The organism is Sphingomonas chungangi, assembly GCF_013778325.1.
Taxonomy (GTDB): domain Bacteria; phylum Pseudomonadota; class Alphaproteobacteria; order Sphingomonadales; family Sphingomonadaceae; genus Solisphingomonas; species Solisphingomonas chungangi.
On sequence record NZ_JACEIB010000006.1, the window covers coordinates 278,027 to 329,861 of the forward strand.

The following is a 51,835-nucleotide window of genomic DNA, read 5'->3' on the forward strand; positions in this document are numbered from 1 at the left end:
TTCCGGCAGGTGGTCGGGCTCGCCAATATCCATGGCGGCGCGATCGCTGCGGCGCGGGGCGAGGCGCCTTATGTCTCGGTCGAGGATGTCTGGCGGCGCGCCGGCACGCCGCGCGCCGCGATCGAGCGGCTGGCCGAGGCCGACGCCTTCCACGCGCTCGCGCATGACCGGCGCCAGGGGCTGTGGAAGGTGAGGGGGCTCGGCGAAGTACCGCTGCCGCTGTTCGCGGCCGCCGACCGGCGCGAGGAGAGCTTCAGCCCGGAAGGCTGCGAGCCCCTGGTCGCGCTGAGGCCGATGACCGGCGGGCGCGAGGTGGTCGAGGATTATCGGTCGACCCAGCTGTCGCTGCGCGCCCAGCCCATCGCCTTCTTGCGCGACGAACTGGCGCGGCGCGGCATCCGCAGATGTGCTGACCTCGCCGACATCCGCGACGGACGCCATGTCGAGGTCGCCGGCATCATCCTCGTTCGCCAGAAGCCCGGCTCGGCCAAAGGCGTGCTCTTCATCACCATCGAGGACGAGACCGGCATCGCCAACGGCATCCTCTGGCCCGACCGCTTCGAGGCGCAGCGCCGCACGGTGATGACCGCGGCGATGATCGGGATGCGGGGGCGCGTGCAGAAGGAGGGCGAGGTCATCCACGTCATCTGCGACCGCATCATGGACTATACCGAGCTGTTGGGGTCGGTCGGGCACATGGACTTCCCGCACCGAACCGGACGGGGCGATGGCGCGAAGGCCAGCATTGGTCCCGATCCGCGCGACCCGACCTGGAAGCCCGCCGCCAAGGACGGATATTACCCGCCCTTCGACGGGGGCGCCGATCCGGAAAGCGTGGTGAGGGTCAAGACGCGTGACTTTCGATGAGCACGTCCCTCTCGCGCCACCAGCGCATTGTCGTCGATCTGTCGATCCGCATCCTGCGCGCCGCGATGGTGAAGTCGAGCCACGCGCGGGTCGACACGATCGAGGTGCGCCTCGCGCTGCGCTGCCTGCTCGGCCATTGCCCCGATCGCTGGCCGCTCGAACTCTATTGGGACGCGGCGAGCGGCACCAACGATATCGGGCGGGCGCAAGGCTGCACCGCCGCCTTCAACGGCATCGTTCGCCAGCTTCGTCTGGCCGGCGTTCACGCCGACGCGACGGCGGAGGCTGTTCCGCCGCCGCGAACGAGCTAGATTGCGAGCATCATGTTGCGCCTTCACACCGTCCAGGCTGACATCGCCGACGTCGCCCGGCATTTCGATGCTAAGGTGTCGCTGCATAACGCGGCCGCACCATGAACCGGACGGCCACGCGCTCGTTGATCCGCTGAGCCGATGGAAGACGATATCCGTCTCGGATCCTACCGCGGTCACGTTAAGTGGACCAACAGGGCACGGGAGTGAGAGGAGCGAGACATGTGGAAGACGATGCTGGCGCTTTCGGCGCTGGGTGGCTTCGGTCCGGAGGCACTCGCCCAAGGGGCCCCGCCCGTGGCCATGGATCATCAGAAGGTCGCCGTCCAAACGACGACGCACAACGATGGCAAGCAACATAAACAGGTAACGCACTACACGCATCGAACGATCGTGAAGACGCCGCATGGTACGTTGGTGCACACGAAAACGACCACGACCACGACTAATCCACAATGAAGCCTTGGGCGCTGACGGAGATGCCGGCGACCGACTTCGCGCGCCTAACGGGCGCACCTTACGCCATCACGATGTGAGCGCCGACAAAGTAAGGGGTGGTCGCTGTTGCCGCTGAGGCGCGATCGTGCACTTCGCGAACCAGGCAATGTTCGAACTCGATCTGGGGTCTGTAGGCCTAAAGCGGCGCCGAAGTCTCCTTCGTGCCCGCCCCTTGATGTGATCATGGATGCGGTGGCGGAAATCTCACTGACATCGATCAGCGCCGGCCGCCTTCGGTCGGTTCAATCGATCCGGTAGTCGATCGGTTTGAAGCTGCCGCCGTTGGAGGCATAGGCCGAGCAGGCGGTGAGGCCAATGATCAGGTCCATCTCGGCCCTAAATGCTATATGGTCGCCGGGCTTGCTCAGCGGCGGTTCGACCCTAAGCTTTCCCGTAGCATCGTCGACCGGCACGTTCATGAAGCAGTTGAAGGCGACCGGGATGCGGTCGGACCCGATGCCATAAGGCTTCAGTGCCTCGGCCAAATTGCCGAAACATCCTCGATGCACCGGCTTGTCTGGATAGAAATGAAGGAAGGTATCCGTCGAGCAGGGGGTCAGCAGGAAGTCGTGGCAGCCGACCGTGTCCTCGATGATCGTCAGCATCTTTCTGGACCGATTGGAAAAGAGTGCGTTGCCGGTCGTAAGGCGGATGCTTTCCGCATAGTCGATCGTGCGGCCCGACGAGATGACCTCGTCGACATCGTCGGCGCTAAACGCCAGCAGGTCCGCGACCTGCGCGCCTTCGGGATCGATAACGGTGAGCGTCGCGCCCGCCGGCACACGGAACGCCGTGCCGCTCCTGGGCGGGATCCTCTCCACGTCTATCACGCATCGTCTCCCGAATAGCTGAAGGGGCACCGCCAACCGTCCTCAACGCTTCGGCCACTATATTGGCGCGCCTCGCTCGCCTCGCCGTGGCGGGCGAGCATCGGGTTGCGTGATCCCGCGAGAGCCTCGTCGCGCGTCATAATCTTCTCCCGCATCCCCTCGTATTTTCCCATCTCGCGCAGGCGCTCGAACTGGTCATGCAGGTTGAACACCATCGTGGGTCTGTCGAAACGGCGGGCTGGACGGCTCGCATGCGGATGGAGACCGACGACGAAGAAGGCCTCGCCGCCGAAGCTGAGCGAAAAGTGCGGACTGTCGGGATTGGAGCTCACGCGGTCGTCGTAGGACTGGCCACGCCATACATCCTTGTCGGACAGCGACTGGACACGTTCCCACAAGGCAGTTTCGAACGCCTTTTCGGACAGGTCCTCGGGCCCTTCGAAGACCATCGCAAGGCTTCGGAAGAGGCCAGGATCGTCGCGATAGGCCTGTGCGAAGCGCAGGAGTTCATCATGGATGCGCACGTCGTCCCAAGCGCTGGTGACGTCACGACAGCCGATGACGTCGAGCGTGCCCTTCGCCAGCGCCGACTTGGCGCCGACGCACGGAAACGCCGGATCGGTGACGTAGGTCTTGAGCGCCTTTTCAAGCGCATCCTGCGTGGCTGGACGCCATGGAAAGAGCGGCTTTCGATATTGGACCATGCTCAGAAAGACGGTTCGACTGCACGACCGTTCCGGTCGGACAGTGATTACTAACTTCGATCAGCACGATTCCCGTCGCTTGGACAATAGCGGTTTAGCTTCCTTCGACACACTGCTGCGGGCAGGCCGTGCGGCAGCGATCAGGCCGCTCCCGATCGGCTCCGCGGCGTCCAGGGGGCATCGCGATTGCGATGCCGTAAGGACCGTCTAGGAGCACGATACCGTCTTTGGTTCCGGCGATTCCGCCGTCTTCGAATCGGCCAGATGCCCAAAATGTTCGTCACCTATCCGCGAATTTCTTCTTGATCGGCTCCGATGCGCGGACCGCAGCAATGGGCTTCAGGTAGAGTTGGGTCGGATCGAACTGACCGATCTGGTTGAGTTGACTGCGATCCTGGATTTCAAGGCGTGAAGGACCGGAGAACGCAATGCTTGCCTTCCCGAAGTGATCAGCACCCTCTCGACGTGAATGCTGGTGAGACCCGTGATATCGGAAAGAACGGTCTGGGTGATGGACAAGTCGTATGGCCACCGTTCCGTTTTGCAAGAAGATCCAAGCCGCCCATGGAATTATTGAGGCGTGTTTTCGTCTGTGCCGGGCTGCTCGAGCATCACGAGGTGGGACGAGACGATCGGAACCATCGCAGCCGCAACCTGCCTGATGATGGGGTCGTTGCCCGACCTGGCATAGCCCTGCATTACCGCCAAGGCGGCGTGATGGGCGAGCATCTGCTGCTTCCGGTAGGTCCGGTCGAAGTCCGGACCGCGCTGGCTCTGGAGCGCTGCCAGGAACATCGACTGGTCACCGCTGAGACCCGGCTTCGGCTGGTCGAGACCGGCCTTCGCCACCGCCTGCCTGAGGGCCGCGCTGGTCTGCTGATGCGCCTGGATCATCGCCTGCGCAAAGCTCCGTGTCTCCTGATCTTGGCTCTGCGCAAGTGCAGTGGTCGCCTCCATGATCTCGAACGTGTCCGTCTGGGCGGCCGCCTGGACGAAGTCACGCGTCTGACGCGAACCTTGTTGCTGGGCGATCCCGGCCGTCGAGAGAATGGCTGCTGCGACAATCGTGGCCGCCGGTGCAAGTCTCCTCATGGCTGGCCCTGTCCACCGCCAGCGCCGTAGATGTTGCCGGTCGTGTAGCTTCCATCGTCCTCGGCGAGGCGGACGAAGACCCCTGCGAGTTCTGCCGGCTGGCCGGGCCTGCCGAGCGCGGCGGTCGCACCGAACGTCACGAGCTTGCCCTGGGACGCGCCGCCGGAGACCTGCAACGGTGTCCAGATCGGGCCCGGCGCGACGCCGTTGACGCGAATGCCCTTGGGGCCGAGCTGCTTCGCGAGGCTCTTCACGTAGTTCATCGTCGCCGCCTTTGTCTGGGCGTAGACGTAGAGGTCGGGGTCGGGATTGTAGGCCTGTTCGGACGTCGTGCCGATGATCGCCGACCCGGGCCCCAGGTGGGGAAGGGCGGCGCGGATGATCCAGAAGGGCGCGTAGATGTTGGTCTTCATCGTCCGGTCGAACTCGTCGTCGCTGACGTCGAGGATCGAGGGGATGGACTGCTGTCGCGCGGCATTGCACACGACGATGTCGAGTCCACCGAGCGCGCTGACGGCCTGCTCGACAAGCTGCCGGCAGAAATCGGGGCTGCGGATGTCGCCCGGTATCGACACGCCCTTGCGACCCGCCTGCCGGATGAGGTCGATCACCTCGCGGGCGTCCGGCGCCTCTTCGGGCAGGTGGTTGATGACGACGTCGGCACCCTCGCGCGCGAAGGCGATCGCGGCGCCGCGGCCCATGCCGCTGTCGCCGCCCGTAATCAACGCCTTGCGACCCGTCAGGCGACCGGAGCCGATGTAGCTGGTCTCACCGTGATCAGGCCGTGGGTCCATCTGGCCTGCAAGACCGGGCCAGGGCTGTGACTGCGGCTTGAAGGGCGGCTTGGGATATTTGGTTGTCGGGTCCTGCTTGCCGCCGCGCGGGCGGTTCTCCGCAACCGCTCTCGCCGCCGCAGGAGCCGAGACGGCCGCCGCCGCTGCTCCAAGTGTCGCAACCGTCATCGCCTGTCGGCGCGTCGTGCTGTCCATAGCCACCTCTGCCCGAGATCTGAGCGCGTCCGCATTGACGTCGCTGTCCACCCTTCACCGAACACATTTGGAAGCGGGCCGTTCCCGGAAGGCTTTGCCCACTAACCCAGATTAAGATCTTGTTTTTCCGTACTAAGTTTTGCGCGCTCGCACGAAGTTAGGCCGTGTCGAACGGAGGTGGCGACCGGAACGCTCTGTTGCCGTCGGCCGTTAGAGAGGTTCGATTTCCGGAGGACAACATGAACGAGAGCCGCTCCGCGGTGCGCGATGACGCGCCTGCGACGACCGCCAAGTCGCGTCCCGACGACCCTGCTACCGAAGCGCTGATCGATGCCGGAGGAGCCCATGTCGTCGGCCGCGCGGTCACGATCAACAAGTCGGCGGCCGAGCTTTACAGATACTTTCGCGATTTCACGAAGCTCGCGACGTTCATGGAGAATGTCGAACGCGTCGATGTCCTCGATGACCTGCGTTCGCATTGGGTGGTCATGGCGCCGGCTGGCAGGACGGTCGAATGGGACGCGCGGATTACCGAGGAGCGTGAAGGGGAGCTGATCTCCTGGGCATCCGAGGATGGTGCCGATGTGGCCAATGCGGGACGGATCGAGTTCCGGGACGCTGGGGCACGCGGGACAGTGGTCACCGCGACGATTGCCTACGACCCGCCGGCCGGCACGATCGGCAAGCTGGTCGCCAAGCTCTTCCAGCGCGAGCCGGCGATCCAGGCGCGGCGCGATCTGCGACGCTTCAAGCAGCTGATGGAGACCGGCGAGATCGCGACCGCAGCCCGCACCAAGAAGCAGTATGACGAGGAGAAGGCCTGATGCGCGCGCTCACCTGGCACGGCAAGCACGACGTCCGCGTCGATACGGTCGACGACCCCGAGATCCTCAATCCGCGTGATGCGATTATCAAGATCACCTCGACCGCGATCTGCGGTTCCGACCTCCATCTCTACGACGGCTATATCCCGACCATGCAGAAGGGCGATATCCTCGGCCACGAGTTCATGGGAGAGGTGGTCGAGACTGGACCGAAATCGACCTTGAAGAAGGGCCAGCGGGTCGTGGTGCCGTTCACGATCGCCTGCGGCAGCTGCTACCATTGCGGCAAGCACCAATATTCGGCCTGCGACAACGGGCTTCCCGCCGACAACCAGGACATCGCCCAGGAGTTGTACGGCCAGCCGATGTCCGGCCTGTTCGGTTACAGCCACATGACCGGCGGCTATGCCGGCGGCCAGGCCGAATATGTCCGTGTGCCATTCAGCGACGTCGGTCCGATCGTCATCCCCGACGGGATCGAGGACGACAAGGTGCTGTTCCTGTCCGACATCCTGCCCACCGGGTGGATGGCGGCGGAGAATGCCCAGATCGAGCCCGGCGACATCGTCGCGGTCTGGGGGGCGGGACCGGTCGGTCTGTTCGCGGTCCAATCGGCTTTCCTGATGGGTGCCGACCGTGTGATCTGCATAGACCACTTCCCGCACCGGCTTGAGCTGGCGAAGAAGTTCGGCGCCGAGACGATCAACTTCGAGGAGAGCGCCACCTATGAGGCGCTGATGGAGATGACCGGCGGCATCGGCCCCGACGCGGTGATCGACGCGGTCGGCCTCGAAGCGCACGGCTTCTTCGTCGACAACGTGATCGACCAGATCAAGAAGTCGACCTTCCTCGGCACCGATCGCATCCATTCGGTCCGCCAGGCGATCCTCGCCTGCCGCAAGGGCGGGCGCATGTCGATGCCGGCCGTCTATGGCGGCATCGTCGACAAGTTCCCGCTCGGCGCGTTCATGGAGAAGGGGCTGACGCTCAAGACCGGTCAGACCCACGTCCAGCATTACATGCCGGCTCTGCTTGACGCGATCGTCGAGGGGAAGATCGACACCACCTTCCTGATCTCGCACCGACTGCCGCTCGAGCAGGCGCCGGACGGCTACAAGATGTTCCACGACAACCAGAACGAAGTGACCAAGGTCGTGCTGAAGCCCGGTCTTGCGATTGCCGCCGAATAGGAGAGATTTTGTGGCTGACAAGTTTGCGATCGTCACCGGCGCCTCTACGGGCATCGGCTTCGAGCTCGCCCATCTCGCGGCTTCGGATGGCTACGACGTGCTGATCGTGGCGGACGAACCGCTCATCAATAGCGCCGGTGCCGACATTCAGCAGCATGGTGTAGAGGTCCGTTCGATCGAGATCGATCTGTCGACATTCGACGGCGTGGATAAGCTGATCGCTGCGACCAATGGGCGTCCGGTCAATGTGCTGTGCGCCAATGCCGGGCACGGCCTCGGCCACGGTTTTCTGGATCAGTCACCGGCGGACTGGCGGCACGTGATCGACACCAACATCGTCGGGACGGTGTACCTGGTCCAGGAGGTGGTGAAGCAGATGGTGGCGCGAGGCGACGGCAAGGTGATGCTGACGGGCTCGATCGCCGGCTTCATGCCGGGCACCTATCAGGCGGTCTACAACGGCACCAAGGCCTTCGTCGACAGCTTCGCCGATGCCCTGCGGGCCGAGCTGGAGAATGAGGGGCACAGCAATGTCACCATCACGAATCTGATGCCCGGCGCCACCGACACCGAATTCTTCGATCGGGCGGGAATGGGCGACACTAGCGTCGGCCAGGCCAAGAAGGACGACCCGGCCAAGGTCGCCAAGGACGGCTGGACCCACATGATGAAGGGCGGCGGCGACATCGTCTCGGGATGGAAGAACAAGCTCCAGGCGGCGGCAGCGCATGTCCTGCCGCACGGTGCCACCGCCGCCCTCCACAAGGGCATGGCCGAACCCGGCGGACAGGGAGGCGAATGATCCGACTTCCTTATCGAGCGGTACTCCCATGACCTACCGACCCGGCAGTTAGACGACGGCGCACCTTCACTATTCCAGGAGAGCGACATGACCGACGACCGTGAGCACCAGATCAGGGAACGGGCGCATGCGAAGTGGGAGAAGGAAGGTCGCCCGGAGGGCCGCGCTCTCGACCACTGGCTGAACGCCGAGTCCGAAACGGAAGGCCGGAGAGGGCGGTCGTCATCGATTGCCCACCCCGACGACGTCGACGATGCGGCAGGCCCGAGCCACGGGAACAAGGATTTCGGGGGCCATGATGCCGAGGCCGAAGGATCGGCGGAGTCCGGCGTTGGTGGTCAGCACTTCGAACCTGGTGCCAGTCCGAAGCAGGCCCCATCGGACAAGCCAGAGGTCGGTGAAGAGCGCGTGTCGACCGGTCAGCCAAAGCGCTGAGGAAGACCGATCGGAGGAGAATAACGATGTCGCAGACTGCAGCGGGCGCCACCATTGTGGCGACGTTTTCGACGAGGCGTCAGGCTGACCTTGCCGTTGAGCAACTCGTGCAGAATCTGGGGATCCAACGCACCAATGTGTTTGTCACCGCCGAAGGTGAGGAAAACAGTTCGGGCCGCGAGGCAGGAGGCGCTGACGCCGAGAGTGGTCATCCCGGTGTAGATACCGGCGGCGCGCCGTCGCTCGCCGGTGCCATCAGCGTCGCGGTGGATCTCCCATACGAAGCCGACGTCGCGAGGGTGCGCTCCGCGCTCGAGCAGCATGGCGGCGGGGACATCGCCACCGAATGATCCAAGGCTTTCTGCAGCTCCAAGGGAAAGGCCGATATGGCGACCCGTGCAGTACTCTTCGACATCGACGGCACGCTCGTCGACAGCAATGAGCAGCATGTGAATGCCTGGGCGTTCGCGTTCAGGGAGGAAGGGCGCCCACAGGAATTGGACGACATCCGCGCCCAGATCGGGAAGGGTGGCGACCTGCTGATCCCGGCGCTGATACCCGATGCGTCCGACGCGCTGCGCGAACGCCTTTCGAAGCGGCATGGCAAGCATTTCCACGGCTCTTATCTCACCGGCATCCGAGCCTTCGCCTGCGCTGCCGAACTGGTCGAGCGGACGCATCGGAGCGGCAGGAAGGTCGTTCTGGCCTCGTCCGCGAAGAAGGACGAGCTCGATCATTATGTCGAGCTGCTCGGAGTAGCGGACTGTCTCGCAGCCAGGACGAGCATCGACGACGTCGAGACCTCGAAGCCGGAACCCGACATCTTCGGCGTCGCGCTGCAGAAGGTCGGCGTCGAGCCAGGCGATGCGATCGTGGTGGGCGACACCATCTACGACATCGAGGCGGCGACCCGCGCCGGCATCGCCGCCATCGGTCTCACGACCGGCCCCTTCGACGAAGGCCAGCTGAAAGATGCCGGCGCGATCGCGGTTTATTCGGATGTCGGCGAACTGCTTGCCGAGTTCGACCGTTCTCCCCTCGCGGATTGAACGATCGGCGCAGCTGATCGTCGCTGAGAATGAAGAGGCTCTGATGCTTGAACATGTTCCCGCCTGGCTCGGCGGTCTGCTGCGCGACCGTCGTGCCGGCCACGCGAAGCTCGTTGCGGCCGACCCGAAGATTCGACTGGGTGTCGACACGATCGATCTGACCAGCCCGGCATTCGCCCCCGGCGGACGCCTGCCCGTCCGCTTCACCGCGGACGGCGAAGGCATCTCGCCGCCGCTGCTATGGGGAGACGTCCCCGAAGGCACCGCCAGCCTGGCCCTGATCGTCGAGGATCCGGACGCCCCTGCCGCCAATCCGCTCGTCCACGCGATTATCTGGGGCATGCCTGCCGACGAGCGCCGGGTCGCAGAGGGCGCGATCGTCGCCGACGGTGCCGGGGGCCCGGACGGCAACGTCGGCCGCAACAGCTTCCTGCGCGAGGGCTGGTTGCCGCCCGATCCGCCGACGTGCCATGGCGAGCACGACTATGTCTTCCAGTTGTTCGCGCTGTCCGAACAGGTCGACCTCGGCGCGAGCCCGGGACGCAGCGCAGTCGTCGATGGGATCGCGGATCGCGTGCTCGCGGCTGGAGTGCTGGTCGGCACATACTCGCGAGACCAGCCCGCCGCGGTCGGAGCTGCCGAGGCTGGCCAGGTCGGAACCGGTGCGATCGCGACCGGCTGATCATTACCCTGTCACGCCCGATGGCCGCTATTTCGTCGTGCGCAGTCTGCTCTGGCGCCGCGCCAATCCGCGGCTCGCCGACGACGTGCGGCAGTCGCCGGTCAAACGGCTGATGGAAGGGCGACGCGCCGTCGCAGCCGCTTTGCGGAAGAACGACCACGTTGCGCTCCAGGCTGCGCGCGAGACGGTCAACGCGGCCAAGGTCGCGCTGGGCGAGCGCGGACCGGTCTGGTGGGAAGATGGCGAGGATCTGAACCGCCGGCTCGTCCGCAACACTGGCTACGCGGAATGGTATGCGCGGCTCGATACTGGCGCCGAATGAACCGCGCTCAGTCGAACGAAACGATGCCTTCGAGGCCCGCTATCTTTCCTGTGAGGCCCGGTACCTGCTCGAGCTGTCGGAGTTGCTCGAAGCGTCCGCGTTCATCGCGGTAGCGCACGATTTCGGAACCGTGCCCTTGGAGCTGTGGCACTGCGTCGATCTCCTCAGCGGTCGCCGTGTTGATGCCGATCATCGGCTCGGGCTCCATAATTCCATCAGCGGTCCCGCATCCCCGGACACTGGATCTCCTGTGGGTAGCGGCACGTCGGCGATCCGCTGCAGCGTCTTTTCGTCCGCGGCATCCCGGCGGACGTCCCAGTCCTGGCCGTCGGGATAGGCTCCGACCAGGAGGAAGCCAGCGCTGGCCTCGATCCGGCAATGGCCCGTTCCGGCGGGCAGGACGACGAGATCGCCCGCTTGGATCGTTGTCGTTCGACCGTCCTCGCCGCCGAGCATCAATTCGGCCGACCCGTCGGTACAGGCGAGCGCCTCGTGCGCGGTCGAGTGGTAGTGATGGTAAGGAAAGACGCCGTCGCGCCAGTCAGGCCGCCAGCCGTGGCCACGCAGCCTGGTTTCGATCGCTTCGGGATTTCCGGTCGGCACCACGTCCCGATAGATCAGCACGGGCAGGGTCGGATTGTTGGGTACCCAGCCGTTTGGCTCGAGCAGGAAGCTCTCGGGGTCTGTCCGCGCAGGATTGTCCGGCATCTCGTCCTCCGCTCCTTGCAACGCGAAGCTTCCGCGGATGGTCCATAACGGTTTCCAGGCGTTGGGCCTTTCATGAGGACGATCAGCTTTCCGGATGGTGCCGTCGTGCCTGCTCTCGGCCAGGGCACATGGATGATGGGCGAGGACGCGGCGAAGCGTGCGGACGAGATCGCGGCGCTCCGCGAGGGCGTCGAGCTCGGCATGACGTTGATCGATACGGCCGAGATGTATGGCGAAGGCGAGGCCGAGCGCCTGGTCGGCGAGGCGGTCGCCGGGATGCGTGACAGGGTGTTCCTTGTCAGCAAGGCCTATCCGCAAAACGCATCGCACGCGCGCCTTCGTCGGGCGTGCGAGGCCAGTCTCGAGCGTCTGCGGACCGATCGCCTCGACCTCTATCTGCTTCATTGGCGGGGCGGCATGCCGCTGGCCGAGACGATCGAGGCCATGGAGCAGCTCGTCGAGACGGGCCGAATCCTCCGCTGGGGCGTCAGCAACCTCGATGTCGACGACATGGAGGAGCTGTTCGAGGCCGGTGGATCGGCCTGCTCGACCGACCAGATCCTCTACAATCTCGGCCGCCGGGGTCCCGAGCATGATCTGCTGCCGTGGCTGACGGAGCGTCGCGTGCCCGTGATGGCGTACAGCCCTGTTGAGCAGGGGCGGCTGCTGTCCAACCCTGCCCTGCGCGATGTCGGAGAGCGGATGAAGGCGGCGCCGGCGCAGGTCGCACTTGCATGGGCGCTCCGGCGGCGCGACGTGATCGTTATCCCCAAGGCCTCCTCGATTGCACACGTCCGCGAGAATCGCGCCGCGGCCGACCTCGAACTGGCATCCGAGGAGATCGATGCGCTCGATCGTGCGTTCCCTCGACCGCGCGGCCGCGTGGCCCTCGAAATGCTGTGACCCGGCCGCACGCCCGTTCCTATGGCAAGTGAACCAGACAGGCCGATCGCTGTTTCTGTGTCCGGAAGCCGTTTCGTCGAGGAGTATCGCATGCTTCGTTCGTTTCTCATCGGGCTGGTCGCCGGCCAGCGTGGCATGACGCCGCTCGCCGTGGTGGCGACCGCTACTCGGAACGGCTCGCTCCCGCCGGAACTTCCCGCCCAGGGCCTGCTCAAGCACCCCGTCGTTGCTGCCGGAACCGCCGCGCTGGCCGCCGCCGAGATGGTGGGAGACAAAATGAAGTCCGCGCCGGACCGGATCGTGCCGATCGGTCTTGTCACCCGCGCGATGACAGCCGCCTATGCCGGCGCCGCCCTTGCCCCGCGCGACCGGCGACTGCTCGGCGCGGCCGTCGCGGTCGGAACGGCGCTTGCCTCTTCCTATCTCGGCTGGCGCCTGCGCTGCGCGGCGATGGCGCGGTTCGGCCAGACGGCCACCGGTTTCGTCGAAGACGCCGCCGTCCTCGCGGGTAGCCTGGCGGTGACGCGCCTCCCGGCCACGGCCGCAGCAGCCTGACGGAACGTGCCGCATGACGATCGATCCCAGCGCCGAGGATGCCGATGCCGAGGATCGCGAGAGCGGGCCATCCGAGGGCCTGTCCGACCGTGAGGCAGAATCGGTCGCCGAGCGCAAGGCGGGATCGGCAAAGGTCGTGCACGAGGTCATCCGCCTCCAGGGCGACGAGGAGCTCGATCGCCCGGTCCTCTCGCTGCTCTTCTCCGGGTTCGCGGCGGGCGTCGCGATATCCGTCTCGGTCCTGGCAGAGGCGTTTCTCGTTCTGGCGCTGCCGCACGCACCATGGGCGAAGCTCGTCGCCTCGTTCGGCTATTGCGTCGGCTTCGTCATCGTCATCATCGGGAATCTCCAGCTCTTTACCGAAAACACCGTGACCGCGGTGCTGCCGATCGCCACGCACCCGACCCGTCGCAACCTGGGGCGCCTCGCGAAGCTCTGGATCACGGTGTTCGGTGCCAACATGGCCGGTACGCTGCTCGTCGCCGCACTCATTGCCGGCGGCGCGATACTCTCACCCGAGGCACGAGCGGCTGCGATCGAAGTCGCGGCTCCGGTCGCCGCGCACGACGCCTGGCACACGCTGCTGCTCGGCATGCCGGCCGGCTTCCTCGTCGCGAGCATCGCCTGGATGATGCCCAATGCCCGCGGATCGGAGTTCTGGATCATCGTGATGATCACCTATGTCATCGCGATCGGCGGTTTCAGCCACGTCGTGGCCGGCTCGACCGAGGCATGGCTGCTCTGGCTTGCAGGCAGCATTGGCTTGGGGAAGGCCGTCATGGGCTTCATCTTGCCCGCGCTGGTCGGCAACATCATCGGCGGGACCGGCCTGTTCGCCGTGATCGCGCACGGCCAGGTCCGCAGCGAGATCAAGCCGGGCTGACGGCGTCGCCCGGCTCCAGGCTCGCGCATTTCTAGCAGCAGCCAGCGCGACGGGGCAGCCATTCGATTGAGATCGTCGCAGACGAGGAACCGGGTGCACCTCGGCGCCCGATCCATTGTCCGGATCAGCGCCCGCTGATCCGCCAGACGGCGTTCCCGAGATCGTCGGCGACGAGCACGGCACCCTGGGCGTCGGTGGCAAGGCCGACGGGCCGCCCATGTGCGGTCTTCCCGTCGGTCAGGAAGCCGCTCAGGACGTCGACGGGTTTTCCCGAAGGCCGGCCGCCGGCGAACGGGACGTAGATGACCTTGTAGCCGTTGAACGGATCGCGGTCCCAGCTGCCGTGCTCGCCGATGAAGGCGCCGCCCCGATATTGAGCCGGAATGGCATTGCCGGTGGAGAAGGTGACGCCGAGCGGCGCGACATGGGAGCTCAGGCCATAGTCGGGCACGATCGCCTTCGCGACGAGATCGGGCCGCTGGGGCATGACCCGCGGATCGATGTGCTGGCCCCAATAGCTGTACGGCCAGCCGTAGAAACCGCCGTCGCGGATTGAGGTCAGGTAGTCGGGCACGAGATTGGGGCCGAGCTCGTCGCGTTCGTTGACGACCGCCCACAGGACATGGCTGGTCGGCTCGACCGCGAGGCCGACGGGGTTGCGCGTGCCGGTCGCATAGAGGCGATGGGCACCTGTGACGCGGTCGACCTCCCAGATCGCGGCTCGCTCGCCTTCCGCGACCATGCCGTTCTCGGCGATATTGCTGTTGGAACCGACACCGACATAAAGCTTGGTGCCGTCGGCGCTCGCCGTGAGGCTCTTCGTCCAGTGATGGTCAATCGGTCCGCCCGGCAGATCGGTGACCTTCACCCCGGGGTCCGTCATTTTCGTCTGGCCCGGCGTGTAATGGTAGCGGATCAGTGCATCGGTGTCGGCGATGTAGAGGTCGTTGCCGACAAGCGCCATCCCGAAGGGCGAATGTCGCCCTTCCAGGAAGGAGAACCGCTGGTCGGCGATGCCGTCGCCGTTCGTGTCCCGCAGCAGCAGGATGTTGTTCGGCGCCTTGGGACCGAAGCTCTTCGCGTGCGCCTGGATCAGGCCCATCACCACGTCCTTCGGGCGATTGACTGGCGGCTTCGGACCATCCGACTGCGCGACGAGGACGTCACCGTTGGGCAGGACGAAGACCGACCGGGGATGAATGAGCCCGGTCGCGAACGGCTGGACCTTGAGGCCTGGCCCGGCGGTTGGCATCTCACCATTGGTCCAGGGCTTGGAGGTCGCCGTCTTCATCGGCGGCAGGAGATATTCGTTCGGCTCGGGGAGCGCCGGGTTTGGGCCGATCTGGGTGTCGGGAGAGGCGACCTGCTTGTGGCAGCCGGCCGCCGCCAGTATCAGGGTGACTGCGAGGAGGGTGCTGCCGTTCCTCACGATCGAATCGAGGCGGCTCATGCGACCAACTCCTGACGCGGGGTGGCGAAGCGTTCGAGGAGTTCTATCGCCAAGAGCAGCATCACCGCGATCACCGATAGGGTCAGGCCTGTCGGCACAACGGAGGTATAGCCATCCCGGCTGTGCACGAAGGCGTTGAAGATCGAGAGGATCAGCACGATCGCATAGCCGATCCGCGAGACCATGCTCGGCCAGAGGCCTTGGACGAACGCCTGGAAAAGCCCGACCAGGACGATGACGAAGGCGGCGAGCAGGCCGATCGTGAGCAGCCAGACCGACGCGGTTTCCCATGTCATGTTGTAGGATCTGGCATAGACGATGTCGGCGAGGAGCGTCAGAACGAAGCAGGATGCCGGAAAACTCATCAGGCTCGAGAAAAGCGGTCGGCGGACCCTGACGCGATGAACGTCGGACGGCATGCTATTGTCTCCACCTTGCCGCCCACTTGTGAGACGTTCCGAGCCGGTACGAGGTTCCTCCGCCGAAGGTGCACACCCATCCGACGGTGAAGATGTCGATCGTGATCAACGCACCGGAGGACGAGCGTGGGCACGGAGGCGGCGCTCGATCGATTTCGAATGACTGGCCATTTTCGCCATCGGCGTCGACGCAATAGCCGAAGAGCCTCGGCTAGGGTTAGAGCCTGCCCAGGAGATTCTTCACGCTCGTGTGTGGCGTGGTGCTTCGGCCGCCATCAGCAGGCTGTCCGTCGCATTCATCCTCGAGGATCTTACGGATCTTCTCGATCTGCTCGTCGGTCAGGTGTTCGATGCCGATGAAATGCTCGCGCGCTTTCTCGACCGCACGCAGCAGTTCGTCGAGCTTCGCCTGCATCGCTGCTCCGTCGCGATTCTGGCTGTTCTGGATCAGGAAGACCATGAGGAAGGTGATGATCGTCGTGCTGGTGTTCACGACCAGCTGCCATGTGTCTGAATATTGGAACGGTGGCCCGCAGACGGCCCAGACGACGATCAGGGAAGCGGCGAGAACGAAGGTGATGGGCTGTCCTGCCCAATAGGCGATGCGGCCTGCGATACGGGTGAAGATCTGGTCCATGTCAGCGGTCCGACTGGAGGAGTGTGGGGCGGCAACGCTCGGCTTGCTCCATCGGCAGCGTGGGTCTTCATTCTAATTGCATCGGAACGCGGAAGGCACCCGTGCCAGTTCCGAGTTGCTGGGTTCCGTTTGCTGGTGTCCTGTTCAGATCGGCGGCGCATCGTCCGGCGCTACGAACCGAGCCGTCCCATCGGTCGGCTTCCTCGGCAAACACATGCGAGCCGACATTGCCTTCCTGACGAAATCGCGCCGCCCTATCGAGGCAACCTCCGTCAACGGTGGGTCGTTCGGTGCAGATGAACATGTCTCGCTCCCGGACGATGGTTCCAACTACCAGCAGGGTTTTTGGCTATGGTCCGATGCTGCCGTTTGTATTTGGTGCTCTCGGCACATGGTGCAGCCCGCGGTTGAGCCCTGTCGCTATCGGACTGACGGTTATCTGGGGGTCTTTGATCATGGCTTTTCTCGGCGGGGTCCGACGAGGATTCGGTTTCGGCGATCCGTCCGCATCCACCAAAGCCGAGATCCTGACGATGATCCTCTACGTGACCATCGGCGGCATGGCATCGATCCTCGGCTCCCTGAGATTCATGCTGTCGTCGGTGCTGCTGCTTGCCGTCGGATACATCCTGGTACTCATCGCAGATGCCCGCGCAGCCAAGTCGGGAGATGCGCCCGCTCATTTTGCGATACTTCGGCCGCGCCAGATGAGCATCGCCGTCATTTCGCTCCTGGCTATTTGCGTCAATCTGATCGAGAGATAACGAGGACGCCCGGCGCCAGTTGCTGGCAATCCCAAATATTCAGGCGCTGTCGAGCAGGTCCAGTCGGCTATCTCCCCAAGAGCGAGGCGATCGCGGACTACGGCACGGTAGCGACGCTCTTTTTGTCTGCGGTCGAGAACGCCCGAAAACGCCGTGCGGTGCATTTCTTCTGTTCAAGAACGAAACGAGGCCGGGCGCCATCGCCGCCCGGCCTGTCATCATCTCTATTGGGGACCGCCCGACGAACTGGTGCTGCTGCCGGTCGATCCGCCCGACGTCGTCGGGCTCATGCTGCCTGACGAGGTCGTGCCGGACGAATGGCCACCCGACCTGCTTTTTCCTTTCGTCGAGGACGAGCCATTGCCTCCTTGAGTGTTGAGGCCGCCGCTCGCGTCGGGGCTGCTCATCGAACCGGTGCCCATCGTGGAGCCCATGGACCCATTCTGGTTCGTCGGGCCGCTCATCCCCGGCTGCGTCGACGTTCCCGCCTGTCCGGAACCCATCGTGGAGCCCGCGCTGCCGGTCGACCCCGCCATGCCCGAACCGCCGGTGCCGGCCGAGCCGCCGCTCTGCGCCAGAGCCATGGCGGGCAATGCCGCGGCCGCGGCAGAGATGATCAGAAACTTACGCATGTTAGTCTCTCCTATTGGTTCAATGAATTAGGCCACCTCAACAATCGTGCGGGAAAATAGTGCCGACCGAAACGCGGCCGATACGACGACGAGCAAACGTCGGTGGGGCGTCGGCCATGAAGGACTGGGAGCGTGACTTGAGGACTTTCAGCCTGCTGTCGCGTTCTGCTGGGACAGGGACGAAGATCTCGGACTCAGCCCGAAGATCGTGGAGAACCCTCGGGCGCAAGACATATATAACGGAAACACCCGCCTGGCCTGCTCGTATTCTCAACACAGGATGGAAACGAACCATGCTCACTAGGCTCAGGGAACTGCATTCTGAAATTCGCGAAAAGCTGGCTGAACTCGACCAGCTCATCGCGAACGATCAGCCACAGGTCGACAGGTTGATGCAAGTCAGGCACGCGCTCACGCGGGCAAGCCGCGCCCGCACGAAGCTTCTGGAAACCGAAATCTATCCCCGCCTCCTGTCGGCAAAAACTTCGACACACATGGAAGGCGTCCGGCGTTTGCAGGAGGAGGGCAAGGCCGACCTAATGGCATCATCGCAGCATATCGGCCGATGGAGCCTGCGCACGATCACCGAAGAGTGGAACCAATATCGCAGCGCTTCCAACGCTGTGCGGATCGCCATGCGCAGGCGGATCAAGGCCGAGCAGGAGCTTCTGTATCCGCTTTTGGCGCAGCTTCCGGCATGAGGCCATGCCGTGCCCCAAGGACAAACACGGCAACAATAAACACAGACGGCGGCGGTCCCCGAACCTATCCTCCTAATTTAGGGTCCTGATCGAAAAGCGATCGGAATTGGCGAGGCTGCGACCGAAGATACTGGTCAGGCGCGTGCACGGACGCCCCGAGATGCGCCGCCGCATGCCATGGCCAACGCGGATCGTAGAGGATGGCGCGAGCCAGCGCGATCATGTCGGCATCGCCGGTCCCGACGATCGCCTCCGCCTGTTCGAAATCGGTGATCAGGCCAACGGCGACTACGGGAATCCCGACCGCCTGCTTCACCGCGCGCGCCAGTGGAACCTGGTAGCTGGGCCCGACGGGGATGGCCTGCGTCGGATCGAGACCCCCGCTCGAGACATGGATGGCCGAGCAGCCGCGCGCTTCCAGCGCCTGCGCGAATGCGACCGTTTCCTCGATCGTCCAGCCGCCCTCGACCCAGTCGGTGCCCGATACGCGCACGGTGACGGGCCGCTCCGGCGGAAAGGCGGCACGCACCGCGTCGAAGACCTCCAGCGGGAACCGCATCCGGTTCTCCAGCGAGCCGCCATATTCGTCCTCACGTCGGTTCGAGAGTGGCGAGAGGAACTGGTGGAGGAGATAGCCATGCGCCGCGTGGATCTGGACCGCGTTGAGGCCAAGTCGGGCCGCGCGGCGGGCGGCGTCGGCGAAGGCGTCGCGCACCCGCTCCATACCGGCGCGATCGAGCGCGACGGGCGAGTTTTCGCCGCTCGCAAATGCGCGCGGCGAAGGAGCTAGCGTCTGCCAGCCATTGGGCTGTCCCGGCGCAATCTGACGGCCGCCCTTCCACGGCAGCTCGGTCGATGCCTTGCGTCCGGCATGGGCCAGTTGGACGGCGATCGGGATCGATGACCATTTGCGTACGCTCTCGATGACTTTCCCCATCGCGGCTTCGGTATCGTCGTCATACAGGCCGACATCGCCGTAACTGATGCGTCCCTCGGGAAGGACGGCCGTCGCCTCGATCGTCAGCAGTGCGGCTCCCGACTGTGCGAGATGGCCGAGATGGATGACGTGCCAGTCGGTCATGCAGCCATCGACAGCCGAATACTGGCACATCGGCGCGATCACGATCCGGTTGGCGAGCGTCAGTGACCCGACGGTCAATGGCTCGAACAGCTTTGCACGGCTCATGTCGGTCTCCGGAATGTGAGGGGGAAGTCGTTGGATGGTCTGCGGTCGAGAGAGAGGGGGGGCCTCGACCGGTCAATAGGGAGGCTTCCGCCGGGCACGTTGCAGGCGAGCGGCATCCGTCCACCAGGCGAGATCGTCTGCGAAGCGGGGAAATACTCGCTCGAGCGAGGCTCCGCCATCCCCGATCGGTTTCGCATCGGCGTCTAAGGCATGCCCGATGCCGCCGACCGCGATTGAGCTCGATATCACGACCATGCCCATCTCGGAGAGCGTGCCGTGCCAGGCGGTCGCGGCACGCGCCCCGGCGAAGCGGCCGGCCGAATAGCTCGCGATGGCTGCCGGACGCCAATACCATTCTTCCAGGAAGTGATCGGTCAGGTTCTTGAGGCCCGGTTGGATGCCCCAGTTGTATTCGCCGGTGACGAAGAGGAACGCGTCCGCCGTCCGAATCTTCTCGGCAAGCGCCTCAAGGGCCGCCGGCGCCTCTCCCTTCGGATATTCTTTGTACATGCGGTCGAGGATCGGAAGGCCGACCTCCTTCGCGTCGATCAGCTCCGGGTCGGCGCCGCGCGCGCGGAGCGCGCGCACCAGATAATGGGCCAGCCGGATGCCCTGCCGGTCCGAGCGGTAGGAGCCGTAGAGCACGAGAATGCGGTCGGCCATCGTCAGATCCCCAAATGCGTGGCGGCGCGGCGGAACTCGCTCCGCCGCGCCGCGCTAGCCTCAGCCTTCGACGAAGGCCAGCAGATCGGCGTTGATCACGTCGGCGTGCGTGGTCGGCATGCCGTGCGGATAGCCGGGGTAGGATTTGAGCACCGCACCCTTCACGATCCCGGCCGAGAGCTTGCCCGTGGTCGGGAAGGGGACGACCTGATCGTCCTCGCCGTGCATGACCAACGTCGGGACGGCGATCGCCTGGAGATCCGCGGTGAAATCCGTTTCGGAAAAGGCCGCGATGCCGAGCGTGTGGGCGAGGATTCCACCCATCATGCCCTGTCGCCACCAGTTGAGCCGGACGGCCTCCTTGATCTCGGCGCCCTCTCGATTGTAGCCGAAAAAGGGCAGCGTGAAGTCGTAGTAGAATTGCGAGCGGTTGGTGGCGGTCTGCTCGCGGACCATGTCGAAAACGTCCATCGGAACGCCATCGGGATTGCTGTCGGTCTTGACCATGATCGGCGCGACCGCGCTCACCAGCACCGCCTTGGCGACGCGACCGGGCTTGGCCCGCGCCACGTAGCGCGCCACCTCACCGCCGCCGGTCGAGTGGCCGACGTGGATCGCATTCTTCAGGTCGAGCGCATCGGTCAGTTCGATCACGTCGGCGACATAGGTATCCATGTCGTGGCCGGTCGCGGACTGGGTCGAGCGGCCGTGTCCGCGCCGGTCATGGGCGATGACGCGATAGCCCTTCTGGAGGAAGAACATCATCTGCGCGTCCCAGTCGTCCGAGCTCAGCGGCCAGCCGTGGTGGAACATAATCGGCTGGGCGTCGCGGGTTCCCCAATCCTTGTAGAAGATCTCGGTCCCGTCCTTGGTGGTGATCGTCGGCATGGTTATTCTCCCTGATGAAAGTGTCGGTGAAGCGGTACAGAAAGGTGCTCAGGCGGCGTCGACGAGGACGATCTCGGCATCCTCGATGGCGGTCACGCGAAGGCTGGTCTCGTCGCTGACGGCGGCGCCGTCGCGGGCATCGATGCGGACACCGTTGATCTCGATTGTGCCGCTGGCGGGGACGAGATAGGCATGGTGTCCGGGCTCGAGCGGATAGTCAGTGGTCTCGCCGGCCTTCAGCGTCGCGCCGAGCACGCGGGCGTTGGTGCGAATCGGCAGCGCGTCGGCGTCGTTGGCGAAGCCGCTCGCCAACGTCACAAACCGGCCCGAGCGATCACCCTTCGGGAAGGGCTTGGCGCCCCAGGAAGGGGCTTCGCCGCGGCCGTTCGGCTCGATCCAGATCTGGAAGATCCGGGTGGTGCCGGGCTCGCGATTATATTCGGAGTGGCGGACGCCGGACCCGGCGCTCATCACCTGGACGTCGCCCGCCTCGGTGCGGCCGATATTGCCCAAGCTGTCCTGATGCGTGATCGCGCCGTCGCGGACGTAGGTGATGATCTCCATGTCGGCGTGGCCGTGCGGCGGGAAGCCGGTGCCGGGCTCGATCGTGTCGTCGTTCCAGACTCGGATCGGACCCCAGCCCATGCGGGCCGGATCGTAATAGCCTGCAAACGAGAAATGATGCTTGGCGTCGAGCCAACCGTGGTTGGCGCCACCGAGGTCGGCGAAGGGGCGGCGTTCGATCATTGGGGCGTCTCCATCCTGGCGGGTGCCGTTTCGATGAAGCCAAGGTGCCGGCGATCAGGGCTTGACGAAATAGAAATGATGGAATTGTATCGTTTCCGAAAATGACACGTCGTCTTCCCGATCTTGAAGCCTGGGCGATCTTCGCGAAGGTCGCTGAACTGGGATCCTTCGCGCGCGCCGCGCAGGAACTGGGCCTGTCGAATCCGACCGTCTCCAAGGCCGTCGCGCGCCTGGAGGCACGGCTCGGCGTGGCGCTGCTGGCGCGGACGTCGCGGCGCCTGTCGCTCACCGACAGCGGGCGCGGCGCCCTCGAGCGGGCGACGCGGATCCTGCGCGAGGGCGAGGCTGCGGAGGACGAGGCGGCCGAGCAGTCCACGATCCCGCGCGGCCGTGTCCGGATCAGCGCGCCGCTGTCTTTCGGAATCGGCTATATGGCGGCGACGCTCCCGTCCTTCATGACAGCCTATCCTGATGTCATGCTCGATTTCGCGCTGAGCGACCGGCAGGTCGACCTCGTTGCCGACGGTTTCGATCTGGCGCTACGTATCGCGCGTCTGGAAGACAGCTCGTTAATCGCCCGACGGCTGTGCACCGTACGGCTGCTGCTGGTCGCATCACCCGCCTATTTAAACGCGCACGGTCGAACGACCCATCCCGCGCAGCTCGCCGGGCATCGTGCGCTGATCTACACGGGCGGCGCTTCGCCCGGCATCTGGCGCTTCACCCATCCGCAATTCGGCGAGGAGACCGTGCAGCCGCCGCCGCAGATGTGGACGGACAATGCCGATATGGTGACGCCCGCGCTGATCGCCGGGCAGGGGATCGGCATTCAGCCCGAATTCCTCGTGTGGCAGGAGCTTCGCGAGGGGAGACTCGAGATCGCGATGCCTGAATGGGCCGTCCCGCCTCTGGCCCTCCATCTGGTCATGCCAAGCTCGAGCTTGCGGCCACTGCGTGTCCAGGTCGTGATCGACCACCTTGTGGCGACCTTGTCGTCCGCGCCTTGGGCCGCGCATTAGCCGCGGTTGGACGGCCAATGCCGGTCTGTGCAGGGAAGCGAAGCTATCTCGAAGTCTCTCCGCCTGTCCGTCAATCGGCGTCGGTCCGGGCAATCCGATAAGGTCCTGATCGCGGCTTTAGTGCCCTGCCTTTCCAGCTTAGGCTGATATTCTCTTGATCCAACAGGTGATCGACCGCGGCATGGACGATCGGCATCATGGTTCGCCAATCTGCCGCATCATCCGCGGACGCTTCGGCCGTGATTTTCCGTGCGACTTCGCTTGGACATATCGTCGCTCCCGGATCACGATCGGCAAGCATGGCCATTATGGCGGCACTTGCGACGTCGGCCTTCACTTGCGTTTCCGACCGGACGTCATGAGATCGGGCTTTGGCGGCGGGGTCCACCCTGGCGGAGGAACCGGCCGCTGCCGGCTCGTGCCGAGCCCCATGGACCCAGGCTGCTGGCGGATCAAACCCGACGTGTCGGCGCGGGCCGCCTCCGCAGCGCTCGCTCCGCCTCGCATCAGATTGATCCGGTCGCGAAGGCGCCGCGCCTCCTCGAAATCAAGATTGCGCGCTGCAGTTTCCATCCTGCGCCGGAGATCTTCGATGGCGTCAGTCACTGCTGCTCAACGCACGTTGGCCACTTTGGGAGGCATCGCGCCCAGAACGCGTCGCTTCCCGCATGATCGCGCGATCTCGGCGGCGATTGGCTTCGTTCAACGGCGCCAGCGCGGCGGTGCCAGCTGTCATGAACCGTGCGCGCGTCGCGGGCGCGGAGATGGCCTGTTTTCAGGGAACAGAAGGAGCGATCTCCAGCTCATCCCCGTCCTGGACCGCTACGTTCGCCAGCGTGGAGCGCGGCACCATCTCGAGGTTGCGCTCCACGATGACGCCGTCGGCCGCCATTCCGATCTCGGTGACGAGCGCGGCCAGCGTCAGGCCGTCACGAACGCGGCGGTGCTCGCCGTTGATTCTGATCGAAATGGTGCCGTCGGCATGCATGACGTGTCTCCCGAAGAACGAGATGGGATAGGCGTACGGTTACCCCACAGCGATCGGGCAATCGATCGCGACACCGGTCACCCGCGATCGCCTTAGCGCTTCGGGCGTGCCCCTGCTGCATCGACGAGACGCCGGATCGCGGCTTCGATACCGGCCGGGTCCAACCCCTGACGCCCCATCTGTTGCCAGAGACCGCCGCCCCCCTCGATGTGCGTCCCGATATGGTCGTAGCGGCCCTTGAAGCCGTATCGCAGCAGGTGGCTGCCGAAGCGGCTGCCGAGACCGGTCTTGACGTTCCAGCCTTCTACGACCAGCACCCACGGTGCCTCGGCCAGTCGCTCCATCATGGCGTCGTCGAGCGTGTTGACGGTCGCCTTGTTGACGAGGCCGACCTCGACGTCGCTCTCGCGCAGGCGGATCACCGCATCAAGCGCGCGATAGACGGTTTCCCCGAAGGCGACGACGAAGCCGCCGCCATCGGCTGCGCGGATGATGTCGTCGACACCGGGTTCGAAATCCTTGCCTTCGTAGAATGGGCGACCGTCCTCATCAAGCAGATCGGGGACAGCGGCCCGGGTGCTGAACACGAAGCGCAAGCCCGGGTCGCCGAAGACCCGCTTCACGCAGGCAGCGAACTGGTGCCGGTCGGCGGGAAAATAGAGACGGGTGTTGTCCTGGCCCTCGTGTGGGTCGATCCCGCCGTCCGCGAACATCGAATTGATGCCGAAGTGGCAGCTGTTGTCCGCCATGTCGTCCACGCCGCTGTGCGAGAAATGGGCGAGCACATTGGCGAAGTTGAGGCGCGCCATGGTGATCTCGCTCACCACCATTTCGAGGAAGGCGCTGAATGTCCCGTATATGCCCTGTCGACCATCCGCCGATCCGAAGCCGGCCGCGGCGGAAAAATTGCCGCGCTCCATGATCCCGCCGCGGACATAGATTTCGGGGTGCTTCTCCCGGATCGCCTTCAGCCCGCATGAGCCTTCGAGATCGTTGTCGAACACGCGCACGCTCTCCAGCCGGCTCGCCTCGTCCATCTGGTCGAGCATGGTGTTGATGATCTTGCCGAAAGCCTCGCGGTTCTTGCCCTCGCCAGAGGAACCCTCGTAGGTGAGCGGACTCTCGTCCTTGCGCGCGCCTTTCAGGAGCTCGATGGCCTTCTCGTAGCCGCCTCGCTTCTCAAGATACGCGATCGCGATATCAGCCTTGAGCGCGTCGTGGGCGTGGATGTCGCCTTCGGCGCCCGGAATGCCGACCGCCATCCGGCGCTTGATCACGACGGCGTGCGGAGCGGTGCTGGTGAACGCCCGGCAAAGATCGACGTAGAGCGCGTCGAGATCCTCTCCCATCGTCGTCTCGGTCGTCAGGCCATAGCCCGAAAGGGTACGGCTTAGATCGAAGCCGGCGAGATATTCCTGCGGATGACCCGAGATGGTGACGTCGTTGTCGTCGATCAGGACCTTGATGTTGAGCCCTTTGGCGACGGCCAGCCGCGCCGCCTCCGCATCGTCGCCCTCCATCTGGCTGCCGTCCGAGCCCAGCAGCACGACCGCCTTGTCCGGATTGGCCATGGCGACACCGTTGCAGAAGGCCCAGAGATGGCCGAGGCGGCCCGAGCTGAAGGCGACGCCGGGCGTCAGGCCCTTCTCCGGATGCCCGGGCAGGCCGCTGTCATACTCGCGGTAATGGAGAAGCCGCTCGGCCGGCATGTGTCCGTCGAGGACACTGAGCAGATATTGCGTTGCCACCCGATGGCCCGCCTCGTCGTAGAGGATCGGCACGATCGGTGCGCCGCCGGCGATGAATGCGCGCACCATCAGGACTTCGGGGACCGTGTCGTAAGGGCCACCCGAGTGACCGGCCAGGCCTTTCGCCCCGGCGAGTGCCGTGAAGAACACGATGGCATCGCGGCACAACCGGATGTTGTGCTCGAGCGTCGCCTTGTCGCTTTCCGACAGCTTCGGGCTCGAGGGGTCGAGGGTCAGTGGCTTGAGTTGCCCGAGATCGATCGGGAAGGTTTCGTCTTGCATCATGTTCCTATCGATCCGGAGGTGTCGGGCTTGAAGCGGCATCGAGGCGATGATCGGGGCTTGCACCGCGATTTGAGCGGGTCGATGTCGCGTTAGGGGAGCCCGGACGCCCGGTGTGTTTGGTCAGGGGCCTTCGGTCCAGGGCGTGGTCCCGGGCTCGGGAATGCGATCTTCACCGGCGGCATGCCAGTGTTCCTGGTCGCGACCCTCGGGCCGGCCCTCGCTCTCCCAGATGGCATAAGCCCTCTTGCGCCGGGCTTCGTCATCATCGGACGGATCGCCCTCATCCGGCTTGCGCTCCCGTTCCGCCTGCGCTTCGCGTGCGTCGGCCTGGCGTTCCATGGCGTTGCCGAGCGTGTCGGTCGCCGCAGCAGGAGGGGCATCCGGATCGCCGGTGACCTTCCGGCCTCCGGCAGGCGCCTCGCCATAGGCTCTCTCCAGACCCTCCGGCTTCTGCTTCTCGGCCATGATCGTCTCCTCTCGAATGATGGAATGCGGGCACGCGACCAGGCTGCTTCCCCGCTCAGCCTTCCGCGCCTCTCTTTTCTGTTCTGAGCGGCATGAGTGCGCGGACCCGGAAGTCGGTCAGCCAGAGGCCGGCCCATGCGAAGATTCCCAGCAGGACGCATGCGATCTCGGCGAGGGAGCCGAATTCGAGCAATCTCAGGTGGGTGAGGATGGCGCCACCCAGTACGCCGGTGACGAGGATCGCTCCGATGAAGGCTGTAGGTGGGAGCGCATATGTTATGGCGCACACCAGCATCGTCAGCCCGAGCGGCACCATCAACGAAGGCGATATCGCAACCAGTTTCAAATCGTTTGCCACCCGATCCGATCCGGAAAGGCATGCTGCGGAGTAGACGACGAGGATGACCGTTACGATGGCACGCAGAGCAAGGCCGGCGGGGCGCTGGAACGGGCTATGGCCGGCGTGCAAATTCATAAGGCGCAAACGGCCAGCCCCCGACGTCGTGCCGATGCAAGCTGATCTACATCGAGATTGAACCGGATTAAGCGGTGGAGTGCCCCGCTAGAACGATGGTCCACAATATATCCGAATGGGAATAGTGCCTCCAGACCCGGCCGGTCGATCCCTGGCAGCCGCATAGTTGTGGCATCGTCTTGCCAGCCTTTCTTTCGGCCCTCTTTCTTCGACCCCTCTTTCGACGGCGGCGCGGCAACCGATGAAAGAAAGCGGCGTTCGTCCCCCACAGTCATTTGGAGCAGGACGATGGCCAATCTGCAGGAGGCGGCGATCCCGCTCGACACGGCGGCAAGCGAAGCAAGTCTTGCGGTGCGCCTGGTATTCAAGATGCTCGCGATGCTGCGCGAATCCGGAACGATCGATGACGAGACGCTCGAGACTGTCGCCGAGGGACTAATTGCCGAGCTCGGATCGGAGCAGGAACGCGCCGCACAGTGGCGCATGCTTGAGGATTGGCTCCCGAAGTTTTCGCGAGACGGCGAAACCACACCAAGATGACAGTCGAGGCTGCCAACGGTCCTGTTACGTCGAGGTCGGCTCGATCTTGCAAAACTGTTTCGGATGTCTCTAGCATGGAAATCTTCACGATCGGCTATGAAGGGTCTACCCAGACGGAATTGGTAGCGGCCTTGCAGGCCGCTGGCGTAGAGCTTCTCGCAGATATTCGCGCCGTTCCGCTATCTCGGCGCCCGGGATTTTCCAAGAACGTCCTGGCCGCCGGCCTCAAGGAGGTCGGCATCGACTATGTCGGGCTGAAGGCGCTTGGCACGCCGCCCGAGGGAAGGGAGGCTGCACGCAAGGGTGATCACGATCGCCTGGCCGAGGTCTATGCCGGCCAGCTCGAACTCCCCGAGGCGATCGTACAGTCCGAAATGCTCAAGGAAATGGCTGTAGAGCGGCCGACGGTCCTTCTATGCTTCGAGCGAGATCCCGTGACCTGTCATCGCTCGCTACTCGCAGAAGCAATTTTTCCCGGTGCGAAGCGAACCGATCTGTTCGCGAGCCCGTCGAACTGATCCAGATGAAGACGCCGCTGATTTAAGCGGCGTTGGAACCGATGGCCGATGAAGGCTTGGCCGCAGGCATCTCACGAGATGGGCCTTGTCGAATGGAAGCCGGACCGTCTCGATCTACGCCGCGCGACGACGCCCTATGAATGCGCGGCGTCGCCGACGGCGTGGCCTTGGCCACTCGCGCGGCAAAGCGGGGATCACGTGGAATATCGAGGAGTTCCTCCGGCATGAAGTGCGTAGATCTCTTCCTCCGCAATCGGTCGACCGCGGTGCTCACGGATCAGGAGCGTGAGCGGCTTGAAGCCGCGGTCGCGGAGCGAAGTCGGTTGCCGGCGCGCGCGACCCTGCTCGAGCGTGGCGAGCATCTCCGCCAAACACGATGCTCGTGACGGGCTTCATGATCCGCTACATCGACGACACCGAAGGGCGCCGGGCAGATCGTTGCTTTCCACGTTCCGGGCGACTTCGTCGATCTCCACGCCTTCCCGCTGCATGTGCTCAACCACGCGATCGCCACCTTGACGCAGGTGGAAATGGGGATCGTGCCGCATGGAGCGCTCAGGCGCCTGACGGCCGAGGATCCCGATCTCGCGCAGAAGCTGTGGGGATCGAACTTGCTCGACGCCGCGATGCTTCGCGAATGACTATTCCGCCTCGGCTGCCTGGATGCCGTGGGGCGGTTGGCGCATTTCATTTCGGAGACCAACGCCAGATTGGCTGCGATCGGCTACAGCGATGGCAAGGCCTTCGGGCTTCCGATCAACCAGACGGATCTTAGCGAGATCACGGGGCTCAAGGCCATTCACGTGACTCGTGTACTGCGGATGCTTCGCGAGGAAAGAATCTGCGCGTTTCGATCCTCCCGCGTCGAGATCGCGGATCTGCCGCGGCTCGAGCAGATCGGACAATTCGATCCCACTCATCTTTATCTCGAAAATCGCTCGACCGATCCGGCGAGCCCGCTTGGAGAGCAGAATTCGAATGGATGATCCACGCAACCTCAATCCTTTCGAAGTCCAAGGCCGTGGCTGAGGAGGGGCTGGTCCTGCTGGACGGCCCCGATGGCATCGCGATTTCGATGACGCCGGACGCTGCGGAAGAAACCGGAACCAGCCTGATCGCCGCTGCTCGAGAGGCCCGCGGCCAGGTTGCTCCCGACGGCTGAGCAAGAAGATCGTCGAGCAATTCCTCGATCGATCAGGCGGCGGATGCTGTCGCGCTGGAAAGGATCGGCGTTGAGCCTGATCATGCGTTGCTGGTCGACGGATGATATCTCGCCGATCGCCTATACACCCCGCCGCGCCTTGGCGCGACGGGATGTCTCCTGTCCAGCTTGCGGCTACTTAGGGGCGTTCGAACAGGTCGGCATGCTCGTCACGCAAATGCCCTGCGTAGCCGGCCGCGCAGCAGGCTATGAAGGCACCGATGAGCATCGACAGCGCCGTGAAGAAACCCAGGGCCGAAGACGCCTTGCGCGCCTTGTCCGCCGCCTCTCGAACAGTGGTGACCGCGGCATCGACGCGCTGCTGGGCTTCAGGAACCGAAATCCCGGCCTGGGCTGCCACTTCGTTGGCAAGATAGGTTCTGTCGTCGGTCTGGAGATCGCCCCGCGCGAGCAGGTGCGCCATTTCCGTGCGCGCGACCGCTGTCGCCGGAGCATTGGGTCGGTTGGTTCTCAGCATCGTATCCGTGGCATCGCTCACGGCGACCGAGGCCGCCGTCGCGCCCGCGTTCGTCGCGGAACTGGTCGCTGCAAACGCGACGGCGCCGACCACGGCCGTGGCCACGGCCCAGGCGAGAAGCCCGTGCGCGGTATCGCGAAACAGGACTTCATGCGTGTGGATGCCGGTCCAGCGTGTCCGCAGGCGACCGGTCATGTAGCCGGCGAGCGCGGAGGAGAGCCATTGGGTCACGATCAGCCAGATGCCCGCACCGATCGCGAACGTGGTGACGGTCGCGCCGGCTCCGGGCCATGGGGATGCGGCGGCAAAGCCGAGCCCCGCGCCGATCGCTATGAGGATGAGGGTCGTTGCGACCGCGACAACGGCGCCGGCAAATACGGATGCCCAGTTCACTGCGGACTGCGCGGCCTCTGCCGGTCGAGCGGCCGCGAGCGCCGGGTCTTGATGGAAGGCGGTAGCCATGGCCGGTCCTTCTCAGTGCCAGAGGAGAAGCAAAAGGATGATGATCGGGATGGGAACTCCCAGAAGCCACAGCAGGATAGGCATGTCCGTCTCCTCTTTGATCGCATGGTCTCGACCATGTCGTATCGCCCAAACGGACGATGGGTCGTTCTTGATCCATAACGATGCAAAAGTTGATCTGGATCAAGGAAAAGTCGTCGCCATCGGTGCTTAGGTCGTTCATTGCTGTCCATGAGCCGCAAGCACGGCAGCGACCGAGAGACAAATGAGAGCTCCCGCTTCAGGACGAAGAGTTTCTCATGTCGGACGATGTCGATTATTATCTGCGTCGGGCAAATGAGGCGCACACTGCCGCGATCGTATCTCGCGATCCTGCTGCCCGGACCTCCCACGCCACGATGGCACGGGAATATGAACGGCGCGCCGGGCGGATCGTTTTCGATACTTGCGCGACCGGGCCTGCGGCCGAAGGCCGCTCATGAAACCGCTGCGCTCGCCGGATGTCGATCAGGCGCTCCAGCTGTTTCTGCGGCGATTGCTGGGCCATTCGGCACTCGCGGATGAAGAGCAGGCGGCCATCGTGTCGCTTCCTGGCGTCGCCGTGCCTGCGAAGCCGAATGTCGATGTGGTACATCCGGGCCAGAAGACGGATCATTCCTGGCTTGTCGCCACGGGCCTTGCCGGCCGCTTCAGCGAGATGATCGATGGCGCCCGCCAGATCACGGCGCTCTATCTGCCTGGCGACATGGGCGATCTTCACTCGCTCGTCCGTCCCCGGGTCGATGGAGCATTGCAGGCCCTTACCGCCACCATCTTCATCCAGGTTCGCCACGTCGACCTGCATCGGCTGATGGCGCGGCGTCCGCGGATCGCGGAGGCGTTCCGGCGAGACTGCGAACTCGATTCGGCGCGCTTGTCCCGCTGGCTGGTCAATTGCAGCCGTCGTGATGCATCGACGCGGATCGCCTATCTGCTGTGCGAACTCGCGACACGCCATGAGCTTGCCGGTCTCGGTCGCATCGACGAATTTCCGCTTCCCATGTCCCAGATCCAGATCGGGGAGACTCTCGGCTTGACCGCCGTCCACGTGAACCGTGTCCTGCAGAGGCTCAGGCGGAGCGATTTGATCCGTTTCGAGCATGGCCTCGTCAGAATTCCCGACTGGAGCCGCCTCGCTGAAATCGGGCAGTTCGACGCCGAGAATACGTGACGGGGAAGGGGCACGGCCGGTCCTCGCGCGAACGGACGTGAGGCGCTAGGCGATGCCATTCCGAGGTCGGTGATCATCTTGCTCTGCGCTTGCCGGGATCCGGGCGTCGACGGGCAGGATGAGCAACTCGCGATGCTGATCGTCTTCAATATGAAATTCCAGGTGCAGGCTGGTGACGCCGGTCGCGACTTCCAGGAGGATGATCTCAGCCGCCGTTTCGCGAACCATGCGGATGATATCGCCGACGTCCGCAGCCTCGTAGCCGAGCGTATCGACGGCCCGACCGTCATCGTCAACGATATGCACATAGAATGTCGACATCGCGTGGCCTCGAATGGAGGGTCCCGTTCTGGAGCAATGGATGACGTGGTGGCCGTCTTGACCTGATACAGCGCATGTCGGACGCCTTTGATCCGTCCCCAAGCGACGTCGTGCTCCTGCAGGTCGTCGCTTCGCGTGGGGGAGCAGGACGACGCGATCGAAACCTTCGCATGTTTTGCGAGCAATGCGTCCCGGGATCTCATAAGCCACTGCGACGTTTGCGCTTTCATGGCGACCGCAATCCATTAGCTAAACCTTCCGTCAACGGCGAAGGCCGTCAGGATCGAGGTGCGGGTAGGGGTCGCCCTTGGATGGTCGATCTCGATCACCGGGTGCTGGCGGCGCTGGATTGCCCGTCGGGCGAGCTCAAGCCGGAGACGGTCCAGCGAGTGATGGAAAATGTCAGGGCGAAGGCAGTGGCGATGCGCTGGTATGGCGGCGGCCAGATCTCGCTCGAACCTTCCGATCTCGTACTCCCCGTGCCGGAACCCATCCGATTGACAGATGGCAGCGAGATGCCCCGCTCTCCCTGGTTCTGCATCATGGCGATCGGGCCCCTGCCGGCAGGCATGCCCAAGCTTCGGATCGTCGACTGAACGACTTGAGCCTAGGTCGAAGACTCGGGGATGAGCCCGCGAGCTTGCAGAAGGAACCGCTCGTTCGGTTTCCGCCCTCTGGGGCAGCACGAAGCTGCCGATCGACACGGACGAGGCCAGCACCGTCTCGCTGCCGCCGAGCGCCCATCAGGCGATGCAAAGAACGAGAACGCCGAGCTGAGCCGCCGGATGGCCCGCAGCGTCGGCCACGAGGTTCGAGACATGCCGGGTGGCTCGGTAGAGCGGCCTGATCATCGATCGCGACCGATGTGGCGGGCCGTCTCGCATCGCTCGGTCGCATCCTGGATGAGCCGGATCGCCTCGGCGGAATCGCCGATGCCGAGAACCTCGAAGCCTTTTCCCTTCAGCGCATTGTAGTTGGCGAACCATCGCCCGAGATGCTCGACGAAGGGCTCGCCGAGATCCGACACGTGGCGGGCCTGATCGTAGCTGACCGAGAGCGCCCCGCGCCCGATGAGACGATCATTGCGAAAGGTGCGGCCTCGCTCGGTCTGTTCGGCCTTGATGACGCCGAGGATATGGACGTCGATGACGCATCCGACCGCGGCAGGCTCGTCGCCGATCACGAATATGTCGAGAGCATCGCCATCGTCGGCGAGCGTCGAGGGCACCATTCCGAAATCGAGCGGGAAGCTCATTCCGGCGGGAAGCAGGGCCGACAGCTCGAAAGCCTCGATCGACGCGTCCCAGGTATATTTGGAGCGGCTGCCTTTCGGCGTCTCTATGACGACGCGACAGATGCCTGTGTCCGCGTCCAGTCTGTGCGGGATAGCCGCTAAATCCATATCGTTCGATCCCATGGGATGTCGCATCTTGCATCGGCTTGCGTCGAACGGGCCTGCTGCCGATTTTGATCCAGCATGTGCGATGCATCCCGGTCGATATCCCCGGTCGTCGCAGCGCTTTCCTTTTCGACCGCCAGTGAATCGGGGTGGGTCGGAGGCAGATGGCCCGGGATCGATTGCCTATCCCCAGCATTAAGGTCTCTCTGATGGAGGATCGGATGGTGCAGTTCGGATACAAGCTGATGACCGAGGAGCACGGGCCGGCTGCGCTGATCGAGAATGCCGTTGCCGCGGAGGCCGCGGGCTTCGACTTCGTCTCGATCTCCGACCATTTCCATCCTTGGCTCGAATCGCAGGGCCATGCCCCGTTCGCGTGGAGCGTGCTCGGCGGGATCGCGCAGGCGACCTCGCGGATCGGCATCGCGACCGGTCTCACCTGCCCGATCATCCGCTACCACCCCGCGATCATCGCGCAGGCAGCGGCAACGATCGGCGTGATGTCGAAAGGCCGGTTCACCCTGGCCGTCGGCGCCGGCGAGCGCCTGAACGAGCATGTCACCGGGGAGCGCTGGCCGTCGACGCCGCAACGCCATGCCATGCTCGGCGAGGCGATCGAGATCTTCCGCATGCTCTGGAAGGGCGGCGTGCACAGCTTCGAAGGGGACTGGTACGTCGTCGATCACGCCCGCCTTTATGACCTGCCTGACGAGCCCATAGACGTCATCGTGGGCGTGAGCGGCCCGGCGTCGGTCGCTCTGGCCGTCGAGGCGGCCGACGGCATCATGGCGACGGAGCCTAAGGCTGAGTTGGTCGAAGGCTTCCGCAAGGCGAAGCAGGGCCCCGCCTATGCGGAGGCGGTCCTTTCCTATGCGGAGACCGAGCAGGCGGGGCTGGAACAGGCCCACCAGACGTTCCGCTTCTCGGCGCTGGGCTGGCCGGTCAACAGCGAGCTGCGCGATGTCGAAGGCTTCGAGTCCGCCTCCCGGTTCGTCCGCCCCGAGGATCTGGCGGATGCGATCGCCGCCGGGCCGGATGTCGAGGCGCATCTCGCGGTCATTCGCCGCTATGTCGATGCCGGCTTCGATCATGTGGTGTTGAGCTGCCCGGGGCAGCATCAAAAGCGGTTCATCGAATTCTTCGAGACAGAGCTTCGCCCGCGTCTCTAGCGGAGCTCGGTCAAGATGGCCCTCATCGGTCCGGCCGTTCGCTCGCGTCACCGATACGGACGCGATATCGTCGCGTCGGCTCGTCCCGGCGCTCGTTGGGCAGGAAGGAAGGAGCCATCATGACCGGTATCAAGCATCCCGCTGCGGACACCCTGGACGACAAGCGCACCTATGCCGCCGACATCGACATGAGCCGTGATGCGGCCGAGCAGGCGAAGCCCAGGAAGCCGACAGGAAAGCGGTCGAAGGACGAGATCGAGCGGGACAATGCCGCCGCAATCGCGGCCGCAACATCCCAGACCGGCCAGACATGAGATCGTTACAGGGCGGGGGCGATCCGAGGGTCAGCGTTTCTATTGGCCAGCCGGATTGTCAGTGGCGCCGTCCGGGCCATGGCCAATCCCTGGATCGCCCTTTGCGCTGGGCCTCGTGCAGTTCCGCGTCGGTGAGTGACGGATCTCCCAAGGTCTTGGGCCGGCTTGCGCTTTTCGGCAGCGGCGGACGATCTTGCTTGGGTCCGGGCATGTCAGTTCTTGCGAAACATCAGGGATCCGTAGGGGCGGAAATCGTCAGCTCGCCCGGGCCGTTCCGACCGCTGATCGCGACGAGCTTCCGCCCGCCGTCCCATAATTCGATACGGTAATCGCCCGCTTGGTCGAGCGTGCGTCCGATTGCCTCGTCATCGCTGAAAGCCTTGATATTCTCGACGCTGCGGATGTCCCCGGTCAGCGCATTCATGCGATAGAGTCGATAGAGATTGGGTATCCCCGTCATGGATCTGTTCATGTCGAAGGCTGGCGGAAGCAGCTGCGAAATCTGCCCTTCCGCCGAATTCATGTTGTCGAATACCACCGGCATCGAACGAAAGCCGGTAGCGACGATCGTCGAGTTCAATCCTGTTCGATGGACTTGATCAGAGCCTCGGTGAAAGCCGGAATGTCGTCCGGCTTGCGGCTGGTGATGAGCTTGCCGTCCACCTGGACTTCCTTGTCGACGACCTCGGCACCGGCATTGCGCAGGTCGGTGCGGATAGAGGGCCAACTCGTCACGGTGCGACCATCGATCACGTCGGCCTCCGCCAGCAGCCACGGTCCGTGGCAGATCGCCGCCACCGGCTTGTCGGCCGCGAAGAAGGCGCGAACGATGGCAAGCGCGTCCTGCTCCATCCGCATCGTATCGGGATTACCGACGCCGCCGGGGATCAGCAGCGCATCATAGTCGTCGGCCTCGACCTCACCCAGCGTCAGGTCCGGCGTGATCGTCTCGCCTTCGTCGCTGTCGTGCACCACGCCCTGGATCGGATCCTTCTTGATGGACGCCAGCGTCACCTGCGCGCCGGCGTCCAACAGGCTGGCACGCGGCTTGAACAATTCGCTGTTCTCGAAGCCGTCAGTCGCGAGGATCAGCACCTTCGACTTGTCGATCATCGGCATACGTCTCTCCTGTGGCTGGATTGTAAACCTCAACGGACTGTCCGTGCCGCCGTTCCGTGCCAAGCCACGGCTCGTTCTATCGATCGCACCAGACGTTCAGCGCTCTGGTCTGACGGGCGTCTCGCCGAGCTCGGGTCTGTCCGTGGGGGCCTGCCGGGGCTTGGGGGCGCCGGTCTGGGTGGGCTGTCCTACCCCGGCTTTCGCGGCACCCTCTGCCTCCGCGTCATGTCCTCCGAAATCCTCGTCGCCGTTGCTGGGGCCTTTGGCGCGGTCGATATCATCGGGCGAAGCGCTGCTGTGGCTGCGTTCTGCCATGGTCATCCCATCCTCCAATACGTCCAATGGAGCATCATCAACGAACGAAACGGGGTAATGCGCCCGTGTTGCTGACTGCGGAAGCTCCGCAGGTCTGATTGGGCGATCAAGCGGCATAAACGGCGCCGCCGGTGGGCCCGAGAACCAAGTCCGCGCGTTGATTCCGCTGCCCTTTGAATAGCGGACATTCTTCGGGCGCTGGACGTTGGGGTGAAAACGAGAGGAGAGCCGCTGTGCCCCAGGGCGACAAGAGCAGTTACACGGACAAGCAGAAACGCCGGGCCGAGCATATCGAGGAGAGCTACGAGAAGCGCGGCACGCCCAGGAAGGAGGCCGAAGCGCGCGCCTGGGCCACCGTCAACAAGGAAACCGGCGGCGGGAAGAAGTCCGGCTCAGGCCGCGGCAAGCCCGAGAATCGCAGCGCTTCGTCACGTGGTGGCAAGGCGCACAAGTCCGGCTCGGCGGAGCAGCGTTCGACCGCGGCCCGCAAGGGCTGGGAAACCCGCCGCCGGAATGGCAACGCGTGACGAAGCAGCGCGACGACGATCCGCAGATCGAGCCGTTCGAGGGACCGGCCGGCGGCTGGGGGTCGGTGCGCTCGCTCGCGGACATCTTGCCGCGCGAGCATCTGGGGCCGGAGGGCTATCGCGAACTCGCCCGCCAGAACAAGCCGGATGGCTTCATGTGCGTCAGCTGCGCCTGGCCCAAGCCCGCCGACCATCACCCGGCCGAATTCTGCGAGGAAGGTGCCAAGGCGACGGCCTGGGAATTGACCCGCTATCGGACCACGCCCGATTTTTTTGCCGAGCACACGCTAACCGAGTTGCGCGGGTGGAAGGATTACGATCTGGAGCAGCATGGTCGGCTGACCCATCCGATGCGCTACGATCCTGCAACCGACAAATATGCCGCGGTGGGATGGAACGAGGCCTTCGACGAGATCGGGCAGGAACTGAAGCGCCTCGATCCCAAATCGGTGGTTTTCTACTCCTCGGGCAGGACCAGCCTCGAAGCCTCCTACATGTACGGGCTGATGGCGCGCATGTTCGGCAACCAGAACCTGCCCGACAGCTCCAACATGTGCCACGAATCCACCTCCGTGGGACTGAAGGCCGCCATCGGCGTGCCGGTCGGCACGACGCAGCTAAAGGATTTCGAGGAGACCGACGCGATCTTCTTCTTCGGCCAGAATGTCGGGTCGAACGCGCCGCGCATGCTGCACGATCTGCGCGCGTGCCGGAAGCGCGGCGTCGAGATCGTCACCTTCAATCCGCTGAAGGAGCGCGGGCTGGAGCGCTTCACCGATCCGCAGAATCCGATCGAGATGGCGACGCTTCGGGAAACCGCGATCTCCACCCAATATCATCAGCTGCGCGCCGGAAGCGACATCGCCGCGATCATCGGCATCTGCAAGTTCCTGATCGACTGGGACGATCTGGCCAAGGCCGACGGCGATCTGCCGGTGCTCGATCACGATTTCATCGCGCAACACGCCACGGGTTTCGAGGATTTCGCCGCCGCCGTTCGCAAGACCGCCTGGGCCGACATCGAGCGCGAGACCGGGCTCGCTCGCGAGGAGCTGGAGGCATCTGCCCGGATCTATGCCAAGGCCAAGGCGGTGATGGCGATCTACGGCATGGGCATCACCCAGCACGTCAAGGGCGTCGAGAACGTCCGGATGATCGTCAACCTGCTGCTCCTGCGCGGCAATGTCGGCAAGCCGGGCGCCGGGCCGACTCCGGTACGGGGACACAGCAACGTCCAGGGACAGCGCACCGTCGGGATCACCGAGAAGACCGAGCTGGTTCCGGTCGAGAGACTGGAAAAGCAGTATGGCTTCAAGGCGCCGCGCGAGAAGGGCCTCGACACGGTCGAAACCTGCCGGGGCGTGATCGACGGATCGGTGAAGGCGGTCGTCGGCCTCGGCGGCAACTTCCTGCGTGCGGTGCCCGAGACGGAAGCGATGGAGGCGGCATGGCCGAAGCTGGATGTCTCCGTCCAGATCGCGACCAAGCTCAACCGCAACCATCTCTTCGCCGGCAAGGAAACCTATTTGCTGCCCTGCCTCGGCCGGATCGAGCAGGACATGCAGGCGAGCGGGCCGCAGGCGGTCTCCACCGAGGATTCGACCAGCTGCATCCACGGCTCGCGCGGCAAGGCGACGCCTGCGAGTCCGCATCTGCTGTCCGAGCCGGCGATCGTCGCCGGCATCGCCAGGCGGATCCTGCCCCCCAATCCGAAGGTGGACTGGGAGGCCTGGGTCACGGACTATTCCACGATCCGCGATGCGATCGAGGAGACCTATCCCGCCATCTTCAAGGATTTCAACCAGCGCCTGTTCACGCCCGGCGGCTTCTGGAAGGGCAACAAGGCGGCCGAGCGCATCTGGGAGACACCGAGCAGGAAGGCGGAGTTCCTGGCGCCCACCGACATTTCGGCGGCGGGGTTCGGAGAGGCTGCCGGCCGCTATCGCCTGATGACGCTGCGCTCCAACGACCAGTTCAACACCACGATCTACGGCTATCACGATCGCTTTCGCGGCATAAAAGGCACGCGCGACGTGCTGCTCATGCACGAGGCGGATATCGCCGATGCCGGGCTTTGCGAAGGTCAGGTCGTCGCGCTGGAAAGTGATGCGGAGGACGGCGTCCACCGTCGCCGGGACGGCCTGATCGTCACGCCGTACGACATTCCGCGCGGGTGCCTCGGCGCTTACTATCCGGAGGCCAACGTCCTGATGCCGGTCGAGCACTACGCCGAGGAGAGCCACGTGCCTGCCGCCAAGTCCGTGCCGGTGCGGATCGCTGCGACCACCTGATGGGCCGGAAGGTCGATCTGCCGGTCCATCGGGCGCGGGCCTATCTCGAACCCGGTCCGGTTCTGCTGGTCACCTCCTGCCACGAGGGCGAGCGCAACGTCACGACGATGGGCTGGCACATGGTGCTGGAGTTCACGCCCTCATTGGTGGGCTGCCTGATCTCCGCGGGGAATCACAGTTTCGAGCTTGTGCGCCAGAGCCGCGAATGCGTGCTGAACCTTCCGACGATCGGCATGATCGATACCGTGGTCGCCATCGGCAACCGGTCGGGCCACGATCATGACAAGTTCGCGGAACTGGCGCTGGAGACCGAACCCGCCACCGAGGTCGCGGCCCCGTTGCTCGCCGATTGCCATGCTCATTTCGAATGCCGTCTGGCCGACGACAAGATGGTGGACGACTACAACCTGTTCCTGTTCGAGATCGTGAAAGCGCGTGTCGCGCCGCGGCCGAAGCATCCCAGGACCATCCACTATACCGGCGACGGTGTGTTCGTGGTCGCAGGCAAGGTGGTGAGCCGGCGTAGCGATTTCCGTCCGGCTCTCTTGGGCAACGGGCGTTAGCTGACCCTTGGGGTCGGGAAACCAATCGTCGCGAATGCGTTAGGCTGGGCGAGGGGACACGCTTCCAAGGGGAAGATCGACGGCTTGGCGCAGCTATTCCGCCCCGGAGCGAACAGCATCGCGCGGATCGCGTTGCTGGCGCTCATCCTCTCGCCGCTGGGGCTCGTCGCCGTCATCGTCCTCCAGCATACCGGCTACATCACCGGGCAGGACCGCTTCGTCGAGCAGACGGTGCCGTTCAGCCACAAGCATCATGCCGGCGAGCTCGGGATCGATTGCCGCTTCTGCCACGTCGGGGTCGAAACCGACGCGAAGGCGACTGTCCCGACCACCGAGGTCTGCATGACCTGCCATTCGCAGATCTGGACGAACGCTGCGATGCTGGCGCCGGTGCGCGACAGCTTCGCGAGCGGCCGGCCGCTGGTCTGGTCGCGGGTCAACCGGCTGCCCGACTATGTCTATTTCGATCATCACGTGCATGTGAACAACGGCGTGCCCTGCGCGGCCTGCCACGGCGACCTGCGCGCCATGCCGCTCACCGCGCAGGCGAAGCCGATGACGATGCAATGGTGCCTCGATTGCCATCGCGATCCGGAGCGGCGGCTGGTGCCGCAGGACCGGATCACGCTGTCGCGCCCCTACGACCCGCCGATCCCCCCCACGAGCTCAAGCGCATTCACGCGCATGTGCTCGGGTTGCACCGGACGCGGCGCCTGACGGATTGCTCGACATGCCATCGCTAGGCGACCCTCCCTTCGTCGAGCGGCGCGAGGTGCTGCGGCTGATCGCGGCGGGCGCGGCGGCGAGCCTGGCGGGCTGCTCCAAGCCCGATCAGCCGATCGTCCCGGCGGTCGAGGACAAGGACGGCGACCGGGCCGGGCGGACGCGCCGCTATGCGACGACACTCACGCTCGCCGGTTATGGCCGCGGGGCGACCGCGCTGGTGGTCGACGGGCGACCGATCAAGCTGGAAGGATCGGCACGCCATCCGGCCAGCGTCGGCGCCACCGACCTGTTCGTCGAGACGGCGATCCTCGATCTCTACGATCCGCAGCGGCTGCGCGCGCCGGTCGGGCCGGACGGGATCGGCGGTTGGTCGATGCTCGAGCGCGCTCTGGTGTCGCGGCTGGCCGGCTCGAATGGCGAGGGCACGGTGCTGCTCACCGGCCGCGTGACGTCGCCGACCCTGCTCGCGCGGATCGCCGAGGCGCGTCAGCGGATGCCGGGCCTGCGGCATGTCCGCGCCGAGGCGATCGACGACGATGCCGAGCGCGAGGGCACGCGGCTCGCCTTCGGGCGGCCGTTGACCATGCGCCCGCGCCTGGCCGAGGCGGACGTGCTGGTGCTGCTCGATGCCGATCCGTTGGGGCCGGGGCCGGACCAGATCGCCTTCGCGCGCGCCTGGGCCGACCGGCGGGGGGCCAGGGGCAAGCCGCAGCGCACCTATGTCGTCGAGCCGTCACTCACCCAGTCGGGCGTGTGCGCGGATCGTCGCGCGGCGCTGCATCCGGCGTTGATCGGCAATGCCCTGCTGGCTATCGCGGGATCGCTCGGGGCCGGAACATCCGGCCCTGTCGAGCTTCCGCCCGAGGCGGCCAGGGTGGTCGCCGCGATGATCAGGGATGTTCGCGGTGCGCAAGGCCGCGCCATCGTGATGGCGGGGCGCGGCCAGCCGCCGCAGGTCCACGCGCTCGCCGCTTGGATCAACCATCGGCTCGCGGCGCCCGTCGACTGGATCGAGCCTGTCGATCCCGATCCGTCCGGTCATGTCGAAAGCCTCGCCGACCTGTCGCGCGACATGGCGGCGGGCCGCGTGTCCACGTTGCTCGTCCTCGATGCCAATCCCTTGCTGTATGCGCCGCCGGCGCTGGGCTTCGGCGATGCGCTGAAGCGGGTTCCGCTCAGCGTCTCCTTCGCGGCCTTCGCCGACGAGACCGCCATGGCGACCCGGTGGCGCGCCCCTCTGGTTCACGCGCTGGAAAGCTGGGGCGATGCGCGGGGGCCGGACGGCACCGTCGGTCTCATCCAGCCGATGGTGAAGCCGCTGTTCGGCGGCCGCAGCGGGCTGGCGGCGATCGCCATGATCGATGCGGCCGGGCCTCGCCTCGACGACCATGATCGCGTCCGCCGCCAATGGCAGGCGACCGACGACACACACTGGCGCGACCTGCTCGTGGCCGGCGTCGTGGAGGGCATGGCGGCGAAGCCGGTCGAGGCCGGCGATGCAAAGCTGGTGATGCCTCGGCCATCGTCCGCGCCGCCCCCGATGGTGGTGACCCTGCCGCCATCGGCGACCCTGTGGGACGGGCGCGGCGCGACCAACGCGTGGGCGCAGGAATGCCCGGATCCTATCACCCGGCAGGTCTGGGGCGCGGCGCTCCGTATCTCTCCAGCCGATGCGCGGCGGCTGGGCGTGGCTGATCAGGATGTCGTCGCCTTCGCGGGTCTCACCGCGCCTGTGAAGATCGTCGAGGGGCAGGCGGATGGCGTGGCGACGCTGCCGCTCGGCCACGGACGCACGGCGGGCGGACCGATCGCCACCGCGCCCGGAACCCTCGGCCCCGGCACCGACGGCTATCGGCTTCGCGGCGCTCATGGCGGCTGGGTGAGCCGGCCCGTAACGCTCGTGCCGACCGGCGACCGGGTCCACACGCCGCGCAACCAGCGCGATTTCGAGCTCGATGGCGAGGCGGCGTCGCTCTATCCCGTGCTGCAACCGGGCGAGGCGGTCCGCAAGGCACCGCCGCAAGCCTCCCTGCTGGGAGAAGGCCCGCCACCGCTCGCCGACGCACCGCAATGGGCGATGGTGATCGACACGTCGGCCTGCATCGGCTGCAACGCCTGTGTCATCGCCTGCCAGGCGGAGAACAACGTGCCCGCCATTGGGCCGGAGCAGATCGGCAAGGGACGCGACATGCACTGGCTGCGCGTCGATCGCTACGAGCATGACGCGGGCGGCGGTTACCAGCCAGTACCCTGCATGCAGTGCGAGAAGGCGCCCTGCGAGCCGGTCTGCCCGGTCGAGGCGCCGGTGCACAGCGCCGATGGCCTCAACCTCCAGGTCTACAACCGCTGCATCGGAACGCGCACCTGCCAGGCCAATTGTCCCTACAAGGTGCGGCGCTTCAACTTCCTCGATTATGCCGGCGCCGATCTGTGGGGCGATCTCGATCCCGCGCCGGTGAGCGCGCAGCGGAACCCGGACGTCACCGTCCGCGCCCGCGGCGTGATGGAGAAATGCACCTATTGCGTGCAGCGGATCGAGGCGGCCAAGCATGAGGCGGATGCCACCGGCGCACCGCTGGGGACGCCTGTCACCGCCTGCCAGTCGGCCTGCCCGACGCAGGCGATCCGGTTCGGCAATCTCGCCGATGCGGGATCGGACGTCGTCGAGCAGCGGCGGGATCCGCGTCACTATGCGCTGCTGGAGGAGCTCGGCACCCGGCCGCGCACCACCTACCTCGCCAAGGTCCGCAATGCCGGAGACGAGGCATGAGCGACGCCGCGCGCTGGCTGCTGCCGTCGATGCACGACCATCGCGCGATCACCGATGCGATCGCCGGACCGCTCGTCGAGGGGCGGGCGGGGAAGCGCTGGTGGATCGCCTTGCTCGTCTCGCTCGGCCTAGCCGGGGTCGGGGCGCTCGCGACCGGCATCTCCTTCGCCTACGGGCCCGGCATGTGGGGCAACAACTCCGCCGTAGTGTGGGGCTTCCCGATCGCCAATTACGTCTGGTGGATCGGCATCGGCAACGCCGGCACCCTGATCTCCGCGCTGCTGCTGCTCACCCGCCAGAAATGGCGCAACGCGATCAACCGCTTCGCCGAGGCGATGACGATCCTCGCCGTCTCGATCGCAGGGCTGTTCCCGATCATCCACCTCGGCCGGCCCATATATTTCTACTGGATGGCGCCTTACCCGAACACGATGGACCTGTGGCCGCAATGGCGATCGGCTCTGGTGTGGGATTTCTGGGCGATCCTCTCCTACCTGCTGTTTTCGGTAATCTTCTTCTATCTCGGCCTGATCCCCGATCTCGCGACCTTGCGCGACCGGGAGGGGCCGCGCCGCTGGCGGCGCATCTGGGGCGCCTTCGCGCTCGGCTGGCAGGGGACGCCCGCCCAGTGGCGCGCGCACCAGCGCCTCCAGCGCACGATGGCGGTGATCGCGACGCCACTGGTCTGCTCGGTCCACTCGATCGTCGGGCTAGACTTCGCCGCCTCCTTGATGCCCGGCTGGACCGAGAGCGTCTTCCCGCCTTATTTCGTGGTCGGCGCCTATTTCTCCGGTTTCGCGATGGTTCTGCTGCTGGCGCTCGTCATCCGCCATGCGCTGGGGCTGGAGGCGATGATCCGGCCCGCACACCTCGATGCCTGCGCGAAGATGCTGCTCGCCGCCGGATCGGTGATGCTGCTGGCCTATGGCAGCGAATGGCTGTCCGCGCTGTGGACGGGCGAGGCGGCGGACCTGCGCTTCATCAGGTTCAGCTTCACCGGCCCCTATGCGGGCCTCACCTACGGGATGATCCTGGGTAACTGCCTGCTGCCGCAGCTGTTCTGGAGCCCGGCGCTCAGGCGCTCGGTGCCGGTGCTGGTGATCGTCGCGCTCGGCGTGCTGGTGGGCATGTATTTCGAGCGTATCCTGATCCTCTGCAACACGCTGTCGATCGGCTACGAGCCCGCCGCCTGGACGCTCTATGTGCCGACTGCGATCGATTTCTTGATCCTCGCGGGCACCGCCGGCCTGTTCGTTTCCGCCTTCCTCCTGCTGTCGCGGGTGATCCCGCTGGTGCCGATGTACGAGATGCGCGAGCTGGCCGAGGAGGCGAGGGCATGACCGCGCTCGCGCTGGCCAGCTTCGCGCGGGAGGCGGCGTTCCGCGCTGCGGTGGCGCGCGCGGGAGAGGACAAGCGCCGGATCGTCGGCCTCTGGTCTCCCTATCCGGTTGAGATCGAGGAGATCGGCAAGGAGCCGGCGGCGTCGATCCCGTGGATCGCCTGTCTCGGCGGGCTCGGCGCGGCGATCCTGTTCTATGCCTTCATCTGGTGGACCGCGACGCAGGCCTATCCGTTCGACAGCGGCGGGCGCCCGCTCCATTCGTGGCAGGTCTTCCTGATCGCCCCGATCGAGCTCGGCGCGCTCGCGGCCGGGATCGCCGGCATGGCCGCATTTCTTATCCGCGCCGGGATGACGCGCCTCCACCATCCGGCCTTCGATATCGACGAGGTCGAGCGAGCCTCGTCCGACCATTTCGTGATCGCGCTCTCCTGCGATGAGGAGGAGGGCGGTGATGTCCTGGCGCTGCTGGCCAAGGCGGGGGCGGTGCACAGCCGCCTCGTGACGCGATGAGGGTGGCGTGGCTCGCTTTGCTGCTGCCGCTAGGCGGATGCGACCTGTCGATGACTCGGCAGACGAAACATGGGGCGCAGAGCGGCGACACGCTGTGGCCGGGAGGTCCGGCGGCCAGCGATTCCGCGCCGGACGGCACCGTGGCGCAGGACCAGCCGGATCGCGATGCCGCGCTCGCGACGCCGCCTGCCGTGAGGCCGGTCCTGCTGGCACGGGGTCAGGAGCAATATCGGATCTTCTGCACGGCCTGCCACGCGGAGGACGGCGGTGGCGGGGGGCGGGTGGTCGCGCGGGGATTCCCGAGGCCCCCGGCCTTCGGCGCGCAGGATCATCCTCGCAGGACAGTCGACGTGATCACCCGCGGCTCCGGCGTGATGTATCCCTTTGCGGACCGTATCGAGCCCCAGGATCGCTGGGCGATCGCCGCCTATGTCGAGGCGCTCAAGCGGCTGCGTGCGGAGAAGGGCGCGTGAGGGCCGGCGCCCTCCTTGCCTCTTTCGTCGGCGTGGTCCTGCTGGCGTGGCTGGCCATCATCGATCCGGCCGCCGCCGCGGACGGCTGGCGGGCTGCATTCCTGCTGCTGAGCGCGGTTCCCGTCGGCGCCGTCGTCCTGCTGCTGATCGCTCGCGTGGTGGGCGCGGACTGGGAGGCGGCACTCCAGCCACTGCTCGGGCCGCTGCCCTGGCTCGGTTTCCTGCTGATCCCCGTGGTCGCGGGGCAGGCGCTGTTCCATTGGCCGGCGGGCCATCTCCATATCTGGCTGTCGCCGCTGGCCTTCGCGATCCGCGCGGCTTTCGCGCTGTTGTTCTGGACATGGACGGCGAGGGCGCTCGCCTGCCGGCCATCGGTGCCGGCCGGCCCGCTGTTGCTCGCGCATGGGCTGGTGGTGTCGGTGATGGGCTATGACTGGCTGCTCGGCGTTATGCCCGGCCAGCCCAATTCGGCCGCGCCGATGATCCTCGCGGTCATGCAGATCGGCGGGGCGGCGGCGTTCGCCTGTGCCGCAGGGCTCGGCACCCCGGCGCAGCGCCGCGATCTCGCCTATCTGATCGTCGCAAGCGGGCTGGGGCTAGCCTATCTGCTCTACATCGATTTCGCGATCGTCTGGTTCGGCAACCTGCCCGCGCATGTTGGCTGGTACGTGCAGCGCGGGATCATGCCGGCCGCGTTGCTGCCCGGGCTTGCCCTGGCATTGGGACTGCTCGGCCCGATCCTGCTGGTCGGCATCGGCCGCAGCGAGCCTGCGCGCCGGCAGGCCGGCCTGCTCGCGCTGCTGGGGCTGGGCCTCACGATCGTCTGGGTAGCGGCCGGCCCGACCGGATGGCTCGGCCTGCTCGCAGCGTTCGCCGGCGTCCTCGCCATCGGTGGACTGGCGCGGGGAGCCGTCGCATGAGCCAGGACTATGAAGGTTGGGACGTCGATCCCCGTCCGGCGATCAAGGGGCTGGCGCTGTTCCTGATCCTGCTGCTGGCGTTGGTGATCGGCGCGGCGCTCTTCTACAATCACCGTTATGCGCCCCGGACCCGCCCGGATCCGCATCCCTTCCCGCAGCCCGTGCTCGAGACCATCGACAGCGCGCCCGACGACCGGAATCCGGTGGCGCCGACCCAGCCGCCCGCCGGGATCGACCGGGCCATGGCCGAGGTGGCGTCGGACGGCAATGCGGTGTGGAACCAGTGATGCGGATCCTGCTCCTCCTGCTGGCGCTGTGGGCATCGCCAGTTCGTGCCGCGCTCACCCCGGCCGAGCTCGCGGGCGTTGGAGCGACGCCGCCGGCAGGGGCGAGGCTTCCGGCCGGGCTCGCCTTCGTCGATCAGGCGGAACGTCCCTATCGGCTCGCCAACGGGCCGGTACCGACGGTGCTGCTGTTCGCCGATTACAGCTGCCGCCATATCTGCGGTCCGGGTATCACGCTGACGGCCGGTGCGCTCCACGATGCCGGGCTGACGCCGGGCCGCGACTATCGGATGATCGTGATCGGCCTCGATCAGGATGGCCCGGCGCTCGCGGCGCGGCTGGCGACCGATCGCTTGCGGGGCCTTGATGCGGAGCGGTCGGCCATGGCCCTCCTCACCGGGTCGCCGCCGACCATCCGGCAGGCGGAAGCGGCGCTCGGCTATCACGCCGTCTACGACGCCCAGGCCGATCAGTTCGCCCACGACGCGGCCATCTACGTATTCGGTCAGGCGGGCCGGTTGTCCGCCCTGCTGGCGGAAACCGCCTCGACCGCGCCACAGCTCGCAGCCGCGATCGCAGGCGCGCGGCAGGGCGTCGTCTATGCTCCGCCGGCTCCAAGACCGGACGACAGTCTCGCCGGGCGCATCAGTGCGATCTGCTACGGGCTGGCGAGCGCGCACGGCGTCTATGCCGCGCCGATCGTCCTCGGCCTTCGGATCGGCGGGGTACTCATCTGCGTCGCGCTCGCGCTCTTCCTGATCGGTCATCGGAGGGCGCGCGATGCTGCCTGAGGCTTCGACCCTCGCGCCTTCCGTGGACCGCATCTTCTGGGGCCTCGTCGGCCTCAGCGTGCTGATCATGGCCATCGTCGGCGGGCTCGTCTTCGCCTTCGCGATCAAATACCGGCGCGGCACCGACGCCTATCGCGGCCCGCTGCCGGAATGGATGAGCCGCGAGGTCGAGATCGGCTGGACGGTCTCCACCCTTTTTGTCGCATTGTTCGTCTTCTGGTGGGCGGCGGCGGCGCAACTGCCGCACTTCCTGCTGCCCAAGGATGCGCTCGAGATCCACGTCGTCGCCAAGCAATGGATGTGGAAGGTGCAGCATCCCGAAGGCGTGCGCGAGATCGACGCGCTGCACGTGCCAGTGGGCGTACCGGTGAAGCTGGAGATGACGAGCCAGGATGTCATCCACAGCTTCGGCGTGCCCGCCTTCCGCATCAAGCAGGACGTGCTGCCGGGCCGGTACACCACCACCTGGTTCGAGGCGAAGGAAGTGGGTGACTATCATCTGTTCTGCACCGAATATTGCGGCACCGATCATGCCCGGATGACCGGCACGATCACCGTGATGCAGCCCGAAGCCTATGCGCGCTGGCTCTCGGCGCAACCGCATGGCGAGGATCTGGCCGGAGAGGGCGGGCAACTCTACACCGCGCTCGGCTGCTCCGCCTGCCATGGCGCGAATGCGCGGGTGCCTGCGCCTTCGCTCGCCGGCCTCTACGGATCGCAGGTCGTGCTGACGGATGGCAGCCGTGTCACCGCTGACGAGGATTATCTGCGCGAAAGCATCGAGCGACCCGAGGCGAAGGTGGTGGCGGGCTATTCATCGACCATGCCCGCCTACCAGGGTGTGGCCAGCGAGGAGCAGGTGGTGGCGCTCGTCGCCTACATCAAATCGCTCGACGACAGGCGGAGCGCGGCGCGATGAAAGTAGACGATACCGGCCTGCTCGCCCGCGAGCCCGACGAGACCAGCTATCTGACGGCGGGCACGACGCTGCGCTCCTGGCTGCTGTCGACCGATCACAAGCGGATCGCCATCCTCTATGCGGCCTCGATCACGGTGTTCTTCTTCATCGGCGGTGCGGCTGCGACGATGATCCGGCTGGAACTGTTCACGCCCGCCGGCGACCTGACGACCGCCGACGAATATAACCGCCTGTTCACGCTGCATGGCGTGATCATGGTCTGGTTCTTCCTGATCCCCTCGATCCCGGGGACGCTGGGCAATTTCCTGCTGCCGCTGATGGTCGGCGCCAAGGACGTCGCCTTCCCGCGCCTCAACCTGATGAGCTGGTATCTCTACGTGACCGCCGGGCTGTTCACGCTGGCGGCGTTGCTGCTGGGTGGGGTGGATACCGGCTGGACCTTCTACACGCCGCTATCGACGCTCTATTCGAACAGCTACGTGCTCCTGGCGGCGTTCGGCATCTTCGTGGTCGGCTTCTCGTCGATCGCGACCGGCATCAACTTCATCGCGACGATCCATCTGCTGCGCACCAAGGGCATGACCTGGATGCGGCTGCCGCTCTTCGCCTGGGCGATGTACGCGACCAGCCTGGTCATGGTGCTGGCGACGCCCGTGCTGGCGATGGCGTTGCTGCTGATCTGCGGCGAGCGGCTGCTCGGGCTGCCGATCTTCGACCCGAGGGTGGGCGGCGACCCGGTGCTGTTCCAGCACATCTTCTGGTTCTACAGCCACCCGGCCGTCTACATCATGATCCTGCCGGCGATGGGTGTGGTCAGCGAGATCATCGCCTGCGAGGCGCGGCGGCGGGTCTTCGGCTACCAGTTCATGGTCTACGCCATGCTGGTGATCGCGGTGATCGGCTTCCTCGTCTGGGGGCATCACATGTTCGTGGCGGGGCAGTCGCCCTTCGCCAGCATGATCTTCAGCTTCCTTTCGTTCGTCATCGCCGTGCCGAGCGCGATCAAGGTGTTCAACTGGACGGGCACGCTCTATCGCGGGCGCATCCGCTTCTCCGCGCCGATGCTCTACGCGCTGGGCTTCGTCGGGCTGTTCACGCTGGGCGGGCTGACCGGCCTCTTCCTGGCGTCGATCCCGGTCGACGTGCATCTGTCCGACACCTATTTCGTGGTGGCGCACTTCCACTACATCATGGTGGGCGGCGCGGTGTCGGCCTTCTTCGGCGGGCTGCACTTCTGGTGGCCGAAGATTACCGGGCGGCTCTACAACGAGAATTTCGCGCGGTCGGCGGCCTTGTGGCTGTTCTTCGGGTTCAACTTCACCTTCTTCCCGCAGTTCATCCTCGGCTATCTCGGCATGCCGAGGCGCTATCACGAATATCCGCCCGAATTTCAGGTGTGGAACGTGATGTCGTCGACCGGCGCGGTGGTGCTGGCGGTGGGCTATCTGATGCCGCTCTTCTACCTCGGCTACTCTTTGCTCCATGGCGAGCGCGCCGGTGACAATCCGCGCGACGCGACCGGGCTCGAATGGACCACCTCCTCGCCGCCGCCCCAGCACAATTTCCACGAGCCGCCGGTCGTGCGGAGCGAGCCCTACGCCTATCATGATTGGGACGAGGCACCGGGCGACGCCGACGAGACGCCACAGACGGATCCCGCATGAGCAGCACGCCGATCCTGGTCGAGCCGTTTGAGGAGCCCGAGCGGCAGCGCGAGGCGATGGTGTTCGGGCTCTGGCTGTTCCTGGCGACCGAGATCCTGTTCTTCGGCGGTTTCTTCTTCCTCTATGCGGTCGCGCGGATGCAGGATCCGGTCGGCTTCGCGAAGGGTGCCGCGCGGGCCAACCTGCTGCTCGGCACCGTCAACACGGTGCTGCTGATGACGAGCAGCGCCACGCTCACCGTCGCCGAACGCGCCGCGCAGGCGGGCTGGATGCGCGGCGCGCGCGGGGCGATCCTCGCCACGCTCGCGCTCGGCACGGCCTTCCTCGCGGTCAAGGGCTTCGAATATCGCGAGGATCTGTCGGAGCATCTTTTTCCAACGTCGCCCGCTTTTCCTTTCTCCGGATTGGTCGGCGCGACGCGCTTCTGGTCCTTCTACTGGTTCGTGACGATCGTGCACGCGATCCACCTGACGATCGGTCTCGGTTGCGTGGCGAGGCTGCTTCGGCTCGATCTGCCGCGGCGGTGGATGGTGGCCGAGGTGACGACGCTCTACTGGCATTTCGTCGACATCATCTGGCTGCTGCTGTGGCCGCTATTGTATCTGGTGGGACCCTGATGGCGGGCACATCCGAACAGCGGACCATCGTGCTGGGCGCGATCGGGATCTGGGCGGCCCTGTTCCTGCTGGGCGCCTCCAGCCTGGCCTATGCGCTGATCCCGGGCCTGCCGCTGAAGCTGCCGGCCGCGCTCGTCGTGGTCGTCCTTCAGGCCGCGCTCGTCCTCGGCGGTTTCATGCGGCTGGGCAAAGCGAGCGCGCTGGTCCGCACGACGGCCCTCATCGGGATCGTCTGGCTGAGCTTCCTCTTCATGATGTCCTTCGCCGACCTCTGGACGCGCTAAGGCACCGATCAGGCCACGGGGCGTTCATCCGGCATGGACAGCGAACCCAAACCGCCTGCCAGGGGCAGCAAGCTCTTCCTGATCGTCGGCGGGCTGATCCTCGCGATCGTCGTGATCATCTTCTGGGGCAGCATCCTGAGCTATTTCACGCAGACGCGCTGAATTCGCCTGCTCCACTAAATCGAGGGCCGATCATGTGTTTCCTGCGGTATCTCGTCGTCCTGTGCGCAGCGCTATTCGCCATTCCGGCTGCCGCTCAGCAACAGCCGGGCGCCCCGCTCGTGATCGCGACGCACGAGGCGCCGCCCTTTGCGATGAAGCGGCCGGACGGGCAATGGCAGGGGCTGGCGATCGATCTCTGGCGCGGGATCGCGCACGACCAGAACCTGAACTTCCGTTTTCAGGATACCTCGCTCCAGAACATGGTCGATGGCGTAGCGCAGGGCCGCTATGCCGCCAGCGTCGGCGCGCTGACGGTGACGCCGGGGCGCGAGCTCAAGATCGATTTCACCCATCCTTATTACACGACCGGCTTCGGCATAGCGGTCGGCAAGTCGCCGCCCGCCTGGCTCGTGCTGCTGCGCAATTTCTTCACCTGGGGTTTCCTGCAGGCGGTACTGGCGCTCGCGAGCGTGCTGCTGGTGATCGGTTTTCTCTTCTGGCTGGCCGAGCGGCGCGCCAACGACGAGCAGTTCGGCGGATCTACCGCGAAGGGGATAGGCGCGGGCTTCTGGTTCTCGGCCGTGACGATGACGACGGTCGGCTATGGCGACAAGGCGCCGCGCACGCTCGCAGGCCGAATCATCGCGACCGTCTGGATGTTCGCCGCGATTATCATCATCTCGACGTTCACCGGCATGATTGCTTCGTCGCTCACCGAAAGCCGGCTGAGTGGCCAGATCAAGAATGCGGACGATCTCGCCAGCGCCAAGGTCGGCTCGATTGCCGGATCGGCGGCGGAAGACTGGCTCAACCGGACCGACGTGGGCTTCCAGCGTTATCCGACCATCCAGGCCGGGTTGGACGCGGTCGCCTCGGGCCAGATCGACGCCTTCGTCTACGACCGGCCGCTGCTGCGCTACGTGATCAAGCAGCAATATAGCCGGAAACTGCGGCTGGTCCCGGGGAATTTCGGGCGGCAGGACTACGCCTTCGGGTTGCCTCAGGGATCGAAGCTGCGCGAGGGGATCAACGAGTCCCTGCTGCGCCGGATCGACGGCCAGCCTTGGAACGCGCTGGTGAAGCAGACGCTCGGCGCGAACGAGTGAGCCATGTCCTGCCTGGGGTTGGGCAGGGTCTGCTGTTTGCCGAAGGCATGGCAAGCAAGACCGTCTGGAGCCTCGTGATGGGCTTAGCTGTATCGGGTATATCGCAGGTGCTAGCTGAGGCTGCGTGAG

At 65.4% G+C, this 51,835-nt stretch carries 69 protein-coding genes and 1 pseudogene (1 of these 70 only partly in view); 43 read left to right on the forward strand and 27 right to left on the reverse strand.

Annotated features, from left to right (window positions below; genetic code table 11):
• From HZF05_RS09570 to HZF05_RS09580, 3 genes are all read left to right on the forward strand, one after another.
• Nucleotides 1-867: the 3' end of an error-prone DNA polymerase gene (locus HZF05_RS09570; protein ID WP_160366151.1), read on the forward strand. It extends 2,394 nt beyond the left edge of the window; the window shows 867 of its 3,261 coding nt (coding positions 2,395-3,261); its start codon lies off the left edge, out of view; it ends in the stop codon at nt 865-867.
• A complete protein-coding gene (locus tag HZF05_RS09575; protein WP_160365839.1) occupies nt 864-1,178 on the forward strand; it encodes a hypothetical protein in 315 nt (104 codons plus the stop codon). Before HZF05_RS09570 ends, HZF05_RS09575 begins: the two co-directional genes overlap by 4 nt.
• Before the next feature lie 222 nt (nt 1,179-1,400).
• On the forward strand, nt 1,401-1,637 hold the full coding sequence (locus HZF05_RS09580; protein ID WP_160365840.1) for a hypothetical protein: 237 nt from the start codon (nt 1,401-1,403) through the stop codon (nt 1,635-1,637).
• A 281-nt stretch (nt 1,638-1,918) separates the two neighbouring features.
• Here the strand turns inward: HZF05_RS09580 and HZF05_RS09585 are convergent, their stop codons facing one another.
• From HZF05_RS09585 to HZF05_RS09600, 4 genes are all read right to left on the reverse strand, one after another.
• Nucleotides 1,919-2,503, reverse strand: a complete 585-nt coding sequence (locus HZF05_RS09585; protein ID WP_160366152.1) for a DUF1989 domain-containing protein — start codon at nt 2,501-2,503, stop codon at nt 1,919-1,921.
• Nucleotides 2,503-3,210 carry a guanitoxin biosynthesis heme-dependent pre-guanitoxin N-hydroxylase GntA gene (gntA, locus tag HZF05_RS09590; RefSeq protein WP_160365841.1) on the reverse strand — a complete coding sequence of 236 codons (708 nt, stop codon included), beginning with the start codon at nt 3,208-3,210 and terminating at the stop codon, nt 2,503-2,505. Before gntA ends, HZF05_RS09585 begins: the two co-directional genes overlap by 1 nt.
• A 570-nt stretch (nt 3,211-3,780) precedes the next feature.
• Nucleotides 3,781-4,302, reverse strand: a complete 522-nt coding sequence (locus HZF05_RS09595; RefSeq protein WP_160365842.1) for a DUF4142 domain-containing protein — start codon at nt 4,300-4,302, stop codon at nt 3,781-3,783.
• Nucleotides 4,299-5,291 carry an SDR family oxidoreductase gene (locus HZF05_RS09600; protein WP_160365843.1) on the reverse strand — a complete coding sequence of 331 codons (993 nt, stop codon included), beginning with the start codon at nt 5,289-5,291 and terminating at the stop codon, nt 4,299-4,301. Before HZF05_RS09600 ends, HZF05_RS09595 begins: the two co-directional genes overlap by 4 nt.
• Nucleotides 5,292-5,530: 239 nt before the next feature.
• On the opposite strand from HZF05_RS09600, the gene HZF05_RS09605 reads away from it, so the two are divergent.
• The 8 genes from HZF05_RS09605 (at nt 5,531) to HZF05_RS09640 (ending at nt 10,595) form a co-directional block, all read left to right on the forward strand.
• A complete protein-coding gene (locus HZF05_RS09605; RefSeq protein WP_160365844.1) occupies nt 5,531-6,115 on the forward strand; it encodes an SRPBCC family protein in 585 nt (194 codons plus the stop codon).
• Nucleotides 6,115-7,305 carry a zinc-dependent alcohol dehydrogenase gene (locus HZF05_RS09610; protein WP_160365845.1) on the forward strand — a complete coding sequence of 397 codons (1,191 nt, stop codon included), beginning with the start codon at nt 6,115-6,117 and terminating at the stop codon, nt 7,303-7,305. Before HZF05_RS09605 ends, HZF05_RS09610 begins: the two co-directional genes overlap by 1 nt.
• A 10-nt stretch (nt 7,306-7,315) precedes the next feature.
• Entirely contained in the window at nt 7,316-8,107 is a 792-nt protein-coding gene (locus tag HZF05_RS09615; protein ID WP_160365846.1) for an SDR family NAD(P)-dependent oxidoreductase, read from the forward strand.
• Between the two features lie 87 nt (nt 8,108-8,194).
• On the forward strand, nt 8,195-8,542 hold the full coding sequence (locus HZF05_RS09620; protein ID WP_160365847.1) for a DUF2934 domain-containing protein: 348 nt from the start codon (nt 8,195-8,197) through the stop codon (nt 8,540-8,542).
• Nucleotides 8,543-8,568: 26 nt separating this feature from the next.
• Entirely contained in the window at nt 8,569-8,892 is a 324-nt protein-coding gene (locus HZF05_RS09625; RefSeq protein WP_160365848.1) for a hypothetical protein, read from the forward strand.
• A 36-nt stretch (nt 8,893-8,928) separates the two neighbouring features.
• Nucleotides 8,929-9,591 carry an HAD family hydrolase gene (locus tag HZF05_RS09630; protein ID WP_160365849.1) on the forward strand — a complete coding sequence of 221 codons (663 nt, stop codon included), beginning with the start codon at nt 8,929-8,931 and terminating at the stop codon, nt 9,589-9,591.
• A gap of 43 nt (nt 9,592-9,634) precedes the next feature.
• The gene (locus tag HZF05_RS09635; protein WP_160365850.1) at nt 9,635-10,273 is read left to right on the forward strand and encodes a YbhB/YbcL family Raf kinase inhibitor-like protein; all 639 of its coding nucleotides are present in this window, start codon (nt 9,635-9,637) and stop codon (nt 10,271-10,273) included.
• Nucleotides 10,254-10,595 carry a hypothetical protein gene (locus HZF05_RS09640; RefSeq protein ID WP_160365851.1) on the forward strand — a complete coding sequence of 114 codons (342 nt, stop codon included), beginning with the start codon at nt 10,254-10,256 and terminating at the stop codon, nt 10,593-10,595. The genes HZF05_RS09635 and HZF05_RS09640 overlap by 20 nt, the downstream gene beginning before the upstream one ends.
• Before the next feature lie 7 nt (nt 10,596-10,602).
• On the opposite strand, the gene HZF05_RS09645 is transcribed toward HZF05_RS09640, so the two are convergent.
• The gene (locus HZF05_RS09645; RefSeq protein ID WP_160365852.1) at nt 10,603-10,788 is read right to left on the reverse strand and encodes a ComEA family DNA-binding protein; all 186 of its coding nucleotides are present in this window, start codon (nt 10,786-10,788) and stop codon (nt 10,603-10,605) included.
• Complete coding sequence (locus HZF05_RS09650; RefSeq protein WP_160365853.1) at nt 10,785-11,303, reverse strand: cupin domain-containing protein; 519 nt, start codon at nt 11,301-11,303, stop codon at nt 10,785-10,787. The genes HZF05_RS09645 and HZF05_RS09650 overlap by 4 nt, the downstream gene beginning before the upstream one ends.
• Nucleotides 11,304-11,375: 72 nt before the next feature.
• Between HZF05_RS09650 and HZF05_RS09655 the strand changes: the two genes are divergently transcribed.
• From HZF05_RS09655 to HZF05_RS09665, 3 genes are all read left to right on the forward strand, one after another.
• Nucleotides 11,376-12,206, forward strand: a complete 831-nt coding sequence (locus tag HZF05_RS09655) for an aldo/keto reductase (protein WP_160365854.1) — start codon at nt 11,376-11,378, stop codon at nt 12,204-12,206.
• Between the two features lie 90 nt (nt 12,207-12,296).
• Complete coding sequence (locus HZF05_RS09660) at nt 12,297-12,761, forward strand: DUF4126 family protein (protein ID WP_160365855.1); 465 nt, start codon at nt 12,297-12,299, stop codon at nt 12,759-12,761.
• Between the two features lie 13 nt (nt 12,762-12,774).
• Nucleotides 12,775-13,644, forward strand: coding sequence for a formate/nitrite transporter family protein (locus tag HZF05_RS09665; RefSeq protein WP_220129783.1), 870 nt, complete (start codon nt 12,775-12,777; stop codon nt 13,642-13,644).
• Nucleotides 13,645-13,768: 124 nt separating this feature from the next.
• Here the strand turns inward: HZF05_RS09665 and HZF05_RS09670 are convergent, their stop codons facing one another.
• The 4 genes from HZF05_RS09670 to HZF05_RS09685 form a co-directional block, all read right to left on the reverse strand.
• On the reverse strand, nt 13,769-15,094 hold the full coding sequence (locus HZF05_RS09670; RefSeq protein ID WP_160365856.1) for a PQQ-dependent sugar dehydrogenase: 1,326 nt from the start codon (nt 15,092-15,094) through the stop codon (nt 13,769-13,771).
• Entirely contained in the window at nt 15,091-15,513 is a 423-nt protein-coding gene (locus HZF05_RS09675) for a DUF2231 domain-containing protein (protein ID WP_160365857.1), read from the reverse strand. Before HZF05_RS09675 ends, HZF05_RS09670 begins: the two co-directional genes overlap by 4 nt.
• A gap of 217 nt (nt 15,514-15,730) precedes the next feature.
• On the reverse strand, nt 15,731-16,150 hold the full coding sequence (locus HZF05_RS09680) for a low affinity iron permease family protein (protein WP_160365858.1): 420 nt from the start codon (nt 16,148-16,150) through the stop codon (nt 15,731-15,733).
• A gap of 67 nt (nt 16,151-16,217) precedes the next feature.
• Nucleotides 16,218-16,454, reverse strand: coding sequence for a hypothetical protein (locus HZF05_RS09685; protein ID WP_160365859.1), 237 nt, complete (start codon nt 16,452-16,454; stop codon nt 16,218-16,220).
• Nucleotides 16,455-16,470: 16 nt separating this feature from the next.
• Here HZF05_RS09685 and HZF05_RS09690 point away from each other — a divergent pair, with 16 nt between their 5' ends.
• Nucleotides 16,471-16,914, forward strand: a complete 444-nt coding sequence (locus HZF05_RS09690) for a DUF3429 domain-containing protein (protein WP_281367505.1) — start codon at nt 16,471-16,473, stop codon at nt 16,912-16,914.
• A gap of 224 nt (nt 16,915-17,138) precedes the next feature.
• Here the strand turns inward: HZF05_RS09690 and HZF05_RS09695 are convergent, their stop codons facing one another.
• Entirely contained in the window at nt 17,139-17,546 is a 408-nt protein-coding gene (locus HZF05_RS09695) for a hypothetical protein (protein ID WP_160365861.1), read from the reverse strand.
• A 293-nt stretch (nt 17,547-17,839) separates the two neighbouring features.
• On the opposite strand from HZF05_RS09695, the gene HZF05_RS09700 reads away from it, so the two are divergent.
• The gene (locus tag HZF05_RS09700) at nt 17,840-18,247 is read left to right on the forward strand and encodes a hypothetical protein (protein ID WP_160365862.1); all 408 of its coding nucleotides are present in this window, start codon (nt 17,840-17,842) and stop codon (nt 18,245-18,247) included.
• Nucleotides 18,248-18,311: 64 nt separating this feature from the next.
• On the opposite strand, the gene HZF05_RS09705 is transcribed toward HZF05_RS09700, so the two are convergent.
• The 4 genes from HZF05_RS09705 to HZF05_RS09720 form a co-directional block, all read right to left on the reverse strand.
• On the reverse strand, nt 18,312-19,433 hold the full coding sequence (locus tag HZF05_RS09705; RefSeq protein WP_160365863.1) for an NADH:flavin oxidoreductase/NADH oxidase: 1,122 nt from the start codon (nt 19,431-19,433) through the stop codon (nt 18,312-18,314).
• 72 nt (nt 19,434-19,505) lie between these two features.
• Nucleotides 19,506-20,096: an NADPH-dependent FMN reductase gene (locus tag HZF05_RS09710; RefSeq protein WP_160365864.1), complete on the reverse strand. Its 591-nt coding sequence runs from the start codon at nt 20,094-20,096 to the stop codon at nt 19,506-19,508.
• Between the two features lie 60 nt (nt 20,097-20,156).
• Nucleotides 20,157-20,984 carry an alpha/beta fold hydrolase gene (locus HZF05_RS09715; protein WP_160365865.1) on the reverse strand — a complete coding sequence of 276 codons (828 nt, stop codon included), beginning with the start codon at nt 20,982-20,984 and terminating at the stop codon, nt 20,157-20,159.
• Between the two features lie 48 nt (nt 20,985-21,032).
• Entirely contained in the window at nt 21,033-21,731 is a 699-nt protein-coding gene (locus HZF05_RS09720; protein ID WP_160365866.1) for a pirin family protein, read from the reverse strand.
• A gap of 101 nt (nt 21,732-21,832) precedes the next feature.
• On the opposite strand from HZF05_RS09720, the gene HZF05_RS09725 reads away from it, so the two are divergent.
• Nucleotides 21,833-22,750: a LysR family transcriptional regulator gene (locus HZF05_RS09725; RefSeq protein WP_160365867.1), complete on the forward strand. Its 918-nt coding sequence runs from the start codon at nt 21,833-21,835 to the stop codon at nt 22,748-22,750.
• 70 nt (nt 22,751-22,820) lie between these two features.
• On the opposite strand, the gene HZF05_RS09730 is transcribed toward HZF05_RS09725, so the two are convergent.
• The 6 genes and pseudogenes from HZF05_RS09730 to HZF05_RS09755 form a co-directional block, all read right to left on the reverse strand.
• Nucleotides 22,821-23,087: a DUF3253 domain-containing protein gene (locus HZF05_RS09730; protein ID WP_343046864.1), complete on the reverse strand. Its 267-nt coding sequence runs from the start codon at nt 23,085-23,087 to the stop codon at nt 22,821-22,823.
• Complete coding sequence (locus HZF05_RS09735) at nt 23,084-23,356, reverse strand: UvrB/UvrC motif-containing protein (RefSeq protein ID WP_160365868.1); 273 nt, start codon at nt 23,354-23,356, stop codon at nt 23,084-23,086. The genes HZF05_RS09730 and HZF05_RS09735 overlap by 4 nt, the downstream gene beginning before the upstream one ends.
• Before the next feature lie 187 nt (nt 23,357-23,543).
• Nucleotides 23,544-23,738: pseudogene (thiS, locus tag HZF05_RS09740) on the reverse strand (sulfur carrier protein ThiS); the annotation flags it as partial.
• A 92-nt stretch (nt 23,739-23,830) separates the two neighbouring features.
• A complete protein-coding gene (locus HZF05_RS09745) occupies nt 23,831-25,771 on the reverse strand; it encodes a transketolase C-terminal domain-containing protein (RefSeq protein ID WP_220129785.1) in 1,941 nt (646 codons plus the stop codon).
• 120 nt (nt 25,772-25,891) lie between these two features.
• Nucleotides 25,892-26,236: a DUF2934 domain-containing protein gene (locus HZF05_RS09750; RefSeq protein WP_160365870.1), complete on the reverse strand. Its 345-nt coding sequence runs from the start codon at nt 26,234-26,236 to the stop codon at nt 25,892-25,894.
• 55 nt (nt 26,237-26,291) lie between these two features.
• Nucleotides 26,292-26,594 (reverse strand): DoxX family protein, encoded by a 303-nt coding sequence (locus tag HZF05_RS09755; RefSeq protein ID WP_181638835.1) that lies wholly within the window; start codon nt 26,592-26,594, stop codon nt 26,292-26,294.
• A gap of 405 nt (nt 26,595-26,999) precedes the next feature.
• On the opposite strand from HZF05_RS09755, the gene HZF05_RS09760 reads away from it, so the two are divergent.
• The 5 genes from HZF05_RS09760 (at nt 27,000) to HZF05_RS09775 (ending at nt 28,931) form a co-directional block, all read left to right on the forward strand.
• Nucleotides 27,000-27,251: a hypothetical protein gene (locus tag HZF05_RS09760; RefSeq protein ID WP_160365872.1), complete on the forward strand. Its 252-nt coding sequence runs from the start codon at nt 27,000-27,002 to the stop codon at nt 27,249-27,251.
• A 74-nt stretch (nt 27,252-27,325) separates the two neighbouring features.
• A complete protein-coding gene (locus HZF05_RS09765) occupies nt 27,326-27,769 on the forward strand; it encodes a DUF488 domain-containing protein (protein WP_160365873.1) in 444 nt (147 codons plus the stop codon).
• Nucleotides 27,770-28,284: 515 nt separating this feature from the next.
• Nucleotides 28,285-28,410 carry a hypothetical protein gene (locus tag HZF05_RS22130; protein WP_281367499.1) on the forward strand — a complete coding sequence of 42 codons (126 nt, stop codon included), beginning with the start codon at nt 28,285-28,287 and terminating at the stop codon, nt 28,408-28,410.
• Nucleotides 28,411-28,446: 36 nt separating this feature from the next.
• Nucleotides 28,447-28,755 (forward strand): helix-turn-helix domain-containing protein, encoded by a 309-nt coding sequence (locus HZF05_RS21860; protein WP_246331851.1) that lies wholly within the window; start codon nt 28,447-28,449, stop codon nt 28,753-28,755.
• Complete coding sequence (locus HZF05_RS09775) at nt 28,752-28,931, forward strand: hypothetical protein (RefSeq protein ID WP_160365874.1); 180 nt, start codon at nt 28,752-28,754, stop codon at nt 28,929-28,931. Before HZF05_RS21860 ends, HZF05_RS09775 begins: the two co-directional genes overlap by 4 nt.
• A 178-nt stretch (nt 28,932-29,109) precedes the next feature.
• Here HZF05_RS09775 and HZF05_RS09780 read toward each other — a convergent pair whose 3' ends face one another.
• Nucleotides 29,110-29,910, reverse strand: coding sequence for a hypothetical protein (locus HZF05_RS09780; protein ID WP_160365875.1), 801 nt, complete (start codon nt 29,908-29,910; stop codon nt 29,110-29,112).
• Nucleotides 29,911-30,388: 478 nt separating this feature from the next.
• On the opposite strand from HZF05_RS09780, the gene HZF05_RS09785 reads away from it, so the two are divergent.
• Nucleotides 30,389-31,120, forward strand: a complete 732-nt coding sequence (locus HZF05_RS09785; protein WP_160365876.1) for a Crp/Fnr family transcriptional regulator — start codon at nt 30,389-30,391, stop codon at nt 31,118-31,120.
• Nucleotides 31,121-31,165: 45 nt separating this feature from the next.
• Here the strand turns inward: HZF05_RS09785 and HZF05_RS09790 are convergent, their stop codons facing one another.
• Entirely contained in the window at nt 31,166-31,441 is a 276-nt protein-coding gene (locus tag HZF05_RS09790; RefSeq protein WP_160365877.1) for a DUF6894 family protein, read from the reverse strand.
• Nucleotides 31,442-31,752: 311 nt separating this feature from the next.
• On the opposite strand from HZF05_RS09790, the gene HZF05_RS09795 reads away from it, so the two are divergent.
• The gene (locus tag HZF05_RS09795; RefSeq protein WP_160365878.1) at nt 31,753-32,037 is read left to right on the forward strand and encodes a hypothetical protein; all 285 of its coding nucleotides are present in this window, start codon (nt 31,753-31,755) and stop codon (nt 32,035-32,037) included.
• Between the two features lie 251 nt (nt 32,038-32,288).
• On the opposite strand, the gene HZF05_RS09800 is transcribed toward HZF05_RS09795, so the two are convergent.
• Nucleotides 32,289-32,843, reverse strand: a complete 555-nt coding sequence (locus HZF05_RS09800; RefSeq protein WP_160365879.1) for an inorganic diphosphatase — start codon at nt 32,841-32,843, stop codon at nt 32,289-32,291.
• 218 nt (nt 32,844-33,061) lie between these two features.
• Here HZF05_RS09800 and HZF05_RS09805 point away from each other — a divergent pair, with 218 nt between their 5' ends.
• Complete coding sequence (locus tag HZF05_RS09805) at nt 33,062-34,009, forward strand: TIGR03557 family F420-dependent LLM class oxidoreductase (RefSeq protein WP_160365880.1); 948 nt, start codon at nt 33,062-33,064, stop codon at nt 34,007-34,009.
• Nucleotides 34,010-34,128: 119 nt separating this feature from the next.
• Nucleotides 34,129-34,323: a hypothetical protein gene (locus tag HZF05_RS09810; RefSeq protein WP_160365881.1), complete on the forward strand. Its 195-nt coding sequence runs from the start codon at nt 34,129-34,131 to the stop codon at nt 34,321-34,323.
• A gap of 229 nt (nt 34,324-34,552) precedes the next feature.
• Here the strand turns inward: HZF05_RS09810 and HZF05_RS09815 are convergent, their stop codons facing one another.
• The 3 genes from HZF05_RS09815 to HZF05_RS09825 all read right to left on the reverse strand — a co-directional run bounded on the left by HZF05_RS09815 (nt 34,553) and on the right by HZF05_RS09825 (nt 35,763).
• Nucleotides 34,553-34,903, reverse strand: a complete 351-nt coding sequence (locus tag HZF05_RS09815) for a hypothetical protein (RefSeq protein ID WP_160365882.1) — start codon at nt 34,901-34,903, stop codon at nt 34,553-34,555.
• On the reverse strand, nt 34,900-35,442 hold the full coding sequence (locus HZF05_RS09820; protein ID WP_022688740.1) for a type 1 glutamine amidotransferase domain-containing protein: 543 nt from the start codon (nt 35,440-35,442) through the stop codon (nt 34,900-34,902). The genes HZF05_RS09815 and HZF05_RS09820 overlap by 4 nt, the downstream gene beginning before the upstream one ends.
• A gap of 96 nt (nt 35,443-35,538) precedes the next feature.
• On the reverse strand, nt 35,539-35,763 hold the full coding sequence (locus HZF05_RS09825) for a hypothetical protein (protein WP_160365883.1): 225 nt from the start codon (nt 35,761-35,763) through the stop codon (nt 35,539-35,541).
• Between the two features lie 227 nt (nt 35,764-35,990).
• Here HZF05_RS09825 and HZF05_RS09830 point away from each other — a divergent pair, with 227 nt between their 5' ends.
• The 17 genes from HZF05_RS09830 (at nt 35,991) to HZF05_RS09905 (ending at nt 51,706) form a co-directional block, all read left to right on the forward strand.
• Nucleotides 35,991-36,284 carry a plasmid stabilization protein gene (locus tag HZF05_RS09830; protein WP_160365884.1) on the forward strand — a complete coding sequence of 98 codons (294 nt, stop codon included), beginning with the start codon at nt 35,991-35,993 and terminating at the stop codon, nt 36,282-36,284.
• Nucleotides 36,281-38,575 (forward strand): FdhF/YdeP family oxidoreductase, encoded by a 2,295-nt coding sequence (locus tag HZF05_RS09835; protein WP_160365885.1) that lies wholly within the window; start codon nt 36,281-36,283, stop codon nt 38,573-38,575. Before HZF05_RS09830 ends, HZF05_RS09835 begins: the two co-directional genes overlap by 4 nt.
• Complete coding sequence (locus HZF05_RS09840; protein ID WP_160365886.1) at nt 38,575-39,138, forward strand: flavin reductase family protein; 564 nt, start codon at nt 38,575-38,577, stop codon at nt 39,136-39,138. Before HZF05_RS09835 ends, HZF05_RS09840 begins: the two co-directional genes overlap by 1 nt.
• A gap of 84 nt (nt 39,139-39,222) precedes the next feature.
• On the forward strand, nt 39,223-39,855 hold the full coding sequence (locus HZF05_RS09845; protein ID WP_160365887.1) for a cytochrome c3 family protein: 633 nt from the start codon (nt 39,223-39,225) through the stop codon (nt 39,853-39,855).
• 13 nt (nt 39,856-39,868) lie between these two features.
• Entirely contained in the window at nt 39,869-42,634 is a 2,766-nt protein-coding gene (locus HZF05_RS09850) for a 4Fe-4S binding protein (protein WP_160365888.1), read from the forward strand.
• Nucleotides 42,631-43,974, forward strand: coding sequence for an NrfD/PsrC family molybdoenzyme membrane anchor subunit (gene nrfD / locus HZF05_RS09855; RefSeq protein WP_160365889.1), 1,344 nt, complete (start codon nt 42,631-42,633; stop codon nt 43,972-43,974). Before HZF05_RS09850 ends, nrfD begins: the two co-directional genes overlap by 4 nt.
• Nucleotides 43,971-44,486: a DUF3341 domain-containing protein gene (locus HZF05_RS09860; protein WP_160365890.1), complete on the forward strand. Its 516-nt coding sequence runs from the start codon at nt 43,971-43,973 to the stop codon at nt 44,484-44,486. Before nrfD ends, HZF05_RS09860 begins: the two co-directional genes overlap by 4 nt.
• Before the next feature lie 50 nt (nt 44,487-44,536).
• Nucleotides 44,537-44,959 carry a c-type cytochrome gene (locus HZF05_RS09865; protein WP_220129787.1) on the forward strand — a complete coding sequence of 141 codons (423 nt, stop codon included), beginning with the start codon at nt 44,537-44,539 and terminating at the stop codon, nt 44,957-44,959.
• On the forward strand, nt 44,956-45,879 hold the full coding sequence (locus HZF05_RS09870) for a hypothetical protein (RefSeq protein ID WP_160365892.1): 924 nt from the start codon (nt 44,956-44,958) through the stop codon (nt 45,877-45,879). Before HZF05_RS09865 ends, HZF05_RS09870 begins: the two co-directional genes overlap by 4 nt.
• Entirely contained in the window at nt 45,876-46,166 is a 291-nt protein-coding gene (locus tag HZF05_RS09875; RefSeq protein ID WP_160365893.1) for a hypothetical protein, read from the forward strand. The genes HZF05_RS09870 and HZF05_RS09875 overlap by 4 nt, the downstream gene beginning before the upstream one ends.
• A complete protein-coding gene (locus tag HZF05_RS09880) occupies nt 46,166-46,954 on the forward strand; it encodes an SCO family protein (RefSeq protein ID WP_160365894.1) in 789 nt (262 codons plus the stop codon). The genes HZF05_RS09875 and HZF05_RS09880 overlap by 1 nt, the downstream gene beginning before the upstream one ends.
• On the forward strand, nt 46,944-47,873 hold the full coding sequence (gene coxB, locus HZF05_RS09885) for a cytochrome c oxidase subunit II (protein WP_160365895.1): 930 nt from the start codon (nt 46,944-46,946) through the stop codon (nt 47,871-47,873). Before HZF05_RS09880 ends, coxB begins: the two co-directional genes overlap by 11 nt.
• Complete coding sequence (ctaD, locus tag HZF05_RS09890) at nt 47,870-49,537, forward strand: cytochrome c oxidase subunit I (protein ID WP_160365896.1); 1,668 nt, start codon at nt 47,870-47,872, stop codon at nt 49,535-49,537. The genes coxB and ctaD overlap by 4 nt, the downstream gene beginning before the upstream one ends.
• Nucleotides 49,534-50,154: a cytochrome c oxidase subunit 3 gene (locus HZF05_RS09895; RefSeq protein WP_160365897.1), complete on the forward strand. Its 621-nt coding sequence runs from the start codon at nt 49,534-49,536 to the stop codon at nt 50,152-50,154. Before ctaD ends, HZF05_RS09895 begins: the two co-directional genes overlap by 4 nt.
• Nucleotides 50,154-50,438, forward strand: a complete 285-nt coding sequence (locus HZF05_RS09900) for a hypothetical protein (RefSeq protein ID WP_160365898.1) — start codon at nt 50,154-50,156, stop codon at nt 50,436-50,438. The genes HZF05_RS09895 and HZF05_RS09900 overlap by 1 nt, the downstream gene beginning before the upstream one ends.
• A 33-nt stretch (nt 50,439-50,471) precedes the next feature.
• Nucleotides 50,472-50,600 (forward strand): hypothetical protein, encoded by a 129-nt coding sequence (locus tag HZF05_RS22135; protein ID WP_281367500.1) that lies wholly within the window; start codon nt 50,472-50,474, stop codon nt 50,598-50,600.
• Between the two features lie 32 nt (nt 50,601-50,632).
• Nucleotides 50,633-51,706: a transporter substrate-binding domain-containing protein gene (locus HZF05_RS09905; RefSeq protein WP_160365899.1), complete on the forward strand. Its 1,074-nt coding sequence runs from the start codon at nt 50,633-50,635 to the stop codon at nt 51,704-51,706.
• Nucleotides 51,707-51,835 lie beyond the last annotated feature (129 nt).

Coding starts and splice junctions, on each gene's coding strand:
- HZF05_RS09575 (WP_160365839.1), top strand. CDS start 864: ATGAGCACGTCCCTCTCGCGCCACCAGCGCATTGTCGTCGATCTGTCG.
- HZF05_RS09580 (WP_160365840.1), top strand. CDS start 1,401: ATGTGGAAGACGATGCTGGCGCTTTCGGCGCTGGGTGGCTTCGGTCCG.
- gntA (WP_160365841.1), bottom strand. CDS start 3,210: ATGGTCCAATATCGAAAGCCGCTCTTTCCATGGCGTCCAGCCACGCAG.
- HZF05_RS09595 (WP_160365842.1), bottom strand. CDS start 4,302: ATGAGGAGACTTGCACCGGCGGCCACGATTGTCGCAGCAGCCATTCTC.
- HZF05_RS09600 (WP_160365843.1), bottom strand. CDS start 5,291: ATGGACAGCACGACGCGCCGACAGGCGATGACGGTTGCGACACTTGGA.
- HZF05_RS09605 (WP_160365844.1), top strand. CDS start 5,531: ATGAACGAGAGCCGCTCCGCGGTGCGCGATGACGCGCCTGCGACGACC.
- HZF05_RS09610 (WP_160365845.1), top strand. CDS start 6,115: ATGCGCGCGCTCACCTGGCACGGCAAGCACGACGTCCGCGTCGATACG.
- HZF05_RS09620 (WP_160365847.1), top strand. CDS start 8,195: ATGACCGACGACCGTGAGCACCAGATCAGGGAACGGGCGCATGCGAAG.
- HZF05_RS09625 (WP_160365848.1), top strand. CDS start 8,569: ATGTCGCAGACTGCAGCGGGCGCCACCATTGTGGCGACGTTTTCGACG.
- HZF05_RS09630 (WP_160365849.1), top strand. CDS start 8,929: ATGGCGACCCGTGCAGTACTCTTCGACATCGACGGCACGCTCGTCGAC.
- HZF05_RS09635 (WP_160365850.1), top strand. CDS start 9,635: ATGCTTGAACATGTTCCCGCCTGGCTCGGCGGTCTGCTGCGCGACCGT.
- HZF05_RS09645 (WP_160365852.1), bottom strand. CDS start 10,788: ATGATCGGCATCAACACGGCGACCGCTGAGGAGATCGACGCAGTGCCA.
- HZF05_RS09650 (WP_160365853.1), bottom strand. CDS start 11,303: ATGCCGGACAATCCTGCGCGGACAGACCCCGAGAGCTTCCTGCTCGAG.
- HZF05_RS09655 (WP_160365854.1), top strand. CDS start 11,376: ATGAGGACGATCAGCTTTCCGGATGGTGCCGTCGTGCCTGCTCTCGGC.
- HZF05_RS09660 (WP_160365855.1), top strand. CDS start 12,297: ATGCTTCGTTCGTTTCTCATCGGGCTGGTCGCCGGCCAGCGTGGCATG.
- HZF05_RS09665 (WP_220129783.1), top strand. CDS start 12,775: ATGACGATCGATCCCAGCGCCGAGGATGCCGATGCCGAGGATCGCGAG.
- HZF05_RS09670 (WP_160365856.1), bottom strand. CDS start 15,094: ATGAGCCGCCTCGATTCGATCGTGAGGAACGGCAGCACCCTCCTCGCA.
- HZF05_RS09675 (WP_160365857.1), bottom strand. CDS start 15,513: ATGCCGTCCGACGTTCATCGCGTCAGGGTCCGCCGACCGCTTTTCTCG.
- HZF05_RS09680 (WP_160365858.1), bottom strand. CDS start 16,150: ATGGACCAGATCTTCACCCGTATCGCAGGCCGCATCGCCTATTGGGCA.
- HZF05_RS09685 (WP_160365859.1), bottom strand. CDS start 16,454: ATGTTCATCTGCACCGAACGACCCACCGTTGACGGAGGTTGCCTCGAT.
- HZF05_RS09690 (WP_281367505.1), top strand. CDS start 16,471: ATGGTTCCAACTACCAGCAGGGTTTTTGGCTATGGTCCGATGCTGCCG.
- HZF05_RS09695 (WP_160365861.1), bottom strand. CDS start 17,546: ATGCGTAAGTTTCTGATCATCTCTGCCGCGGCCGCGGCATTGCCCGCC.
- HZF05_RS09700 (WP_160365862.1), top strand. CDS start 17,840: ATGCTCACTAGGCTCAGGGAACTGCATTCTGAAATTCGCGAAAAGCTG.
- HZF05_RS09705 (WP_160365863.1), bottom strand. CDS start 19,433: ATGAGCCGTGCAAAGCTGTTCGAGCCATTGACCGTCGGGTCACTGACG.
- HZF05_RS09710 (WP_160365864.1), bottom strand. CDS start 20,096: ATGGCCGACCGCATTCTCGTGCTCTACGGCTCCTACCGCTCGGACCGG.
- HZF05_RS09715 (WP_160365865.1), bottom strand. CDS start 20,984: ATGCCGACGATCACCACCAAGGACGGGACCGAGATCTTCTACAAGGAT.
- HZF05_RS09720 (WP_160365866.1), bottom strand. CDS start 21,731: ATGATCGAACGCCGCCCCTTCGCCGACCTCGGTGGCGCCAACCACGGT.
- HZF05_RS09725 (WP_160365867.1), top strand. CDS start 21,833: ATGACACGTCGTCTTCCCGATCTTGAAGCCTGGGCGATCTTCGCGAAG.
- HZF05_RS09745 (WP_220129785.1), bottom strand. CDS start 25,771: ATGATGCAAGACGAAACCTTCCCGATCGATCTCGGGCAACTCAAGCCA.
- HZF05_RS09750 (WP_160365870.1), bottom strand. CDS start 26,236: ATGGCCGAGAAGCAGAAGCCGGAGGGTCTGGAGAGAGCCTATGGCGAG.
- HZF05_RS09760 (WP_160365872.1), top strand. CDS start 27,000: ATGGCCAATCTGCAGGAGGCGGCGATCCCGCTCGACACGGCGGCAAGC.
- HZF05_RS09765 (WP_160365873.1), top strand. CDS start 27,326: ATGGAAATCTTCACGATCGGCTATGAAGGGTCTACCCAGACGGAATTG.
- HZF05_RS09775 (WP_160365874.1), top strand. CDS start 28,752: ATGATCCACGCAACCTCAATCCTTTCGAAGTCCAAGGCCGTGGCTGAG.
- HZF05_RS09780 (WP_160365875.1), bottom strand. CDS start 29,910: ATGGCTACCGCCTTCCATCAAGACCCGGCGCTCGCGGCCGCTCGACCG.
- HZF05_RS09785 (WP_160365876.1), top strand. CDS start 30,389: ATGAAACCGCTGCGCTCGCCGGATGTCGATCAGGCGCTCCAGCTGTTT.
- HZF05_RS09790 (WP_160365877.1), bottom strand. CDS start 31,441: ATGTCGACATTCTATGTGCATATCGTTGACGATGACGGTCGGGCCGTC.
- HZF05_RS09795 (WP_160365878.1), top strand. CDS start 31,753: ATGGTCGATCTCGATCACCGGGTGCTGGCGGCGCTGGATTGCCCGTCG.
- HZF05_RS09800 (WP_160365879.1), bottom strand. CDS start 32,843: ATGGATTTAGCGGCTATCCCGCACAGACTGGACGCGGACACAGGCATC.
- HZF05_RS09805 (WP_160365880.1), top strand. CDS start 33,062: ATGGTGCAGTTCGGATACAAGCTGATGACCGAGGAGCACGGGCCGGCT.
- HZF05_RS09810 (WP_160365881.1), top strand. CDS start 34,129: ATGACCGGTATCAAGCATCCCGCTGCGGACACCCTGGACGACAAGCGC.
- HZF05_RS09820 (WP_022688740.1), bottom strand. CDS start 35,442: ATGCCGATGATCGACAAGTCGAAGGTGCTGATCCTCGCGACTGACGGC.
- HZF05_RS09825 (WP_160365883.1), bottom strand. CDS start 35,763: ATGACCATGGCAGAACGCAGCCACAGCAGCGCTTCGCCCGATGATATC.
- HZF05_RS09840 (WP_160365886.1), top strand. CDS start 38,575: ATGGGCCGGAAGGTCGATCTGCCGGTCCATCGGGCGCGGGCCTATCTC.
- HZF05_RS09850 (WP_160365888.1), top strand. CDS start 39,869: ATGCCATCGCTAGGCGACCCTCCCTTCGTCGAGCGGCGCGAGGTGCTG.
- nrfD (WP_160365889.1), top strand. CDS start 42,631: ATGAGCGACGCCGCGCGCTGGCTGCTGCCGTCGATGCACGACCATCGC.
- HZF05_RS09860 (WP_160365890.1), top strand. CDS start 43,971: ATGACCGCGCTCGCGCTGGCCAGCTTCGCGCGGGAGGCGGCGTTCCGC.
- HZF05_RS09865 (WP_220129787.1), top strand. CDS start 44,537: ATGACTCGGCAGACGAAACATGGGGCGCAGAGCGGCGACACGCTGTGG.
- HZF05_RS09875 (WP_160365893.1), top strand. CDS start 45,876: ATGAGCCAGGACTATGAAGGTTGGGACGTCGATCCCCGTCCGGCGATC.
- HZF05_RS09880 (WP_160365894.1), top strand. CDS start 46,166: ATGCGGATCCTGCTCCTCCTGCTGGCGCTGTGGGCATCGCCAGTTCGT.
- coxB (WP_160365895.1), top strand. CDS start 46,944: ATGCTGCCTGAGGCTTCGACCCTCGCGCCTTCCGTGGACCGCATCTTC.
- ctaD (WP_160365896.1), top strand. CDS start 47,870: ATGAAAGTAGACGATACCGGCCTGCTCGCCCGCGAGCCCGACGAGACC.
- HZF05_RS09895 (WP_160365897.1), top strand. CDS start 49,534: ATGAGCAGCACGCCGATCCTGGTCGAGCCGTTTGAGGAGCCCGAGCGG.
- HZF05_RS09900 (WP_160365898.1), top strand. CDS start 50,154: ATGGCGGGCACATCCGAACAGCGGACCATCGTGCTGGGCGCGATCGGG.
- HZF05_RS22135 (WP_281367500.1), top strand. CDS start 50,472: ATGGACAGCGAACCCAAACCGCCTGCCAGGGGCAGCAAGCTCTTCCTG.
- HZF05_RS09905 (WP_160365899.1), top strand. CDS start 50,633: ATGTGTTTCCTGCGGTATCTCGTCGTCCTGTGCGCAGCGCTATTCGCC.